We start from the raw sequence: 56357 nt of genomic DNA, 5'->3' as shown, positions 1-56357 counted from the left end.
GCGGGGTGTCGGCGGTGATGCCGCCCACCGGCGCGATCACCGTGGTGACGGTCGCGTCGGGCTGTCCGTTGAGGTCGGTGGTGCGGTAGAGCAGCTGCCAGGCGGTCGCCCGCAGCGGCACCAGGCCGAACGCGGCGAGTTCGACCGGTCGCCAGCGCAGCACGGTGCCCTCGGGCGCCTGCTCGTAGCCGGGCGCGGGCAGGTAGAACGGGTCTTCGTCGGGCAGGGTCGCGCGGGTGGGCGCGGGCCAGCTCTCGGCGCGCAGGTCAGCCGAGCCGGGGGCGGACAGCGTCATCGATGTCTCCTAATCGCGGGTACATCGACCAGATTAATGGTACCCGGGGTACCACACAAGCTTAGCCGCTACTTCTTGTCACATCTATTTCGCGGGGGCCGAGACGAGATCGGCGATCGGGGTCAGCGGATTGAGCATGACACCGGCCTTGCGCAGGCTGTTGTCCACGATCGCCCAGATGGCTTCCTGCAGGTAGGACGACAGTTCCGCGGCCGCCATCGGCTGCATGGACTGGCTCAGCCACCGGTTGACGCTGCCGTCGACGAAGCCGACCAGGCCGAAGGCCATCGGTTCGGCGATCGTGGTCGGGGCGCCCTGGGCCCGCAGCGCGTTCTCGAAGACCTCGCGCACGGTGCCCGCGATGGCGATCTTGGTGCCGGACACCAGCGGCGAGTTGCGCCGCCCGTCGCGGCCCTCCGACCCGGCGCCGAGGAAATAGTGCAGCCGCGGATTCACCGCGATCCAGCCCACATAGGTGTCCACCGAGCGCGCGATCGCCTCGGCGACGGTGCCCTCGGGGTTCAGCGTGGGTTCCAGCACGGCCATCAGGTCGTCGAGGATGCGGGCGCGCAACTGCTCGTCGAGATCGCGGCGGTCCTTGAACAGCCGGTAGAGCACCGAGCGCGGGACTTCGGCGAGGTCGGCGATCTCCTGGACGCCCACCGAGGCGCCCTTGGCCTGCACCGCGGTGAGGGCGGCGGCGAGGATGCGTTCGCGGCGGTCGGCGCGATGCCGATCCCACCGGCTCGCCCGCCCGTCGGCGTGCTGAGTGGTCACATTCCTCCTGTGTTTTCGGAGCGCTGGTGCGCTCGGGCGGGGCCCTTCGGGCCCCTGATCTTCCCTCCCTACGGGTACTCCTTCGTCGCACCCTTCGGTCAGTCCAGATCAGGGCGGGCCCCGCGAAAAACACTAGACACATCAGGTATCGCGGTGGTTCCCGGCTCCCGGGGGGCGTGTCCGGGAGCCGGGGCTCAGCTAGTTGTTCACCGACTAGTTGTTCACCGATGCGTCGCGCGGCAGGCCGAGCATCCGCTCACCGATCACATTGAGCTGCACCTCGGTGGTGCCGCCGTAGATGGTGGTGGCACGACCGGCGATGAGCTGTTCCATCGCGTGGTCGCTGCGCTCGCCAGGCACCGAGACCACCCCGGCGATGCCGAGCTCGGCGACGACGAACTCCGAGATGGCCTGTCCCAGCGCCATGCCCAGCAGCTTGCCGACACTCGAGGTGGTCGACACGTCGATCCCGGACAGCTGCTTGAGCACCACCCGCGAACCGATCACGTCCACCGCGCGGCTCTCGGCCATGAGCTCGCCGACCCGGTAGCGCGCCACCGGCGAGAGCTCCCGGCCCACCGCGAAGCGCAGCAGGTCGGTGTCGGTGGCGTAGGCCTCCATCTTCTGGCTCAGTGCCACCCGCTCACCGGCCAGCGTGGTGCGGGCCACGTGCCAGCCGTCGTCGACGGCCCCGACCACGTTCTCGTCGGGGATGAACACGTCGTCGAGGAAGACCTCGTTGAACAGCGCGGAGCCGGTCATCTCACGCAGCGGGCGCACGGTGATGCCAGGCGAGGACATGTCCAGCACGAAGTAGGTGATGCCCTCGTGTTTGGGCTTGTCCGGGCTGGTCCGCGCGATGAGCATGGCCCACTCGGCGAACTGCGCGACCGTGGTCCAGATCTTCTGGCCCGTCACCTTCCAGCCACCGTCGACCTTGACGGCCTTGGTGGTCAGGCTCGCCAGGTCCGAACCGGCACCGGGCTCACTGAACAGCTGACACCACACCACCTCACCGCGCAGGGTCGGCACGACCAGGTCGCGCTTCTGCCGCTCGTCGCCGTGCGGCACGATCGCCCCGACCGCCCAGGTGCCCATGAGCAGCTGCGGCATCGGGATGCCGGAGGCTTTGATCTCCTGCGCGATGACGACCTGCTCGAGCGGCGAGGCCGAGCGACCGTAGGGGCGCGGCAGGTGCGGGAGGTTCCAGCCGCCGTCGCCCAGGGCGACCAGCTGGTCGTCCTCATCGTCGATCGCCGCGATCACGGCCAGTTCGGCCCTGACCTCGGCCCGGATGCGTTCCGCCTCGGCGGGCAGCTCCAGTTCGCTCGACAGGGTCAGCCCCGACAGCGCGTATCCCGCCACCGCCTCGGCCCGATCGTCGCGCGCGCCGAGCAGCCCACGCAGCGCCAGGGTGCGCCGGTAGTACAGGTGCGCGTCGTGCTCCCAGGTGAACCCGATGCCGCCGTGCACCTGGATGCAGTCCTGCGCCACCTGCACCGCGGCGTCGGGAATGATCAGCCCGGCGATCGCGGCGGCGTAGTCGGCGGTCTCGTCGGCCCGGTCCAGGGCGAACGCCGCGTCCCACAGCACCGCGCGCGCCTTCTCCAGCGCGATGCCCATCTGGGCGCACTTGTGCTTGACGCCCTGGAACTGGCCGATCGGACGGCCGAACTGCACGCGGGTCTTGGCGTACTCGGCCGCGGTCGACACACACCACGACATGACGCCGACCGCCTCGGCCCCGAGCACCACCGCGGCCACCGAGCGCACCCGCTCCGCGGCGACCGCGAGCACCCGCTCCCGCGGGACCTCGACCGCGTCCGCGTGCAGCCGGGCCGAACCGCGCAGCACGTCGATGCCGTCCTGGGCGGTCACGGTCAGGTCGGTGTTCTCGAACGCCACCCACCGCTGCTCGCCGTCGACGGTGACCGGCGCGAGGACCACGTCGGCCCCGAGCGCGCCGAGCACGCCGTCGGCGGTGCCGTCCACGACGAGCACCCCGTCGCGCGCGGTGCCGGTCAACGCCGAGGCGGTCGCGACGGCGCCGGTGCGCGAGCCGTCGGTGAGCCCGGGCAGCTGCGCCGCCGCCCACGCCCCGCCCGCCTGGGCGAGCACGGCGCTCGCCAGCGCGGTCGGCACGAACGGGCCGGTGTGCAGGCCGCGGCCGAGCGGTTCGAGCGCGACGGCCAGGGTCAGCAGGCCCGCGCCCTGCCCGCCGGATTCCTCGCCGACGTGCAGGCCGAGCAGATCCTGCGCGACCAGCGCGTCCCAGTAGGGCAGCCGCTTGCCCGCGTCGCTGGATTCCACGGCGGCGCGGACGCTCTCGGGCGTGATGGTGCGCTCGACGAAGCCACGCACGGCCTCGGCGAGGGCCAGGTGGTCCTCGCTGACGCCGACGCCGAGCTCATAGCTGGTGCGCGCCATGGCTAGCTGGTCTCCTTCAGCCGCGCGGCGACCTCGTCGATGGTCCACGGGCCGTCGGTCTCCACCGTGCGCACGTCGTGCCAGCCGGCCAGTTCCACGATCGCCCCGCCCTGCACCGCGAACACCTTGCCGGTGAGCGGGCAGTCGGCCTCGGCCAGGTGGGCCACCAGCGGCGAGATGTTCGACGGCGCGAACGCGTCGAACTCGCCCTCGGGGACCTCGGCGGCGAACAGCGCGCCCATGCCGGGGGTGGCCAGGGTGAGCCGGGTGCGCGCGATCGGCGCGATCGCGTTGACCCGCACGCCGTAGCGCTCGAGCTCGTCGGCGGCGACCAGCGTCAGCGCGGCGATACCCGCCTTGGCGGCGCCGTAGTTGCCCTGACCGGCATTGGGCATGAAGGTGCCCGAGGCCGAGGCGGTGTTGATGACCGAGGCGTTGACCGGGTTGCCCGCCTTGGCCTGGGCCTTCCAGTAGGCCGCGGCGTGGTGCAGGGTGGCCGCGTGGCCCTTGAGGTGCACCGCGATGACGGCGTCCCACTGGGATTCGTCCATCCCGGCGATGAAGGCGTCGCGCAGGATGCCCGCGTTGTTGACCACCACGTCGAGGCGTCCGTACTCCGCGACCGCCTGGTCGACGAGTTCCTCGGCGCCGTCCCAGGTGGCGATGTTGTCGGTGTTGGCCACGGCCTTGCCACCGGCGGCGACGATCTCGTCGACCACCTGCTGGGCCGGACCGGTATCGGCGCCGGTGCCATCGTTGGCGCCACCGAGATCGTTGACCACCACCGCCGCGCCCTCGCGAGCGAACAGCAGCGCGTGTTCACGGCCGATACCGCGACCGGCGCCGGTGACGACAGCGACGCGTCCGTCGAGCTTTCCCATCAGTCTTGTCTCCTAGTTGAATTCGACGCGGCCGTCGGTGATGGCGAGCTCGCCCGCCGCCTCGGTCTCGAAGGCGTAGGCGTTCGGCTCGGTACGCCAGAAGGTGGTGGTGATGTCCTGCCCGGGCAGCACCGGCTTGGCGAAGCGCACCGCGAGGCGGCGCAGCCGGGTGGTGTCGCCGCCGGCGAGTTCGGTGAGCGCGGCCCACGAGGTGAACGCCATGGTGCACAGCCCGTGGTTGATGATCCCGGGCAGACCGGCCATGCGGGCGATCTCGTCGTCGAGGTGGATCGGCATCGGATCACCGGAAGCCGGTGAGTACCGGAAGGTCTGGTCCTCGTCGATGTGGGCGGTGACCCGCGCGGCCTGCTCGCCTGCCCGGTCGGCGTCGGTGATGCGGTGTCCGGGTGCCTGTTCGCCCTCGCCCGGTCCCGCGTCGACCTTGCGGAAGAACGCGGTCATCCACTGCTCGTTGACGAGTTCGCCCGCGGCGTCGCGGGTTTCGGCGTAGATGACCACCGTCGACCCGTTCGGCTTGCCCGCGTAGCCGATCGGCTTGGCCCGCACCACCAGTTCGTCACCGGCCACGATCGGCCGGTGGAACCGGAAGTCCTGCTCGCCGTGGACCAGTTTCATGAGCAGTTCGACCGGCGCCACCGACAGGGCGGCGGGCGCCATCGAGGTGAACACCGGTACCACCGCGAACACCGGCGGGGCGACCTGCCCGCTGCGGTGCGCCTCGATCGGATCATTGGTCGCGGCGGCGTATTCCGCGATCCGCTCGGCGGTGACCGAGAACCGCTCCTCGTCGGTCCACTCCCCCAGCGCGGAGCCGTCGAAGACGACTCCGGCCGATTCCGAGGTGGTCATGCCGCCGAGCCGACGAGCTCGGTGAACTTGGCCATCGACTCCTTCAGGTCGGCCTCGGCGTGCTTGGCCACGGCCTTGCCGATCGGGCCGACGATCATGGTGCCCTTGAAGCTGGCGTCGAACTTGGCCGCGGACCCGGTCGCGGTGGGCTCCACCTCGAGCGCGAATTCGACGGTGACCCCGGCCATGCCGGTGCCGGTGATCTTGAGGAACTTCTGCGGGTCGACCTCGGCGACGGTCCACTCGATCTTGTTGGCCATGTTCATCACCGAGACGACCTCGATGAACCGCGCGCCCGCGACGAGCTCGGCGGGCAGCTCGCTGCGCCAGCCCTCGTGGATGGTCAGCCACTGCTCCCAGTTGGCCAGGTCGCTCAGCCGGGCCCACGCCTGCTCGGGGGTGACGGGAAGTTCGGTGGAAACGGAGACGGATGCCATGGGGTTACTCCTCGTTGAGTGGGGAAAGGGGGAGGGAAAGGATCAGCGGACGGCGGGACGGTAGGCGGTCACCACGACCGCGCCGCCGAGTCCGATGTTGTGCTGCAAGGCGATTCGGGCGCCCTCGACCTGACGGGCGTCGGCGGTGCCGCGCAGCTGCCAGGTGAGTTCGCTGCACTGCGCCAGGCCGGTGGCACCGAGCGGGTGGCCCTTGGAGATCAGGCCGCCGGAGGGGTTGATGACCCAGGTACCGCCGTAGGTGGTGGCGTTGTCGTCGACGAGACGGCCGCCCTCGCCGGGGGCACACAGGCCCAGCGCCTCGTAGGTGAGCAGTTCGTTGGTGGAGAAGCAGTCGTGCAGTTCGATGACGTCGACGTCCTCGGGACCGATCCCGGCCTGCTCGTAGACCTTCAGCGCCGCGGTGCGCGACATATCCGAGCCGACCAGATTGATCGCGGTCGGGTCGGTGAAGGTGGAGCTCAGGTCGGTGACCATCGCCTGCCCGACCATCTCGACGGCCCGGTCGGCCAGGTCGTGGCGGTCGACGAACGCCTCGCCGGCCAGGATCACCGCGCCGGAGCCGTCGGAGGTCGGCGAGCACTGCAGCTTGGTGAGCGGGCCGTAGATCTGTTTGGCGGCCAGCACTTCCTCGAGGCTGTATTCCTTCTGGAACTGCGCGTACGGGTTGTTCACCGAGTGCTTGTGGTTCTTGACGCCGATCTTGGCGAACTGCTCGGCGGTGGTGCCGTAGCGCTCCATGTGCTCTTTACCGGCGGCGCCGAACATGTACGGCGCGGGCGGCATGGCGAACTCCTGGAGTTCGGCCAGCGCCAGCAGGTGCCGCATCATGGGCTGTTCGCGGTCGTCGAACGTCGAACCCAGCGAACCCTTCTGCATCTTCTCGAAGCCGAGGGCCAGGGTGCACTCGGCCAGTCCGCCCCGGATCGCCTGCGCGGCCAGGTAGAGCGCGGTCGAACCGGTGGAACAGTTGTTGTTGACGTTGACGATCGGGATCCCGCTCAGCCCCAGTTCGTAGACCGCGCGCTGCCCCGAGGTGGACTCGCCGTACACGTAGCCCACGTAGGCCTGCTCGACCTCTTCGTAGCCGATGCCCGCGTCCTCGAGCGCCTTGGTTCCCGCTTCCCTGGCCATGTCCGGGTAGTCCCATTCGAGCTCGCCCGGCTTCTCGAACTTCGTCATGCCGACGCCGACGACGAACACCTTCTGTGTCATGTACGCACTCCCGTGTCCCGCGTGTCCCGAATACCTGGGACACCGTGTCCCTGCAATTTAGGTTGGACACGTCGTCCAGGTCAATAGCTTGGACAAAACCCGTCATCGACCGGTCACAGCAGGGAAAAGGTTGTGCGAATCCCACCCGCCATGGGCATGCATGGGATATACGTCCCGGATACTCGACACGACGAACGGCCCGGCGCATCGCGTCGCCGGGCCGTGGTCGGAGGACGAATTCGCCTACCCGACAGTGCTTCCGGTGCGGGAGGCGACAATCCGGTCGAGATCGCGGAGGGTTTCGGAGTACGCGACCGCGGGCACCCGTGTCAGCGGCACGGTCGCGCCGTCGCGCAGGAAGCGCAGGTCGCCGATCTCGACCTCGGACTCTGCGAAATAGCCCGAGAAGCCGCAGCGCAGCGCGGCGATCAGACCGTCACCCACCGGCTTCGTGGCCTGGTACTCGTTGTATTCGCCGTGGGTCGACCAGCCGCGGGCCGACAGCATCGGCACCGCCACCTGACCCTGGACGGTCTGTCCGACATATCGGGTGGAGGTGTCGCCCGCCAGTTCGTCCGGTGTCGCGGCGAAGAACGCGCGCTTGACCTGCTCGACCGGTTGCGCCACCCCGCGCCGCGCGAGCTCGTCGCGCCACTGCGCCAGCAGGCCCTCCCGGTCGAGTTCGAGGGGGTGGACGGCAGTGACCGGACCGGCGCGGTCGATGTCGTCGAGCTGCCCGATCGCGCCGGTGCCGTCGCGCCAGAGCAGGGCGGGCAGCAGGGCCGACCCGGCGGGCAGCGACAGCAACCGGGTGAGTTCGGCCGGGGTGAGGGTGCCCGTGGTGGCGACCAGCCGTTCCACCAGACCCGAGCGCATGCGGCGGGCCTGCTCACGCAGGCGTTCCTGGTGTTCGCGCAGGTCCTTGTACGCGGGGTCGGCTCGGACGGCCGACGGCACCGATTTCAGGGTCTTCCCGGCGCGGTCGACGACGAGGTCGGCGTCGACACCGGTGACCCGCAGGGTGACGCGGTAGTCGCCGATGGTCGCCGCAGTGGGTGTCGCGGTCGCGATCCGGGCCTCACAGTCCCATTCCAGCCGGTCCGCACCGTCGACCCCGGCCACCTGCGCGAGATGGTCGAGCGCCACCGCGACAGCGGCGGCGTGGCTGATGCGGCGGTTCGGGCCGAGTCTCGGACCTCGCCTGGCGCACTCACGCAGGGCCAGGTACCGGTCGAGGACGGTCTCCCCCGCGTCGAGGGGCAGCATGCCAAAGGCCGCGATGCCGTGCAGCGCATTGCTTTTCACGCGCTTGACGACTTTGGCGCGGTTGTCACCGAGGACGGCGGAGACGAGTTCGTTCGGTTCCAGCGCCAGGACGCGACGCGCGTCGTCGACCCCGGTCCGCTCGATCGCGCGCAGCAGCGCGGCGCGGTCCTGCCGAACGACCTCGTCGGTGGGCAGTGCCTGGATCATCCGCAGCAGGTCCGCACCGTGCCCGAGCCCGAACAGCGGCAGCAGGACATGCGCGTCGCCCGCGGCCTTGCGCCACTCGAAGACCCGCCGCTGATCGGCGACCGGCCGCGCCCGCAACTCCTCGAGCAGTTCCGCCCGTTCGTCGTCGGTCAGCTCGGCGGCGCCGAAGTGGTCGGCGCCCTTCGAATCGCCGCTGTACCGCAGCGCCAGCCGAACGAAACGCAGTCCGCGCGAGGGGAATCCGGTGGGTACGCTGTCCCACATCACCGTCTCCGGCCCCGACACCCGCTGCCAGGTGTGTTCGTCGACCAGCGCGCGCACGGCATCCGCGCAGGCCAGCGGCGCGCCGATGGTCTCCCCGCTGCCGTCGCGCCCGACGATCGCGTAGCCGAGATAGCGGTCGTCGGCGAAGGCCCGTTCGACCACGGCGGCATCGAGCGCATCGGCCCGGTACAGCGCGTCGAGGATCGCGGCGACCGTGCCTCGGTCCAGCCACCCGAGCGGCTTGAACACGAGCAGGCGCAGCAACGTGATGTCCCCGGCGGCGACCGCTCGCCCCGCCACCTCGTCCAGCAGCAATCTGTGGCGCACATCGACGCCGAGGTAGCGCGCGACCAGTGTCCTGATCCGCGCCGAGGCCCAGGGCGCGGCCAGCAGGCCCGCGATGTCCGCCGAGTCGTCGACGGGAAAGGCAGCGTCGTACACCTCGTCGAGCGCGGCCGTCAGGTCGCCGACATGGTGCTCCAGATGCCCGAAGGCCCGGTCGTCCCCCTCCTCCAACCGCACCCGGACTTGATCGGCGATCACCCTGAGCCGGGCCGGGTCGCCCGCGCACTGCCGCGCCCGCTCGACCGATTCCCCCAGCGCACGCCGCTCGTCCTCGACCACACTCACGTATTCCGCGGGGATCGGCCACGGCGCCGGCTCGTTCTCGACCACGCCCGCCACGCTACAAGCGGCCACCGACATCCGCGGCTACGGTGGATTCGTGATCACTGTGCCCGAGGAGTTCGCCGGTAAGAAGCAGTACAGCGCAAGCGAATCGGGCCGGCGGTGGATCGCCGCGCTGCCGCGGATCGTGGCCGAGCTGACCGACCGCTGGTCCTGTGTGCCCGACGGCGCGATCCGCTACGGCGAGGTCGGCCTGGTCGTCCCGGTCCGCCACCGTGACCTGCCGCCCGCGGTGATCAAGGTGTCGTTCCCGCATCCGGGCAATGTGCACGAGCCCGACGCGTACGCGGCGTGGCAGGGCACCGGCGCCGTCCACCTCTACGAGCGCGCCGACGAGCACTTCGCCATGCTGCTCGAACGCGCCGACGACACCCTCGCCACCGTCACCGACAACGACGCGGCCCTGGTCATCCAGGGCACGCTCACCCGCACCCTCGCCGTCGAAGCGCCGGCCGGCCTGCCGAAACTGCGGGACCGGATGGACGAGTGGGCCGACGACATGGCCCGCACCGCGGCCGCGTTCGGCCACCCGATCCCCCACCGCGTACTCGACGCCGCCCTGGCCACCCTGCGCGAACTGGGCGGCGACCAGCCCGACCTGCTGATCCACGGCGACCTGCACGACGCCAATGTCCTCGCCGGGCAGCGGGCACCCTGGCTGGCCATCGACCCGAAGTGCTTCGTCGGCGACCCCGCCTACGACGGGCTCAATGTCATCCGCAGCCCCCGCTTCGCACCCCTGTTCTTCGCGCCGGACCCGAAGCCACAGCTTCTGCGCTACATCGAGATCTACAGCGACGCCGCCGAACTCGACCTGATCCGGGTCCGCCGCTGGATCCAGGCGGGGGCGGTGAAGGAGGCCCTGTGGGGCCGTGAGCACGGCGATCCCGACTGGCTGATCCAGGCCACCGACTGGCTCGCGACGGCGCTGACCGGCACCCAATAGCGCACGGCGCCACTACTTTTCACTCGCCGTGACATTCCTGATACCGTTTCCGGCGATGCCGGTTCGGTGAGTCATGCAATGGAACATGTTGCAGGACACAAGGTTCACTCTGCTCGGATCGGTGGCTCCACCGTCTTCACCCCTGTGGCACCCGGTGCCACGGCTGCGCGACGACGCGCGATGACCATCGTTGTCTCCGACAGGAGTACGTGCTGTGATGCCCCAGACCTCGGCTGCCCCCGCGCAGACGCCGCCGGTGCCGAACTCGCTCAGCGACATGGACCGGGTGCCGCTGTACTCGCCGGAGTTCGCCGCCGATCCGCAGGCCACCTATCGCGAGATGCGCAGGCGCTTCGGCTCGCTCGCCCCGGTCGACCTGGTGCCCGGCGTCCCGGCCACCCTGGTGATCGGCTACCGCACGGCGGTGCAGATCCTCAACGATCCCGACCACTTCCCCGCCGACGCCCGGATGTGGCAGCGCACCGTCCCGGCGGACTGCCCGATCCTGCCGATGATGTGCTACCGCCCCAACGCGATTCGCACCTCGGGCCTCGAGCACACCCGCTACCGGCAGGCCACCGTCGCCGGGATCGCCGGGGTGGACCTCTACCGGCTGCACAGCACCGTCGAGCAGATCGCCATCCCGGTGATCAACTCCTTCTGCGCCGACGGCAGCGCCGACCTGCTGAGCCAGTACGCCTATCCGGTCATCTTCGCCACCATCAACGCGATGCTCGGGGTCGGCAAGGAACTCGGCGCGCGGATCGCCACCGGCATGGCGCAGATGTTCGAGGGCGGCGACACCGCGGTGCAGGGCGCGCAGATGCTCGAGGACTCCCTCTACGACCTGGTCCGGCAGAAGCAGGCCGAGCCCGGTGACGACATCGCCACCCGGCTGGTCCAGCATCCGGCCCAGCTCGACGACGAGGAGCTGATGAACCAGCTGCTCACCATCTACGGCGCGGGGATCGAACCCATGCTGAACCTGATCCTCAACACGGTCCGGGTGATGCTCACCGATCCGCGTTTCGCGGGCAGCCTGCTCGGCGGCAGCCTGTCGACCCGCGACGCCCTCGACGAGGTGCTCTACACCGACCCGCCGATGGCCAACTTCTGCACGACCTACCCGCGCCAGCCGATCCTGGTCGACAATGTGTGGCTGCCCGCGCACCAGCCGGTGGTGATCAGCATGGCCGCCTGCAACAACGATCCGGCGATCGGCACCGGGGAGTTCCTGGACAATCGCGCGCACCTGGCGTGGAGCACGGGCCCGCACAGCTGCCCGGCCAAGTCGCCGGCCTACCTGATCGCCCAGGAGGCCATCGATCAGCTGCTCGACGCCCTGCCCGAGCTCGAATTGGCCGTTCCGCCCGAGGAATTGGTGTGGCGGCCGGGGCCGTTCCACCGCGCGCTGGCGGGCCTGCCGGTGGTCTTCCCGAAGACCGCCCCGCTGCCCCTGCCCTGAGCACGGTCCGGCCGGGCCCCCACCCGGCCGGACCGCTCGGCGTGATTACGCGCCGTCGATGATCACCGGCAGCTGCCGGTGCCCGTTGGAGATGAAGCTGGGCACCGTGCCGAGCTCCTCGACCGGCACCGCCAGGCTCATCTTCGGGAACCGATCGAACAGCGCGGGCAGCGAGACCAGCGCCTCGAGCCGGGCCAGCGGCGCGCCGAGGCAGTGGTGGGCGCCGTGGCCGAAGGCCATGTGGGACTGGTTCTCCCGGCGCGGATCGAACTCGTCGGCGGTGGGGCCGTGCCGCTGCGGGTCGCGGCCCGCGGCGGCGTAGCCGGCCAGGATCGCCTCGCCCGCGGCGATGCGCACGCCGTCGATCTCGATGTCGGACACCGCGTACCGCAGCGGCAGGTGCGCCACCGGCGACTCGAATCGCAGCGTCTCCTCGACCACCTCCGGCCAGGTGACCGTGCCCTCGCGCAGGTCGTCGAGCACCTCGGGCCGGGTGAGCAGCACGGTGATGGCCTGGTCGAGGAGGTTGACGGTGGTCTCGTGACCGGCCGAGATCACCAGCAGCAGCGTGGCGATCAGCTCCTCCTCGGTGAGCTGGGCGTCGTCGCCCTCGTCGTCGCGCTGGGCGATGAGCAGGCTGGTCATGTCGTCACCGGGCTGCTCGCGGCGCAGGGCCACCAGTTCGCCGAGGATCCGGTACATCTCCATGTAGTTGGCCTGCGACTCCTCCGGGCTGAGGGTGGTGTCGAAGATGCCGTCGACGCACGTGCGCAGCCCGGGCCCGAGCGATTCCGGCACGCCCATCAGCTCGGAGATCACCTGGATGGGCAGCGGGTACGCGAAATGCTCACGCAGATCCACGGTTTCGCCCGCGGGCACCTCGTCGAGGGCATCGAGCAGCTCCGCGGTGATCCGCTCCACCTGCGCGCGCATGGCCTCGGTCCGCCGCGCGGTGAACGCGGGCGCCACCAGCCGGCGCAATCGGCGATGGTCGGGGCCGTAGGCGGTGAACATGTTGGGCACCGCCACCCACAGGTACAGCGGCCAGTCGGCGGGGATCTCGCCCGCGACGAACGGCGGCCAGTGCTGCGCGGCGTCCTTGGACACCCGCGGGTCGATGAGCAGCTTCTCCAGCAGGGCCGCGTCGGTGACCGACCACGCCTGGACCCCGCCCGGCAGCTCGATGAGGGTGGCGCGCCCGCGCTCGCGCAGCAGTACGTTCTCGCCTTGGATGTCGTTTCCCGTCGGATCGATTACCCACCGATTCGTCACCGATTCCACCATGAAGCCTCTCGATCACCGGTGTTCCGTGGACCCGTGCGCAGCGGCCGCAGCGAAACATGTTGCTGGACTAGACCTTCCGGTCCGTTAAGGGATGCTACCGCTCCGCCCGTGGCCCTGCAGCGCCTCGAGCGGAACGGTCCGAATCGGCTGTCCAGGTGCCGCTCAGCGCAGCGTGACGGTGGTGGGCAGGGACGCGAAACCCCGGTTGTTGGAGGAGTGGATGCGCACCGAACGCTCGGTGTCGACCTCGAAATCGGCGACGGCGGAGACGATCTCCTCCAGCGCCACCCGCAGCTCGAGCTGGGCCAGATTCGCGCCGAGGCAGTGGTGTCTGCCCGAGCCGAAGGCCAGCGAGGCGCCCGTGTCGCGGTCGAGATCGAAGGTGTCGGGATCGGGGAATACCGTCTCGTCGCGGTGCGCGGACCCGGTCAGCAGGAGGATGCGCGCACCGGCGGGGATCGCGACCCCGTGCAGGTCCAACGCGACGGTCGTGGTGCGCAGTTGGGACTGGGTGGCCGGGTCGTAGCGCATGGACTCGGCGATCCAGTCGTCGATGCGGCCCGCGAAGGCCGCGCGGCGCTGGTCGGGGTGCGCCGCGGCGGCCGCCCAGGCATTGCCCAGGGTCAGCATCACCGTCTCGATGCCCGCGCCGACGAGCAGGATGAGCACACCGACGATCTCCTCGGGGCTGAGCCGGTCGTCGCCGTCGGCGGCGTCGAGCAGCCCGGAGAGCAGGTCGCCGGTGCGCTCCTGGCTGCGCGCGATCGTCAGTTCGGTGTAGTAGCCGACCAGCGCGCCGATCGCCTGCATGGCCTCCGGGCGCAGATCGGTCGACTCGGCGTCGGTGTACATGATCTCCATGCCCAGCTTGCGCACCAGATCCCGATCGGTCTCGGGGACCCCGACCAGTTCGGAGATCACCTCGGTGGGGAACGGCCCGGCGAACTCGGCCATCAGGTCGAAGCTGCCCTTGGCCAGGGCGGGGGCGAGGGTGCGCCGGGCGATCTCGCGTAGTCGCGGCTCGAGCGCCTGCACCCGGCGCTGGGTGAACGCGCGGACGACCAGTTCGCGCATCCGGGTGTGCTTGGGCGGGTCCATCGCCACGAAGGAGAACAGCTTCTCGGCCTGCGGGCCCCAGAACGCGGGCTCCATGCGCAGGCCGTTGGCGCTGGAGAAGCGCTCGGAGTCGCGCAGGGCGGCGCGGACATCGGCGTGGCGGGAGAACGCCCAGAAGTCGTCGGCCTCGTTACGGTAGACGGGGGCCTCGGTACGCAACCTGGCATAGTACGGGTAGGGATCGGCGTGGACGTCGAAATCAAAGGGGCTGAACTGCAGGGGCATGGTCGTGCCTTCTCGAGTCGGGCTGATCCCGACGACGGTAGTCGAGCGAAAGGAAGGGCGCCGTGGACTTCGAATCCGCCGCCGACCGGGTGGATGTCACCAAACCCCACCCGGCCCGCCGGTACGACTACTGGCTCGGCGGCACCGCCAATTTCGAGGCCGACCGCAAGTCCGCCGACGCGGTGGCCAAAGCCTTCCCATCGATCCATTTCGCCGTGCTGGAGAACCGCCGCTTCCTGCGCCGCGCCGTCGACCACCTCGCGCGGGCCGAGGGGGTGCGTCAGTTCCTCGACATCGGCACCGGCCTGCCCACCGAGGGCAATGTGCACGAACTGGCCCAGGCGATCGCGCCGGCGGCGCGCATCGTCTACGTCGACAACGATCCGATCGTGCTCTACCACGCGCGCGACCTGCTCGACAGCTCGCCGAGCGGCGCCACCGCCTACATCGACGCCGACCTGCGTGATCCCGCCTCGATCCTGACCCACCCCGCGCTCACCGGCACCCTGGATCTGGACCAGCCGGTCGCGCTGATGCTGTGCGCGGTGCTGCACTTCCTCACCGACGACGAGCAGGCCTACGCGGTGGTGCGGGAACTGCGCGAGGCGCTGGCGCCGGGCAGCTACCTCACGCTCACCCACGCCACCAACGATCACCTCTCCGCGGAGGACCGCGCCGAGACCGACGCGGCCAACCTGCGCAGCGGCGTACCCTTCCGGACCCGCTCGACCGCCGAGTTCGCCCGGTTCTTCGACGGGCTCGAGCTGATCGAGCCCGGCATCACCTCGGTGATCGACTGGCGTCCCACCGAATGGCGTCCGCATCCGCGCCGGGAAGCGGTCTCGATGCTCGGCGCGATGGCCAGGATCCCCTAGGCGTCGATCAGCAGGGCGAAGCGGAACCCGCAACTGGTCTCCAGCGACTCCGAGCGGCGGTCGACCTCGGGTGCGCTGCGCACATCGATGCTGAGGTCGATGTCGTCGATGTCCTCCCGGAAGCGGTCGGCCATCCAGAATTCGGTGTGCCAGGCCGTGCGCCCGGCGAGTGCGTCACCGGGCTCGGGCCGGAAGTCGGTGCGGCGCACACAGATCGGGGTGCGCCCGTCGGTGTCGGGCGCCAGGTACAGCACGACCGGGCCGTGCATGGCGGTCATCAGCTGGAGCACGTCGCCGGCGTCCTCGGTGGCCGCGACGGCGCGGTGACGGTGCTGTACTGCGGCGTGGTCGAGCATGGTGCACTCCTTGCAGATCTCTCGACGTGTGGTCGGGTTGCCCGACACTATGGGTGGGCAAGGTTGGTTCAGGGTTGGTGCGGATCGAACGTTGCGAAGTTCCGCACCGATTCCGCCGGGTCGGCTCAGTTGACCGCGGCCTCGGTCCAGGCGCGGGTGAGGATCTCCTCGACGGTCTGTTCCGGGGTCTGTTCGGAGGTGTCGAGCCAGAGTCCCAGGCGCGGTGTGTGATCGCGCAGCCCGGCGTCGAGCGCCTCGACGGTCCACTCGTCGTAGGCGGCCTTGCCCCGGGCGGCTTCCCTGGCCGCGATGACGGCGGGGCTCGGGGCGAGCACGACCACCAGCAGCGGCCGGTGCCGGACGGCCTCGGCCAGCTCGCTCAGGTGCTCGCCGAGCACGACGTCCTGGGCGACCACGGTGAAACCCTCGCGGAAGTACTCGTCACAGGCCAGTGCGGTCAGCCGGTGCCGCAGGCGCAGCTGACGGACCGCCTCGCCGGAGGGGTCTGGGGTCATGTCGGCGCGTCCGTTGATCACCATGCGCCGGAACAGGTCTCCGCGCAGATGCACCGAACGCGGCAGCCGCTCGGCCAGCAACTGGGCAATGGTGGACTTGCCCGCCGCCTGAATCCCCGTGACGAGGATGATGGCCTGCTGCATCGATGCTTTTCCTCCTACGACAACTTCCACGCGGGCATTTCGGCGTGCGAAACAACGACGCCGGACCGGCCGACCTATTCGCTCGCCGGCCTTTCGTGAGGTCCCTCACGGTAGACCAACCATACCGAGCCACTCACGCCATGCCAAAGTCGCGGAATCGCCGGGTAGCTGATTCATTGCCAGGTTCGCGTCACAGCAGATCGTCCAGGGCGTCAGACCGGGACAGCCGATAGCCGAATTTCCGAAACTCCCAGTTACACATAGTGGTCGCCAGGGTTCCTCACATCGATTCGACGCGTCGCTTCGTCACCGATCACAGGGTTACTCTTCCGTAGCGTTCGATCGCATCGGCGATCCGAATCCCCCCGAGGCACCCTTCCGACGTATTCAGGAGTTCCCGTGTCGCATTCGCGTTTCGAGTCAATCGGCGCCTATCTTCCGTCGAATATCGTGTCGACCGAGGAATTGATTTCGCGTCTGTCCGTGCCGCCGTCGTTCGATCTGGAGAAGATCACCGGGATCAAGGAGCGCCGGGTCCGCGACACCTCCCCGGAGAACCAGGAGGATTCCTTCGCGCTGGCGATCGCGGCCGCGCAGGACTGCCTGTCCCGATCCCGGTACGCCCCCGGCGAACTGGAGGTGATCATCTCCTGTTCGATCACCCGCAGCGACGAGGGCACCCGGATGTACATGGAGCCCTCCTTCGCTTCCAGCATCGCCAAGCACCTCGGCGCCGGGTCGGCCATCACCTTCGACGTCTCCAATGCCTGCGCGGGCATGCTCACCGGCACCTACCTGCTGGACCGGATGATCCGCTCGGGCGTGGTCCGCAACGGCATGGTGGTCAGCGGGGAGTCCATCACCCCGATCGCCGACACCGCCGTGAACGAGATCTCCGAGAAGTACGACCTGCAGTTCGCCTCGCTGTCGGTGGGCGACTCCGGCTGCGCGGTGATCCTCGACGAGGCCGTCGACGACGCCGACAAGATCCACTACATCGAATTGTTCACCGCCGCCGAGCATTCGCACCTGTGCCTGGGCATGCCCAGCGACAAGTCCTCGGGCGTCGCGCTCTACACCGACAACCGCAAGATGCACAACGAGGCGCGGTTCCTGCTCTGGCCGGACGCGCAGGGCGACTACCTCGCCGCCCAGGGCCGGGCCTTCGCCGACGAGGGATTCGACTACATCATCCACCACCAGTTCGGCGCGGCGGCCGTGCCGTACCTGAACGCGGTGGCCGCGCGGGAGTTCGGCGTGCCGATGCCGCCGGACCTCAATGTGATCGAGAAGTACGGAAACACCTCGACCACCTCGCATTTCATCGTGCTGCACGATCAGCTCTCCGACCAGAACATCGCGGCGGGCTCCAAGCTGCTCATGGTTCCGGCCGCCTCCGGTGTCGTCGCCGGCTTCCTGTCCACCACCATCTCCTCCCTGAAGGTCTGAGGTTCGTCATGGGCGTTCGTATCCGAACCACCGGCACCAGCACGGTCACCGACACCCACAGCGTGGTGGAACACAGCGGCAGCGCGGCACGGGAAGCCGTGCGGCGCGCCGGGATTCGCACCGACGAGGTCGGTGTGCTGATCAACACCGGCATCTTCCGCGACTCCAACACGGTCGAACCCGCCGTCTCCGCGCTGATCCAGAAGGCCGCGGGCATCGGCCTGGACTACGTCAAGAACGACGTGCGCACTTTCTCCTTCGACCTGATGAACGGTGCGGTCGGCGTGCTCAACGCCGTGCAGGTGGCGGGCTCGATCCTGACCACCGGCAGCACCGGGCACGTGCTGATCGTCGCGGGCGACACGCACCCCTCGCTGACCCGCTCGGCCGCCGACGCCGAATTCCCCTACGCCACCGCGGGTGCCGCGCTGCTGCTCGAGCACGTCGACGGGCCCGAGGGCTTCGGTCCGGTGCACACCGCGACCGCGCCGGGCACCGCCGCCGAACGGGCCTATGTCGACACCGCGACCATGGGCACGGTCGGCCGCGGCATCATGACCGTCGAGCGCGAACCCGATTTCGAGGACCGGGTCCTGGCCGTGGCCACCGAGGTGGCCCGCACCGCGCTCGCCGGTACCGACACCGCGCGCGTGGCCCTGATCGCCTCGACGCCGAGCCCGCAGTTCCCCAAGCTGCTCGCCGACGCGCTCGGCCTGGACCAGGACGCGGTGCGTGTGCCCGACCTGTCCGCCGGTGACCCGCACACCGCCACCCTGCCGCTGGCCTACGATCGCGCCGTCGCCGAGAGCTCGCTGGCCGGGTACACCCACGTGCTCTTCGTCGCCGCGGGGGCGGGCCCCTCGGCCGCGGCCACGCTCTACCGTCTGCCCGCGGAGACGGTGTGACCACCGCGACCTACTGGGAGACCATCGACGGATTCCGGCAGCTCGCCGCCACCCAGCCCGATCGCGCGGCGGTGATCTACCCGGACGGCACCACCCCGGGCGGGCTGCCGGACTACCGGCAGATCACCTACCGCGAGCTGGATCAGTGGTCCGACGCGGTCGCCGAACAGCTCCTCGCCTCGGGTGTGGGCAGCGGGACCCGCACCATCGTGCTGGTGCTGCCCAGCCCGGAGCTCTACGCGATCCTGTTCGCGCTGCTCAAGATCGGCGCGGTGCCGGTGGTGATCGATCCGGGGATGGGCGTGCGCCGGATGGTGCACTGCCTGCGGGCGGTCGAGGCGGAGGCGTTCATCGGCATTCCGCCCGCGCATGCCCTGCGGGTGCTGTTCGCCCGCAGCTTCCGGCACGTGCGGACCACGGTCACCGTCGGGCGCCGCTGGTTCTGGGGCGGGCCGACCCTGCGGTCCTGGGGTCGCAGGCCCGCCGGAGTACTGCCCGCTCGCACACCGGCGTCGGCCGACGAGCTGCTGATCATCGGGTTCACCACCGGGAGCACCGGCCCGGCCAAGGCGGTGGAGCTGACCCACGGCAATCTCGCGGCGATGGTCGAGCAGGTGCACACCGCGCGCGGCAACACCCCGCCGGAGACCTCGCTGATCACGCTGCCGCTGGTCGGCGTGCTGGATCTGCTGCTCGGTTCGCGCTGTGTGCTCCCGCCGCTGATCCCGAGCAAGGTCGGCTCGACCAATCCGGCGCACGTGGTCGACGCGATCGAGCGTTTCGAGGTGCGCACGCTGTTCGCCTCCCCCGCGCTGCTCATCCCGCTGCTCGCGCATCTGCGCGCGCGGCCGACCCCGCTGCCGTCGCTGGCGAGTGTGTTCTCCGGTGGGGCGCCGGTGCCGGACTGGTGTGTGGCGGGGCTGCGCGAGGTCCTGCGCGCCGACGCCGAGATCTACGCCGGGTACGGGTCCACCGAGGCGCTGCCGATGTCGACCATCGAGTCGCGGGAGTTGCTCGACGGCCTGGTCGAGCGGGCCCACACCGGAGACGGCACCTGCATCGGCCGACCGGCCGACCGTGTCGAGGTGCGGTTGCTCGGGATCACCGACTCCCCCGTGTCCTCCTGGGAGGGCGCCGAACAGCTCTCCGGGACACGGGAAGTCGGCGAACTGGTGGTAGCGGGTCCGAACGTGAGCACCCGCTACTACTGGCCCGCGCGGGCCAATACCGAGGGCAAGATCGCCGACGGTGACCGGATCTGGCATCGCACCGGCGATCTGGGCTGGATCGACGAGCAGGGCCGGATCTGGTTCTGCGGGCGCAAGAGTCAGCGGGTGCGCACCGCGCGCGGACCGATGTTCACCGTGCAGGTCGAGCAGGTCTTCAATGTGGTGCCCGGGGTGGCGCGGACCGCGCTGGTCGGGGTCGGCGCGCCCGGCGCGCAGCGTCCGGTGCTCTGTGTCGAGCTCGAGGACGGTGCCGATCAGGTCGCGGTGCTCACCCGATTGCGCACGCGCGCGGTCGATTTCGCGGTGACCGCGCCCGTCGCGGATTTCCTGGTGCATCCCCGTTTCCCGGTCGACATCCGGCACAACGCCAAGATCGGCCGGGAGGAACTCGCCCGCTGGGCGACCGAGAAGCTGGAGTCGGCCCGATGAAGATCCTGGTCACCGGAGCCTCCGGGTTTCTCGGCGGCAGCCTGGTGCGCGCGCTGGTCGCCGAGGGCACCCACGACGTGGCGATCCTGGTGCGGCGCACCAGCGTGCTCGACGATCTCGGCGACGCGCTGGATCGCGTGGAGGTCGTCCACGGCGACCTCACCGACGCGGCCTCGCTGGTGCGGGCCACCGCGGGCCGCGATGTCGTGGTGCACAGCGCCGCCCGCGTCGACGAACGCGGCACCCGGGCCCGGTTCTGGGCCGAGAACGTCCGCGCGACCGAACTGCTCCTCGACGCCGCCCGTCGCGGCGGGGCCACCCGGTTCGTGTTCGTCTCCAGCCCGAGCGCGCTGATGGACCGCGACGGCGGCGATCAGCACGACGTGGACGAGTCGCTGCCGTATCCGCGGCGCTACCTCAACTTCTACTCCGAGACCAAGGCCGCCGCCGAACGCGCGGTGCTGGCCGCGAACGCGCCCGGCTTCACCACCGTCGCACTGCGGCCGCGCGCGATCTGGGGTGCGGGCGATCGTTCCGGGCCGATCGTGCGGCTGCTTGGCCGCACGGCGCAGGGCAGACTGCCCGATCTGTCCTACGGGCGCACGATCGAAGCCTCGCTGTGCCACGTGGACAACATCGTGCGCGCGTGTGTGCTGGCGGCGACCGCCGAGACCCCGGGCGGCAAGGCGTATTTCGTCGCCGATGCCGAGAAGACCGATGTCTGGCGGTTCCTCGGGGAGGTGGCCGAGCGGCTGGGCTACCAGGCGCCGACCCGGCGGCCGAATCCGCGCGTGCTGGCCGCGGTGGTGACGGTCATCGAGGCGATCTGGCGCATTCCCGCCGTCACCGATCGCTGGTCGCCCCCGCTGTCGCGCTACGCCGTGGCCCTGATGACGCGCAGCGCCACCTACGACACCACCGCCGCGCGCACCGACCTCGGCTACGTCCCCGTCGTCGACCGCGACACCGGGCTGGCGGAGTTCCTGCGCTGGCTCGACACCCAGGGCGGCATCGAGACGCTCACCCGCACCCTGCGCTGACCCCGCACGACCTTCCGAAGGCATTCATGAACGCCCGCACCGTCTTCCGCCGTCCGCTCTCGACCACCGAGCGCATGTACTTCCCCATGCGCGAGCTGGCACCGCCGTTCCTCATGCAGCTCGTCGTGCCCGGTGAGGGCGATCTCGATCCCGAGCTGCTGCGGCGCGCGGTCGCCACGGCGGCCGAGGCGACACCGGGCGCGCGGTTGATGCGCCAGGGCGGCGACTGGGTCGACACCGGCATCGCCCCGGCCGTACGGGTGCTGCCCGAACATCGGCTGACGTATCCGGCGCTGGAATCCGACCCGGTGCTGACCAGCCCGATCGGCCCGACACCGGAGACGACCGTCGAGGTCCTGCTGCTCACCGGCGCGCCGACCACGCTGGTGTTCCGCGTGTTCCACGGCGTGATGGACGGCATGGGCATGGTGTTGTGGGTGCGCAATGTGCTGCGCGCGCTGCGCGGGGAAGACCCTGTCGCGCAAGGTGATCCGGTGGCCGATCAGGAGCTGGTCGACCGGATCGGCGCACCGGGCAAGCCGACGCCGATGGTGCCGCGCTATCGCAGCGCGGTCGGGCGGGGCCGGCAGCGGCGCGGGCTGCCCCGGCATCTGCTGCGGCACCGGCGCGTCGAGGTCGCCGGGCCGGGCGCGCTGGCGCGGGTCTGCGCACTGCTGGCCGCCGAGACCAAGGGCACCTCGCGGATCATGATGCCGGTCGATCTGCGCCGCCACGACCCGGCGCTGCGCTCGACGGCGAACCTGGCCCTGCCGCTGTTCCTCGACATCGCTCCCGGCCAGGACTGGACCTCGATCAAGGAACAGATCAAAACCGGTCTGGGCGAACAGCGGGAGCTGAACCAGCTGGCCAATACCAAGATCACCCTGGTACCCGACGCGGTGAACCGCGGTGTGCTGCACACCACCAACTGGCTCGGCGCGCGCACCGGCCGGAATCTGGCCTCGGCCACCGTCTCCCACATGGGCCGGTTCACCGGCGAGGAACTGGCCGTGCCGGGCTTCCGGCCGACCGGGCTGTTCGTGCTGCCCCAGCACAGTGTCGCCATGCCGCTGCTGTTCGGGCTCACCGAATTCGACGGGCACACCGAGCTCACCGTGTCGGCCCGCAACGGCGCCGGTATCGAGGCGCGGCTCGAGGCACTGCTCGACCGGATCGTGGCGATGCTGGCGAGCGAGCTGCCCGTGCCGGACGCGCGCCGGTGACCGCGCTCGCCCGGCTGGTCATCGCCCGGCCCCGCGCGGTGCTGGTGGTGGTCGCGGTGTTCATCGGGCTGTGCGCGGCCTACGGTGCCGCGGTCACCGAGCGGCTCAGTGCGGGCGGATTCGCCGATCCGCACAGTGAATCCGCGTTCGTGGACCGGCTGGTCACCGAACATCTCGGGCCGCAGAGCCCCGATGTGGTCGCCCTCTACACCGCGCCCGAAGGCAGCGGCATCGACGATCTGGGGCCTCGGGTCCGCGAGGCGGTCGACCGGATCGATCCGGCGCTGCTGGCCCGGCCGGTCGACAGCTACTGGACCTCGATCCCGCCGCGCAAGAACTTCCTGGTCTCCGAGGACCGGCGCCAGGCGGTGGCGGTGGTGTTCACCGCCGGGGACGACACCGCGCGCATCGCCGCCTATCCGTCGATCGCCGAGGCACTGCGCGTGCCCGGGGTCGAGGTGCGGATGTCGGGATACAGCGCGCTCAACACCGAGATCATCGAACGCTCCCAGCGCGATCTCATCGTGGCCGAATCGATCTCGCTGCCGCTGACCCTGCTGGTGCTGGTGCTGGTGTTCGGCGGCGTGCTGGCCGGTGCGCTGCCGGTGGTCGTCGGCATGCTCGCCGTGGCCGGTTCGCTGGGGGCGATCCGGCTGCTCACCGAGTTCACCGAGGTGACCACCTTCGCCGTCAACATCGCCTCGCTGCTGGGGCTCGGCATGGCCATCGACTACGGGCTGTTCCTGGTCAACCGGTTCCGCGAGGAGTACGCCGAGAGCGAGGACGTCCACGCCGCGATCACCCGGACCTACGCGACCGCCGGGCGCACCGTCGGTTTCTCCGCCCTGCTGCTCATGTGCGCGTTCGCGGGCACCTTCGTCTTCCCGCAGGCGGTGCTGCGTTCGCTCGGGATCGGCGCGGTCGCCGCGGTCGCGCTGGCGGCCGCCCTGTCGCTGACGGTGCTGCCCGCGCTGCTGGTGTTGTTCGGCGCCCGGATCGGGCGGGCCAGGTCCACCGCCCGCACCGAACGATTCTGGGCCGGGGTGGTCGAATCCGTCCTGCGCCGCCCTGGCACGGTCACGATCGCGGTCGGCGCGATCCTGCTGCTGCTGGCCGTCCCGCTGACCGGCAACCGGCTCAGCGAAGTCGATCAGCGTGCTCTCCCCGCGGACAGCGAGATGCGGGCCACCGCCGAAGAACTCACCACGAAGTTCCCCGCCGCGGCCAGTGGCGCGACCGTGCTGCTGCGCGGAATCGACGGCGTCGCACCGCAATCGGCGGCCGTGTCCGGCGCGCTCGCCGCAGTGGAGTCGGTCCCCGGCGTCCGCCAGGTCTTGCAAGTGGGCCGCGACGACGACTTCGTCGTGCTGCACGCCTTCCTCACCGACGCCGACCGCAGTGATGCCGCCAGCGCCACCGTGCGCGCGCTGCGGGCACTGGAACCACCCCCGGGCACCACGTTCGGCGTCGGCGGTGACACCGCCGCCACTCTCGACACCGTCGATTCCACGGTCGACCGGCTGCCGGTCATGATCGCGGTCATGGTGCTGGCCACCCTGATCCTGCTGACGACCGCGTTCCGCTCGATCATGTTGCCGCTCAAGGCCGTTGCCATGGCCTTCCTGAGCCTGGGCGCCAGTTTCGGTGTGCTGACGTGGATCTTCCTCGACGGGCACTTCGCCGGGCTGCTCGGTATCAGTCCCGGCCCGCTGCCCGCGGGCATGCTGGTGCTGATCATCGCCGTGGTCTTCGGCCTGTCCACCGACTACGAGGTCTTCCTGTTGTCGCGGATGGCCGAGGCGCACCGCGCGGGCGCCGACACCGCCACCGCGGTGCGGGTCGGGACGGTCAAGACCGCCCGGGTGATCACCGCCGCGGCGGTGCTGCTGGTGCTGGTCACCGGTGCCTTCGCGCTCTCGCCGCTCACCCCGATGCGGCTGCTCGGCATCGGCATGATCATCGCCCTGGTCCTGGACGCGACCCTGGTCCGGATGCTGCTCGTCCCGGCCCTGGTGCAGCTGATGGGTCCGGTGAACTGGTGGCTGCCGGGGCGCCGCTCAATGGCAGGCTCAGTGGCAGGCGAGGACCGACTCGAACGCGCGCAGTAGCTCGGTCGGCGCGAAGACCTCGGGTTCGGGGGCGTCGGCCCGGGAGACGAGATAGCGGACGGCGTACTGGCTCGGGCGGCCCGAAGCCTCCCGGGCGTGGGCCCGCGCGAGCACACTGGGGCACCGCGCGCATTCGATCCACGGCAGCACTGTCGTGCCGTCCTCGACGGCGGAGCGCACCTCGCTGTCGGGAACCAGGCGCACGGTGGCGGCCCGGTCGGGGTCTTTCGCGCAGGCGTCGACGCGATGATGGACCGAGAGCCGTTCGCCCCAGTGTTCGGCGAGCACCTCGATCTCGGCCAATGTCGCCTCGTCGACCGGGACCGCCAGGTCGGCGAGGCGTTCGAGCAGGAACCAGAGCCCGGCTTCCTGCTCCCCGATCTCGCGGCTGTCGCGGAAGCTCTCCGCGTCCTGCGCGGCAGGCAGCAGCTGTGCCAGCCGCTCCCACAGTCGCGCTTCCCACTCCTCGAACCGGCTCCTGTCACCCATGGGGTGCGACTGTACTGATCAGAAGCCGGCGAGGGCGGAGGCGAGGTCGTCGGTGCCGAAGGCGGCGATCGCCTGATCACGCACGTCCGGGCAGTTCTCGGTGGTCACGGTGTCGATGACCTCCCGGTTACGGGTGACCGCGGCATTGACCGCACCGTTGCGCAGCGCCCAGTTGTGCACGGTGCCGTTGAACGACACCTTCGCCACCGTGGTGCCCTGCTGCTGCCAGTTGCCGATCTCGGCCCGCATCATGTCGCAGAGCTGCGCGGCGGCCTCGGGCCCGATCTGCGGCGACTCGGCCGTGGTGGACACGGTCGGGCCCTGCGGGTCGGTGCTGGTGCCGCAGGCGAGCAGCGTCGCCCCGGCCAGTGCCGCCAGTCCCGCGACGACCACCGTGCGCGGCCGCCGATTCGTGTGGACGCTCATGACGCCACCTCGATTCAATCCCGGCCCAGGGCGTGGGCGAGCTCGCTCTTGGTCATCTTGGAGCGGCCCTCGATATTGCGGTGCTTGGCCTCTTCGTAGAGCTGGTCGCGGGTCAGCCCGCGCGGCCCCTTGCGGTGGGCGCGCTGACCGCCGCGTTTCCCCGAGGACATATCGGTGCGCGAGAGCTTGCTGGAGGTCTCGGCCTCACCGGACCTGGCGCGTTCCTTGTTCACCGTCCTGGCCGCGATCTCCTCGGCGCGATCCTCGCCGACGCCGCGGTCCCGCTGCGATTCCTTGATGTGTTCGTACTGCCGTTCGCGCTTGTCGCTCCATGCTTGCTGCGGCATGCCCACACCTCCCGATCTGGTTCGATCCGTCGTCAGGGCGGCTACCCGGTATCGCCAGGGGGAAACCGGTGGTGATCAGGCGGTGAGGTCGACCGGCCGGTCGTGCGGGGCCGGTTCGGCGAGCGCCTGCTCGCGCAGTGTGCCCAGGGTCCGGGAGAGGATCCGCGAGATCTGCATCTGGGACACACCCAGCTCCTCGGCGATCTGGCTCTGGGTCTTGGCTTCGTAGAACCGCATGATCAGCACCTGCCGCTGCTCGGCCGACAGCCCGGCGATGAGCGGGCGCACCGCCATCGCGTCCTCGGTGAGCTGGTAGCAGGGCTCGTCGGCGCCGAGGGTGTCGGTGATCGGCTGGGTGGCGTTGTCGCGGCCGTCATGGGTGATGTCGTCGATGGAGTTGGTCTGGTAGCCGTTCGCGGCGACGAGCGTGCGAGTGACCTCCACCAGGTCGACGTCGAGTTCCTCGGCCAGTTCCTGGGCGGTCGGCACCCGGCCCAGCCGCTGGGACAGTTCTTCGGTGGCGGGCCCGATCCGCAGCTGCAGCTCCTTGAGCCTGCGCGGCACGCGCACAGCCCAGGTCCGGTCCCGGAAATGCCTGCGGACCTCGCCCATGATGGTCGGGATCGCGAAGGACAGGAACGAGGAGCCGCGGGTCACGTCGTAGCGGTCGACCGCCAGCACCAGCCCTACCCGGGCGGTCTGCTCCAGATCGTCGAATTGTTCGCCGCGACCGGTGAATTTCCGCGCGATATGGTCGGCCAGCGGCAGGCAGCGGCCGATGATTTCGGCGCGGACCTCGTCGTGACCGGGGTCTTCGCGCGGTATCGTCCGCAATTTCTCGAACCACGGCTCGATATTGTCGTAACTGTCGCCGCGCGAATGGGACCGTCGCGCGGTCGGATGATCGATGGTGTTCGTTTCCCCTGTCATCGCCGGTGTGCCTCGCTTCCCGGACGGTTGATCGAACTCCTGGGTGTCTTCTTCGGGTACCCGGCAGGCCGTTCGCTAACCTTTTCGCGGATATCGGCTCAGGAAACGGCCGTACCTCGCGAACGCCGGATCCACCCGAATTCCACCGTAGCGGGAAAACCGCCGCAGGCCGAGTCGTAATCTCCGTAGTCGGTGCGCAGGGCGTCGGTCAGGGTCGCCACCACATGCCAGCCGAAGGCGTCCTCGTCGATCGATCGCGGTGCGCGGGCCACCGTGCTCACGCGGGCACCCAGCACCCCGTCACCGCCGGTGAACGCGCAATCGATCCTGGCGCCCCGCACCGCCGCCAGCACCAGCGCGGTGGTCACCTCGTCCAGTGCCAGCAGCAGGTCGGTGACCTCGTCCAGAGCGAAACCACTCACCAGCAGGATCGTCTCCGCGACCGCGTGTGCCATCGTCAGCTGGTCGAGTTCGGCGGGGACCTGGAATCCGACCGTCGACTGCCGGGGTACGGGCTCGCGTTGCCGGTCGTTCACGCTGCCTGCCTTCCCCGGTCACCGGGACATCCCCGGCGGCCGTCGTCGCTGCTCCCGCTGCGCTTACCCCAGGGGAGAGATGTCAATCGCGCGGGTTCGGACGCGGTGTCGCGGTCCACGCACGGCACGGATGCTACGGCGTGCGGCGTGCCAGGGGCGTGGATCGGGTCCTAGGGTGGGGTGATGAGCCGTCACGTCCAGATCACGTTCGACGCCCACGATCCCCGCGCCCTGTCCCGCTTCTGGGCGGCGGCGCTCGGGTACGTCCACCCGGCCCCGCCGGGAGTGGAACTGCCCGAAGGCGCCGATCCCCTGGCCGCCTGGGACGAATTCCTCACCCGCCTCGGAATCCCCGAAGATCAACACAATTCCAATTCCGCGATCGAGGACCCCGACGGGCAGGGACCGCGCGTTTTCTTCCAGCAGGTGCCCGAGGACAAGATCGCGAAGAATCGCGTCCACCTCGATATCCGCGCCGCTCCCGGAGCCACCGGCGCCGACCGGATGGCGGCCCTGGAATCCGAATGCGAACGCCTGGTCGCCCTGGGCGCGACACGAGTCCGCCGATTCGAACCGGCACCGCCCATGAGCGCCGGATTCCTGGTGATGGCCGACCCGGAAGGTAACGAATTCTGCCTGGATTGAGACCGGGAGCCTTTCGTCGACCGCATTAGACTGACGGCCATGACGGAGCAGCGAAAACTCATCAGGAAGATTGCGCCCGTGATTCTCGCCGTGACCGCCGCGGCCCTGGTCGGCGCCTGCGGCAGTGACGACGACAACGACGCCGCCGCGACGTCGACCTCGGTCGCCGCCACGACGACGGACTCGATGACCACCACCGCCCCGACGGCGACGACCTCGGGCTCGACCGCCACATCCGTACAGCCGGGAACACCCGCGGCCGTCCTGTCCGCCACCGCGTGGGAGACCACCTCGGCGACCGACGCCGCGGGCACCGAGGTGCCCCTCGACGACGACGCCGTCGAGAACTACGTCGGCTACGCCTATTACGAGCCCGACGGCACCTTCACCATGTACACCCTCGAGGACGCCCCGAAGATGCAGGGTGACTGGATCGTCTCCGCCGACGGCAAGACCCGCACGCTCGTCGCGAAGAACGACGCGGGCGAGGAACAGTCCCGTCGCGAGGTCGACATCGTGACCCTGACCGGCGAGGAATTCACCTACCGGGTCTACCCGAACCCGGACGACACGACGGTCTACTACGACATCGTGCACACCCCGACCACCCACCAGAAGCCCGCCAACTGATCAACCGGTGCTGCCAGGCTATTTCCCGTCGATCGAGCTGAACGCAACGGTTGACACCGTCGCCTCGCCACCGCCGACCAGGCGTGATCGCGCCCGGCCGCTCCCCCGAAACCGCTGTCGCCGTGTGCCGATGACAGCGCGGTGTTGCACAGGAGACCATTCACCGCAGCACAGAAACGGCACACGATGGCACCGAATCCCCTGCATCTGGGTGTGGCGCTCGACGGGGCGGGCTGGCACCCGGCCGCCTGGCGCGCCCCGCACTCGCGCCCCACCGAATTGTTCAGCGCCGCCTACTGGACCGACCTGGTCACCACCGCCCAGCGCGGCCTGCTCGACTTCGTCACCATCGAGGACAGCCTGCGCGTCCCCGGTGACGCGCACACGCCCACCGCCGACGCCGTCGACCGGGTGCGGGCACGTCTGGACGCCCACCTGATCGCCGCCCGGCTCGCGCCGGTGACCCAGCACATCGGCCTGATCCCGACAGTGACGACCACCCACACCGAACCGTTCCACGTCGCCACCGCGCTGGCCACGCTCGACTACACCTCGCGGGGCCGGGCGGGCTGGCAGGCCAGGGTGTCGGCCACCGCGGAGGAGGCCGCGCACTTCGGCCGGCGCGAGATCACCGATCCGAGTCCCGCCGAGATCGCCGAGGTGCTCGCCACCGGCACGGTCCCGCCGCGGGTGCGGGAGCTGTTCGGGGAGGCCACCGACGTGGTCGAGGTGGTGCGGCGGCTGTGGGACAGCTGGGAGGACGACGCGGAGATCCGCGACGTGGCCACCCGGCGGTTCATCGACCGCGACAAGCTGCACTACGTCGATTTCGAGGGCAGTCACTTCTCGGTGCGCGGCCCGTCGATCACCCCGCGGCCACCGCAGGGCCAGCCCGTCGTGACCGCGCTGGCGCACGCGCCGCTGGTCTACGAATTCGCCGCCGCCGGTGCGGATCTGGTGTTCGTCACACCGACACGCGCGGACGGGCCCGCGCCGATTCTGGAGCAGATCGCCACCGCGAGCGCGGCGCGGACCGGGGAACCGCTGCGTGTCTACGCCGACCTGGTGGTCTTCCTCGACACCGAGGAGAGCACCGGCCGGCAACGCCTGGATCGGCTCGACGAGCTCGCCGGTGCCGAATTCAGCTCCGACGCCGCGGTTTTCGCGGGCAGCGCCGAGGATCTGGCCGACCTGCTCGCCGAGTGGGGCGCGCACGGCGTCGACGGGTTCCGGCTGCGTCCCGGCGTCGCGGTCGACGACCTGCCCGCGATCGCCGATCGCCTGGTTCCCGTTCTGCAGAGCCGCGGACTGTTCCGCACCGGCTATCCCGACGGCTCCCTGCGCGAGCTGCTCGGCCTGCCCGCCACCGTTCCCAACCGCTACGCGACAGTGTGAGGTCCGTCGATGAGCAATACACCCCGTAAGCAGGTCATCCTGGGCGCCTACCTCGGCGGCGTCAACCACCACACCGCCTGGTGGCATCCCGAGGCGGGCAGCCAGATCGATTTCAGTACCTTCGAGCACACCGCCCGCACCGCCGAACGCGGCAAGTTCGACTTCTTCTTCCTCGCCGAGGGACTCATCCCGCGCGAACGCGCCGGACAGATCTTCGACCAGGACATCATCGGCAGGCCCGACACCTTCGGGGTGCTGGCCGCCATCGCCGCGGTCACCGAGCATCTGGGCCTGGCGGGCACCATCAACGCCACGTTCAACGAGCCCTACGAGCTGGCCCGTCAGTTCGCCAGTCTGGATCACCTCTCCGGCGGCCGGGCCGCCTGGAATGTGGTGACCTCCTTCGACGCGTTCACCGGGCAGAACTTCCGTCGCGGCGGGTTCCTCGACCCCGCCGACCGCTATGTGCGGGCCGAGGAGACGTTGAATGCCGTACGGGCCCTGTGGGATTCGTGGAATGCCGAGGACATCGTCGCCGACAAGGACAGCGGGCGGTTCCTGGCCCGTCCCGACGCGGGCGAGTTCGCTTTCCGTGGGCAGCAGTTCGACATCGCGGGCCGGTTCACCGTTCCGCGCAGCCCGCAGGGCAGGCCGGTGATCCTGCAGGCCGGTGTCTCCCCGCAGGGCCGCGATTTCGCCGCCGCCAACGCCGACGCCATCTTCTCGCCCTACGGCAAGCTCCCCGAGGCGGCCGAGTTCTACCGCGACATCAAGGCGCGCGCGGTGGCGGCGGGCCGCTCGGCCGACGACATCAAGATCCTGCCGTCGGCGAGTTTCGTGCTCGGCGACACCGAGGCCGAGGCGATCGAGAAGTATCACGCGATCCGCGACGAACAGGTCACCGGCCAGACGGCCCTGATCCTGCTCGAGCAGATCTGGAACCGCGACCTGTCCGGTTACGACCCCGAGGGCCCGATCCCCGACATCGAGCCCGATCCCGACGGCCCGCCGATCATCCAGGGGCGCGCCTTCCTGCATCAGGACCGCTTCGCCACCGTGCGCACGCTGCGCGAGGTGTCCGAGGCGAAGAAGCTGACGCTGCGCGAGACCGTGATCGACCAGTTCGAACGCGGCCCGATCGTCGGCACCCCGGCCCAGGTCGCGGAGAAGATCGATTCCTTCGTCCAGCAGGACGGTTCCGACGGTTTCATCCTCGGCTCCCACCTGGTCCCCACCGGCCTCGACGAATTCGTCGACCGCGTGGTCCCCCTCCTCCAGGACCGCGGTGCCCTGCGCACCGACTACACCGGCACCACCCTGCGCGACAACCTCGGCCTCCCCGCAGCCCGCCCCTCCACCGTCCCCGCCTGAACCCCCGCGGTGGGCATCCCCCCGATGCCCACCGCACCCCCTACCTCCACCACCACCGACGGCGGCGCTCCTGTGACAGCGACTCGACGACGATCCCCCCGAGCCGCGCCTCCCGCATACTCACGGGCTGCCCGTCGAGGAAACATCTCTCGCTCTGCGTGACCTCCACACACTCCTCCCGCGCCGACCCGCCGCCGTCCGAACCGTCGAGCGTGTCCGTGAAGTAGGCGATCATCCCGCCGCTGAGGCCGGTATTGAAACCGGTGACCAGCCGACCGGCCCGATCAGTGGTCCGGCTCCGGCACCGATCACACACCGCCCGGGGATAGCTCGCCTCGTAGACCGCCGGGCACTCACAGTGCGGGCACGGTTGCGTGTACCGCCGCCGAGCCACCGGTCCCCGCATCAGAAAGTCGTTGTGGGCCAGGATATTACGCCCGGAATGCGCGGGATTGCGGTGGCGCCGGAAGCCGATGAGGAGGAACTCGGCGTAATCGGCCGTCGCGGCATCGACCCGGCCCCGTTCCGGCAGTTCCGCGATACGCGACAGTCCGGCGTCGTAGGCCGCGATCGCCAGCCGGTGCGCCGGGGAGAGCTCGCGGTCGGGAATGTGCCGGTTGACATGCTCGGCGCGGGCCAGGTGCTCGGCGATCACCGTGTCGATGGTGCGCCCGGCCGCCGAAAGCAATCCGCTCCCGTAGCCGGCCGTGCTCACCAGGACGTAACCGTCGAGATCGCCGGAGTCGGTCTCGATCGTGTTCAGGAAGGCGAATCCTCGTCCGTGACGGGCATTCTCGAGGCTTTTGTGTGGGTAGGCGACCAGTGAGTCGGGGTTCTTGGTCAGGTCGCGGGCGATGCGGAGGGCCTCCTCGCAGCTCGACAGGGAGCTCACATCGTGCTGCTTCATGGGCGCCAGCTTATCGAGCCGGTGGGGGCGGGGTCAGTCGTGTGGGAGGCGTTGCAGGACGATCAGGGGGGTGCGGTAGTGCTCGCGGACGGTGCCGCCGAGGTGGTCGACCGTGCGGGCGGCTTCGTCGACTTCGATCGGGGTCCAGTCGCTGAATGTGGTGAGCAGGTCGCGGATCTGGGGGGATCGGAGGTCGATCGACCAAGGGAATTCGGCGACGTGGACCGCGTGGAAGTGGCCGGTGTGGGTGAGGGTGCGGGCCCAGGCGGCGGTGTCGGATTCGGTGGGGGCGGGCCGGGGTGAGCGTGGGCCGCGGCGGGCGGTGATGGCGGCGATGTGGCGGCGGAAGGGGGTGGGTGGGATCGTCGGGTCGTCGAAAATGGTGCGCCACACGGCGAAATGGCCGTCGGGGATCAGGGCGCGGTGCACTCTCGGGAGGACTGTGTCGAGGTCGAACCAGTGCACGGCCGTCGCCGCGACGGCCAGGTCGAACGCCGCCGGGCGTAATGGGGCCGTCTCGGCGGTGGCCACGTGGACGGTGACCGTGGGCAGGCGTTGCCGGAGCCGGTGGGCCAGGGTGGCGCCGGGTTCGACGGCGGTGACCGTCGCGCCCGCGCGTACGAGCGGTTCGGTCGCCAGTCCGGTGCCCGCGCCGAGGTCGACCGCGCGGATGCCGTCGCGGAGGATGCCGAGTTCCCGCAGCCGCGTCCAGAGTTCGACGGGGTAGGGCGGGCGCGCGCGGTCGTATACCTCGGCGTGCGTGTCGAAATGGCGCGGGCCGGGCATCGGGACCTTCCGGGGGTGCCGGCACGGTCACCGGTTGGGGGTATCAGGCGGCTTCGTCGGCGAGCGCGGGCTTCCAGCCCAGTTCGGGGGCGATCAGGGTGGCGGTGTCGTGCAGGATCTGCTCGTAGTCGGCACGGTCGAATTCGTAGGGCAGTTCCAGGCGCAGCTCGCTGGTGTGGGCCAGCACCGGGTCGGCGTGCAGCTGTTCGAGGATCTCCTCGGCGGTGCCGACGACATCGCGGGCGAACAGCACCCGACGCTCGCCCTGGGGGCTGAGCGTGCGGTCGTGGCGCTCGGCGGCGTAGGCGCGGTAACGCTCACGGGTGGCCCGGTCGGCGCTGTCGAACGGCACGATCACCCGGCCGATGGCGACCCGGGCGGGGCGGGACGCGTCGATCCGGCGGCGGTAGTCCTCGATCAGCGAGAGCTGGGCGGTGCCGAAATCGTCACTGGGGGTGCCGTGCAGGATATTGCCGCTGAGCAGGTTCAGCCCGTTGTCCGCGGCCCAGCGCACCGAGCGCACGCTCGCCCCGCCGTACCAGACGCGGTCGGCCAGGCCGGGACTGTGCGGTTGCAGCCGGGGACGCTGGACATTGCCCGGCGAGTGGATGACGGTGTCGGCGTCGCCGAGGTAGTCACCGCGCAGATTCTCGATCAGCCGGGCGACCCGCCCATAGGACAGGTCGAAATCGCGCCAGTCGCCGTCGAAGACCAGGTGCCCGATCAGGTCGGCGTGCGGGGGGACGCCCGCGCTGAATCCGGGCTGCAACCGGCCCCGCGAGAGCACATCGGCCAGCGACAGGTCCTCGGCCAGCCGGAACGGGCTCTCGTAGCCGATCGGGATGACCGCGGTGCCCAGCTCGACGCGGCGGGTGCGCTGGGCCGCGGCGGCCAGGAACACCGCCGCCGACCCGACCCCGTGCTCGAGGTGCCGCTGCCGGATCCAGGCCCCGTCGAAGCCGATCCGCTCGCCGAACTCGAACAGCCGCAGCGTGTCCTCCAGCCCGCTGTACGGGTCTTCGTCCAGATAGTTGCCCGGCGTCAGGAACGCCAGACTGCTGATCCGCGGAGTGCTCATGCCCGCCGTCCCCGTACTGCCCGCATCGCCATGACTCGATGGAACCCGAGTCGCGGGCCGACGGCCAGAATTGCGCTCAGCCCGATCGGGAGTCGGCTAGTGTCCGAGCGGATTCGGCTGAAAGGATTCCGGTGTCCCTGTCCCGTCGACGATTGATCACCGCGGCCGCCGCGGGCGGTGCGCTCGCCGCGCTCGGCATGCCCCACGCCCGCGCCGCCGAACCGGTGCTGGGCGCGGGCGACGCCCGCTATCTGCCGCTGACCCTGCGCGGCTACAACCGCCGCTTCCAGGCCCGGCCGGACCGGATCTACGTGCCGGGCACCACCGAGGAGGTCCGCGCGGCGGTCGCCCGCGCGGTCGCGGAGAACTCCACCCTCGCCGTGCGCTCGGGCGGACACTGCTTCGACGGCTTCGTCGACAGTGCCGAGACCCGCTCGCTCATCGACCTCGGCGAGCTCACCGCCGTGCACTGGGACGAGCAGCACCGCGCCGTCTCCGTCGGCGCGGGAGCCGATCTGGGCAGCGTCTACGACGCGCTGTACAGCCGGTGGGGGGTGACGGTGCCGGGTGGTATCTGCCTGGGTGTCGGGATGGGCGGGCACGTCACCGGAGGCGGCTACGGTCCGCTGTCGCGGAAATTCGGGCTGGTCGCCGATCACCTGGCCGGGGTGGAGGTCGTCACCGTCGACGCCGGCGGCTCGGCGCGCACGGTGACCGCCATGAAGGACGGACCCGAGCACGACCTGTGGTGGGCCCACACCGGTGGCGGCGGCGGCAATTTCGGTGTGGTGACGCGATTCCTGCTGCGCTCTCCCGATGCCGACGGCACCGATCCCACCCGCGCGCTGCCCACCCCGCCGCGCCGGATGCTCAATGCCCGGCTGATCCTGCCGGTCGCCACCGAGGACTCCTTCGTGCGGTTCCTGAGCAACTATCTCGGCTTCTTCGCCCGGCACAGCGCGCCCGGTGACGAGTTCGCCGGCCTGTACGCGCCACTGATGTTCCGGACCACGGGCACCGCCGCGGCCGAGATGCTGATCCTGCTCGACGCCGACAGTCCCGACGCCCGGGCGCGTTTCGACGCGTTCGTGGCGGCGGTGTGTGACGGGGTGGCGCCCGGTGCGATCGTCCTGCCGGTCACCGAGCTGCCCTACCAGGACACCGTGCGCCAGGTGTACTACACGAAGGGCGCGAACTCCACACGCGTGAAGGTGAAAGCCGCCTACCTGCGCAACCCCTACACCCCCGACCAGCTGCGGATCTTCTACCGCTATCTCACCGATCCGGCGTTCCTCGGTGAATCCCAGCTGGAATTCCTGCCCTTCGGCGGCGCGATCAATGCCGTCAGCGCCGACGCGACGGCCATGCCCGCGCGGGATTCGTTCATGAAGATGCTCATCCACGCCTCGTGGCGGCTGCCCACCGACGACGAGCGCTACCTGCGCTGGGCACGCGAGATGTATCGCGAGGTGCACGCGGGCACCGGTGGCGTGCCCGTGCCCGGTGAGAACTACGGCGGCAGCTACATCAACTATCCGGACCCCGACCTGGCCGACCCGGCATGGAACACCTCCGGATTACCTTGGCACGCCTTCTACTACGGCGAGAACTATCCGCGGCTGCGGCAGGTCAAGGCGACGTGGGATCCGCGCGACACCTTCCGCCACCAGCTCTCCATCGGCACCTGACGACGCTCAGGTGAGCGCGAGCACGCGGCACGGTCCCCCGGTGCCGCCCGCGTGTTTGGGCGCGCCGACCACGACGGTCGCGCCGCTGGGCGGCACCGAGCCGAGGGCGGCCAGCATCTCCACGCCATAGCAGCCCGCGCCGAGCAGGGCGGTGTGGGCGCCGTAGTCGGGGTCGGCGCCGCAGTCCAGGCTGAGGGTGTCGACGCCCGCGCCGACGATGCCGCACTGGGTCACCAGGTATTCGGCGGCCTCACCGGAGAATCCGGGGGCGTGCGGGCGGCCCCGGCCGTCGAGATTGAGGAAGGTCGCCGGGTCGGTGAGGCGATGCTCCCAGCCGGAATACAGGGCGACGAAGGCACGCTCGGGGATCTCGCCGTGGGCCGCGCGCCAGCGGTCGATGTCGGCGACGGTGGCCACCGCGTCGGCGTCGTCCGCGGCTCTGGCGCTGATGTCGAGGACGACCAACGGGGCCACCAGGTCGGCGGCGGCCAGCGCCTCGGTGGTGGCAGCGCCCGGAATCCGGTGTGCCGGGGCGTCGAGGTGGGTGCCGGTGTGCTCCCAGTAGCCCAGCGCCAGCTGACCGAAGCCGCCGGAGGCGTGCCAGGCCACGGGGACAATGGTGATCGGCGGATTACCCGGCCAGACCGGGAGTTGCGGTGTCAGGGTGTAGGTCAGGTCGACGACACCGCCGGCGCGGGGTGTGGCCGCGGCGGGCGCGGGCACCACCGCGGCGGCCGCGGCCAGCCCCGCCAGCCCGAACAGGGCACGGCGGTTCGGGCGCGGCGCGGCCTCGCGGACGTGACGGACGATCTCCGGGGCGCACATCGGCTCAAGATAGCCGAGCCGGCCGCTGTTCAGTCCTCGTTCCGCAGCACGCGGCGCAGCCGTTCGGTGTCGGCGGCCGTCCAGCCCGGGGGTTCCAGGATCGCGGCCCAGGCGTCGGCGATCGCGGCGTGGAAGGTGTGGCCGTGACCGTCGGGGACATCGGTGGAGACGGCCATGTCGGCCGAGACCTGCAGGAAGGTCACCACCGGAATCCAGCGGGTGCCCGCGAGCACGTCGGGCCCGCGTGGTTCGCGCAGCCAGTCGGGTTCCTGGAACAGCAGCTGCGGTGTCCACCAGGTGATCGGGTCGGAAGCGTGCTGCAGGTAGACCACCCGCGGGGCGGGCCACGGCCGGGCCGGGCGGGCCAGATCGGCTGCGCCCGCGGCGAATCGGACCGTCTGGCCGTCGCGGTAGATCGGCAGCCACTGCGGGGAGCCGGGGTCGCGGCGGGCGGTGGCGTCGCGCCACACCGGGTTGGTGGCGGTGGGGCCGACGAACAGGACGCCGTCGGTCCGCGCGGCCATATCCTGGATTCCGGAGAAGGCGGCCTCGCCACCGAAGGAGCCGAGGCTCTCCCCGAAGACGACCAGTTTCGGGCGCCGGTCCGGCGGGAGGGTGTCCCACTCGGCGTGCACCGCCTCGAACAGGGCCTGGCCCGCCTGTTTGGCCCGTTCCTGGTCGACCAGGAACGACAGCCAGCTCGGCAGATACGAGTACTGCATACTCACCAGGGCACTGTCGCCGTTGGCGAGATATTCGATGCCCGAGGCGGTCGATTCGTTGATCCATCCGGTGCCGGTGGCGGTCGCCACGCCGAGCACGGACCGTTCGAAGGCGCCGGTGCGCCGCAGTTCGGCCACCGCGAGATCGGCTTCGGCCCGGACGTTCCCGGCCGAGTCCAGACCGGTGTAGACACGGATCGGTTCGCGGGCGGGCGTTCCGCTGAAGGCGGTGAGTTCGGCCGCGGTCGGCCCGTTGGCGACGAAGATACGGCCCTGCCTGCCCAGCGATTCCCAGCTCACCAGCGAGCCCGGACCCCCGGACCGATCGCGGGACTCCGGTTGCGGGGTGTCCGCGGAGATCTCCTCGTTCACGGCCTTGAACGTGTTGTTGAGCGCCGCCATGGCGACCTCGGCGACCACGCCGTTCAGCAGCGCGATGGCGAGCGCGACGACCGCGATGCCGGCCAGCAGCGCGGCCACCCGCGGCGGCAACACCCGCGACAGCAGCTTGCCGAGGCCACGTGCCGCCGCCCGGCACACCCGCGCCACCACCAGCAGCACCAGGAAGACGACGGCGGCGATGGCCGCCAGGATCGGATAGGCGTGCCAGGGCAGATCGGACACACCCATGAGTGTGCGCAGTTCGTTCTGCCATCCGGCGTACCAGAAGAGCACGCCCACGGTGGCGGCGCAGGCGAGAATGCCCAGCCCCCAGCGCACGATCCGCGGCGGGCCGGGGAGCGGGCGTTGCAGCAGCCAGCCGATCAGCGCGGCCACGGCGACCCCCAGCCCGTATCCGACCGCCGCCGCGGCACCGGACACCAGTCCCTGGAACAGCGGTCCGCGTGGCAGCAGCGAGGGTGTCAGCGACAGCCAGACCAGCACTACCGCACCCACCGCCCCGCCGAAACCGGCACCACTGCCCCGGGCCGCGACCGCGCGCGCCGCGTGGTGTTCGCGGGCCGTTTCGTCCTCGACGCTCCCGGTTGTCATGAGCCGCAGCCGTTTTCCCGCACGGCGGGCACCGCGGCGAAGCCTGGCGAATCCGATCGTCTCGATATTCTTGCGGCGCGGCGCATTTCTGCACTATACGGCCATGAAACACCGGATATTCGGATTCGCGTCGTCCGGGTTTTCCGCGTCGTAGACAGCTGTCATCGACGCTTCGCGGAGCCGAACAGTTCCGCCGGACCTAGCAGCAGTTCGGGTCCAGCACCGCGCACAGCGCGGCGAGCGCGTCACGGCGCGCCCGATGCACGGTGTTCATCCCCCGCCGTTCGGAACTCACCAGCCCCGCCTTGCGGAGCTGCCCGAGGTGATGCGACACCGTGGATTCCGCCAGCCCGACCGCGGCGGCCAGCTCCCCACCGTTGCGCTCGCCACCGGGAGTGGTCAGCAGCAGCGAGATCAGCTTCACCCGCACGGGATCGGCGATCGCCTTGAGCCGCAGCGCCACCGCCAGGGCGGCGTCGTCGTCCACCGGTTCCGCCGCCACCGGCGCGCAGCAGACCGGCGCGGACATGTCGATCACGGGAAGCGCCTTGGGCATGGCAGCCACCCTACGCGCGGTATTGACATACGTCGAAAAGGTGGCGCAGACTCGACCCGCAAGTTCTTCGACATATGTCTCACAAGTGGAGGTTCGATCATGTCCCGCATCCAGCTCGCCCTCAATGTCGACGACCTCGACACCGCCGTGCAGTTCTACTCGACCCTGTTCGCCACCGCACCGGCCAAGTACAAGCCCGGCTACGCCAACTTCGCCATCACCGAACCCCCGCTGAAGCTCGTACTGATCGAGAACACCGGGCAGGGCGGGTCGATCAACCATCTCGGGGTCGAGGTGGATTCCTCCGAGCAGGTCCACGGCGAGATCGCCCGGCTGTCGGAGGCGGGCCTGTTCACCGAGGAGCAGATCGCGACCACGTGTTGCTTCGCCACCCAGGACAAGGTGTGGGTGACCGGGCCCGGCGGCGAGCGGTGGGAGGTCTACACAGTGCTGGCCGACAGCGAAACCTTCGGCACCGCACCCGAACTCCCACGCGCCGCGACCGAATCGGCCGGTGTGTGCTGCGGCACCACCGCCGAAGCGGACGCGGAGAACGCGTGCTGCGGGACCGAGGCCAAGGCAACGGCGGTGGCCTCCGGCGCAAGCTGCTGCGGCTGAGCGAACCCCGTCCGTCGGCGAGTTCACGCGGTGTTCGTTTGCTTTCTCGATTCGATATCCGTCAATATCGATGGATGTCGAATCGAGAGTTGCCGCTGAGTGTGGCCGCACCCGAATGCGCGGCCACACCACGCACGCGTCCCCCGATGAGCGGCGAGACCGCGGTCGAGCTGGCGGGGCTGTTCAAGGCGCTGGCCGACCCGGTCCGGCTTCGATTGCTCTCCTCGATCGCTTCACGGGCCGACGGGGAGGCGTGCGTGTGCGACCTTTCGGCCGGAATCGAGGTGAGTCAGCCGACGATCTCGCACCATCTCAAGGTGCTGCGCGAGGCCGGCCTGCTGACCAGCGAACGCCGCGCGTCGTGGGTGTACTACCGGGTCGTGCCGCACGCGCTGGCGCGGCTGTCGGAGGTACTCGCGGTCGAGGCCGGGACCGCGGTGACCGCGTGAGCGACACCGTCGAAGCCCCGTCGGTGGTCGGCGGGCTCTCGACGCCGGACCGCTTCCTGCCGGTCTGGATCGGGGTCGCGATGGCAGCGGGCCTGCTGCTCGGGCGGGCGATTCCCGGCCTGGGCGACGCGCTCGGCGCCGTCGAACTCGACGGCATCTCGCTGCCGATCGCCCTCGGTCTGCTGATCATGATGTACCCGGTGCTGGCCAAGGTCCGCTACGACCAGCTCGGTACCGTCACCGGTGATCGCCGGTTGCTGCTCGGTTCACTGGTGCTGAACTGGGTTCTCGGTCCGGCGCTGATGTTCGCGCTGGCCTGGCTGTTGCTGCCCGACCTGCCCGAGTACCGGACCGGGCTGATCATCGTCGGCCTGGCCCGCTGTATCGCCATGGTCGTCATCTGGAACGACCTCGCCCGCGGCGACCGTGAGGCCGCCGCCGTCCTGGTGGCGCTGAATTCGCTGTTCCAAGTGGTCATGTTCGCCGCTCTCGGCTGGTTCTACCTCACGGCACTGCCCGGCCTGCTCGGCCTGGAACAGACCACCATCGACACCTCGCCCGGCCAGATCGCGCGATCGGTGCTGATCTTCCTCGGGATTCCGCTGCTGGCCGGATTCCTCACCCGCCGCGCCGGCGAGCGCGCCAGGGGCCGCGATTGGTACGAATCGCGGTTCCTGCCGCGCATCGGCCCGCTGGCCCTCTACGGGCTGCTGTTCACGATCGTGATCCTGTTCGCGCTGCAGGGTGAGCAGATCACCGCGCGGCCGTGGGACGTCGCCCGGATCGCGGTACCGTTGCTCGCCTACTTCGCGATCATGTGGGGCGGCGGATACGTTCTCGGCGCCGCGCTGGGACTCGGCTACGCGCGCACCGTCACCCTGGCGTTCACCGCCGCGGGCAACAATTTCGAACTCGCCATCGCCGTCGCGATCGCCACCTACGGCGTCACCTCCGGTCAGGCACTGGCCGGGGTGGTGGGTCCGCTCATCGAGGTCCCGGTGCTGGTCGCGCTGGTCTACGTCGCACTCGCGCTGCGCGAACGATTTCCGACGACCGAAAGGCCCAGCGCCCCATGACATCCACGCCCAGCGTCCTGTTCGTCTGCGTACACAATGCCGGACGCTCCCAGATGGCCGCCGGATTCCTCACCCATTTGGCAGGCGACGCCGTCGAGGTCCGTTCCGCGGGCAACGCACCGGCCGACACCGTCAACCCGGCAGCGGTGGCCGCGATGGCCGAGCTCGGGATCGATATCGCCGGACAGCGGCCGAAGATCCTGACCTCCGACGCGGTCGAGACCTCCGATGTCGTCATCACCATGGGCTGCGGGGACACCTGCCCGTTCTTTCCCGGCGTCAGCTACCGCGACTGGGTGCTCGACGATCCTGCCGGGCAGGGCATCGACGCGGTCCGTCCGATTCGGGACCGGATCAGGATCCTGGTCGAAGACCTGATCGACGAATTGGTACCGGCCGTGCGCTGATCGGGAATCCGGTGGGCCCACCGGCGCGGCCGCATTGCTGCACTGCCGCGCAGAGGCGGGTGACCAAGGGGGGACGGTCCACGGCCAGCCACCAGCTGACGGCGGCTACGGCATACCCGGCGAACACCGATCCCACGGCCAAGGCGGCGAGCGCGCCCAGCACGAGCAGCGCCATGCCGCTCATCGCCACACGTCCGGATCGGCGGGCCGGTTCCGTGGCCGGTCGGAGCGGGCGCGGCGCGCGGCGTCCGCGAGGTCGACGATGTCGTAGGCCATCGCGCATCCCTCCCACATCACGTCGCGGCCGGAGGTGGCGGCCGCGGCGCGCCGGATCCGTTGCTGCCGGGTGAGCACCGCCGCCTGGACCTCGCGGGCGAGCTCACCCAGGGCACGCAGGTCGTCCGCGGCCGTGTCCAGCCAGGCACCTACCGATGTCTGCAACTTCATTGTCGCCACCCCGCCCGGATGTGTTGAGTGAACATTTGTACACTGAATACATCGAGGCTATCCGGTGACGACGGTACCGGCAACTCCCTTCCCGAAAGTCCCGGCCGGACAGTGAGGCTAGCGGCTCGCGGGCAGGAAGCGATAGTCCAGGACCGTGGCGTAGTCGGGCAGCGTGGTGCTCGCGGGAATCTTGCCCTGGCCCTTGGCCCAGGTACCGAGTTCGCCGAGCTTGGCAGCCAGCTCCGGGGTGAGCTGGAGCGTGAAGTCGAACTGCGGCAACACCGTTCGCAGCAGCCCCGGTTCGAGCTGGGTCGCGGTGGCGACGGCCGTGATCGCCGGGTCGGACAGATTCCGCAGATCCTGCCCGGCCTCGTCGAGCGCGGCGAAGAACGCCGACAACGCCGTGGCCTTGGTGGTGACCGCGCGCTCCGCGGCCAGATACAGACTGTGCTGGCGGTAGCTGCCGCCGGTCAGCTCGACCGCGTCGGCGCCGAGCGCCTGTACGACCTGGGCCTGATAGGGCTGGAAGATCGACACCGCGTCCACATCGTGGCGGGTCGCGGCGGTCACCGTCGCCGACGGCGCCACCTGGACCAGCTCGGCCTCGATGCCGTTGTCGGCCAACGTATTCGCCGCGAAGTAGGCCGCACTGGTGCCGATCGGCGTCCCGATCTTCTTGCCCGCCAGATCCGCCACGGTGCTGATGCCCGCGTCGCGGCGGGCGATGATGCGCGAGCCCTCCCAGCGGGCGCCGTCGCCCACCACGCGCAGTGACGGCGACTTGCTGAGCACGGCGGCGCTGGGAACATCGGCGGCGGTGGCCACGTCGAGCTGACCGGCCGCGACGGCCTGCAGGGCCTCGATGCCGGAGGGGAAGTTCACCACCTCGACCTTCACGCCGTGCTTGCCGAAATAGCCGGCCGCGGCAGCCACCGGCACCTGGGCCCACGACGGGTCGACCACGAAGCCGACGGTGAGGGTGGCCGGGTCCGCGGCGGTACTGTCGCCGCAGGCCGCGGCGGTGAACGCGAGGGCGGTCGCGGTGATCGCGGCGGTGACGAGCCGCGTCAGAGATGTCTTCACAGGGGTTCCTCGGGGTGATGGGGTTCAGCGGGTGGGCTGGGCGATGCCCAGCCGGTGGTGCAGTCGCTTGCGGATCTCGCTGTAACCGGGGCGGTCGGCGAGGGTGTCCGCGGGGCGGGGCCGGTCGAGCGGGTTGGTGATGCGCTCGGTGAGGCGGCCGTTGTCGAGCACCTCGACGGTGTCCGCGAGCCGGATCGCCTCGTCGATGTCGTGGGTGACGAACACGATGGTGCGCCGCGCGCGGGTCCACAGGTCGGTGAGCAGGTCCTGCATCTTCAGCCGGGTCAGTGCGTCGAGGGCGGCGAAGGGCTCGTCCATGAGCATCACGGCGGGTTCGCCGGCGAGCAGGCGGGCGATGCTCACCCGCTGGCGCATGCCGCCGGAGAGTTCGCTGGGGCGCCGGTGCGCGACCGTGCGGGCCAGTTCGACATCGTCGAGCAGGGCGGCGACGCGAGCGGGCCGGTCGGCGGCGCGGACACCGCGGGCGCGCAGGGCGAAGCCGATATTGTCGGCCACGCTCATCCACGGGAAGAGCACATCGCGCTGGAAGGCGACGCCGCGGCGCGGGTCCGGGGCCGTCACCGCGGCGCCGTGGTCGGTGACCGTGCCCGAGGTCGGGGTGATGAGCCCGGCCAAGCAGTGCAGCAGGGTGGATTTGCCCGAGCCCGAGGCGCCGAGCAGCACCGTGAACGATCCGTCGGGGATCGTCAGCGAGATGCCGTCGAGGGTGGGGGCCGGGTTTCCCGGGTAGTGCACGACGAGATCGTCGGTCCGGATGGCCATGTCAGTGCTCCTCCGCGGCCCAGCGGGTCAGCGGGGCGGTGGTCGAGGCAATGGCCAGGTCGGCCAGGGCGCCGAGGACACCCAGCACGATCAGGCAGGCGATCAGCCGATCGGCCTGGGAGAACAGCTGGGCCTGGTAGATGCGGTAGCCGAGTCCCGCGGTGGTGCCGCTCATCTCGGCCACGACGATGAGCACGAAGGCCATCGCGGCGCCGACCCGGAGCCCGGGGACGATGTCGGGCGCCGCCTCCGGCAACACGACCTCGCGCAGGATCTGGCCGCGGCCAGCGCCCAGGCAGCGAGCGGCCCGCAGGTAGTCGCGCGGGGTGCTCGCCAGGCCCGCGTGCGTGTTGATCCACACCGGCACGAACACACCGAGCGCGATCACCAGCGCCTTGCTGCCCTCACCGAGGTCGAACCAGAGAATGGCCAGCGGCACCAGGCCGATGGTCGGGATCGGCGAGAGCAGCCGCAGAACGGGCTGGAGCAGGTTCCGTCCGAGCGTCGTGTTCGCGGTGACGACGGCGGCTCCGATCCCGGCGACCGCGCCGAGAGCGAATCCACCGACCGCCCGGCGCAGACTCGCCAGCACATCGGTGGCGAGGAGGTCCTCGCGCCCGAGTTCGGCGGCGGCGCGCAGGATCTCGGGCACGCTGGGCAGCAGTTCGCGCGGGAACTGCCCGGACGCCACCAGCAGCGTCCAGGCGAGCCCGGCCAGGACCAGCCCCGCGACGGTCCAGCCGAGCGACCCGCCACGCGAGATCCACGAGGCCACCGGCAGCCGCCGCGGATTCACCGCGGCGGGCCTGCGCACGGTCCCGGTCATGCGGGGACCCAGGCGAAGGGCACCGCGTAGGCCCGGTAGACCAGCGGAGTCAGGGTGAGCCGGTCGACGCCGGGCACCCGCGGCTCGCGCACCTCCGGCTCCCCGCCCACGCCGTAACCCACGTACGGGCTGTGGTACTCCCAGACCACCTCGCCCGCCGGGGTCACCTGGAAGATCCGGCCGTGCATGCCCTCGGTGATCAGCGTGTTGCCGTTGGGGAGCCGCTGGGCGTTGCTGACGAAGGAACTGAAGAACGTCCACGACGGCCGTCCGGAGTCCTCGGCGGTGTACTGCCAGACGATCTCGCGCGTGACCGGGTCGATCTCGAGCACCCGCGAACCCGCGTAGATGCCCAGCGGCGCAGGCGGATACCCCGCGCCGCCCTGGTTGTCGAAGACCAGGATATTGCCCGCGCCGGGCAGCCCCTCGGGGATCAGGTGCGGATTGTGCTGGCCGGAGATCTGGTCGACCGGACGCGGCACGGCGTGCGCGTTGATCCGCTGGTGCTGGGCGCCCGGCGCGGCCTCGAAGTAGGGACCGAGCCGCCAGCGCACCGCGCCGGACACCTTGTCGATCAGCGCGATCACATTCGCCTTGCGGAAGCTGACCAGGATGTTGTCCGGGTGGAAGACGCTGTCCGGGTCGGCGTCGTGCCAGCGGTTCGGGCCCAGCGGGGTGGCGCTGTTCATCTCCAGGTAGCCCCACGGGTCCTCGGGGTCGCGGGCGGCCGTTTCGCGCAGGGCCGCGAATCCCGCCGCGGAGAAACCGAATTCGTCGAGATGGTCTCCGGCGAGCCACTGCCAGACGATCTCGCCGTCCGGCGCCACCTCGTAGAGTCCCTGGTCACCGACGGTCGCCGCGATACCGAGCTGGTCGACCACACGGGGCACCGTCACCAGCAGCAGGCGGTTGCCGTTGGGCAGCAGCTGCCAGTCGTGGTTCTGGCGGGCCGCGCCGCCGGGCGCCCGGCTCCCCCACTCCCACACCCGTTCGCCGGACCAATCGAGTTGCCCGACAGTGCCGTTGGCGTAGATCCCGCCGCGCCCGTCACCGCTCTCGCCGAACTGCACCCCGAGATCGCCGAGCTTGCCGCCGTTGAGCGCCGGGTCGATGATGCGCGGCGGCACGCCCGCGTAGGGCCATTCGCGCACGACGGTTCCGTCGAGGGCGAGCAGACGGGTGACCGAGTCGGCACCGGTGAACAGCACCAGGCTGTCGTGGGCGGCGCCCGGTTCGTGATGGGTGACTCCCGTGAGTCGTGCGTAGGACATGTCGTCTACTTCACCTGTCGGTTGTTGCGCCCGTGGGTCGCGTCGGTAACGGATCTAATCGATTAGCGTAGAGACGGACACGGAACGGAACAGGGTAGGAATCGCGATGAACGAAAACCTTCGGCACCGGCGACCGGGCGGGCAGACTGCCCCGGATGTGACCGCCAAACGACCCACCCTCGCCGACGTGGCGGCCCGCGCGGGCGTCTCCACGGCCGTGGTGAGCTATGTGCTCAACGACGGTCCGCGCCCGGTCTCGGAAGCGTCGCGCGCCAAGGTGATCGCCGCCGCCGACGCGTTGCGGTATCGCCCCGACCGGCTGGCCAGGGCGCTGCGCAGGCCCCGCCGGTGGCGGCAGATCGGGCTGCTGGTGCCGGATCTGACCATGCCCCTGTTCGCGGCCCTGGTGGGCCGGGTGGAGATCGAGGCCAGAGCCCGCGACCACCTCACCATGATCGGCAACACCGGCTACGACCCCGACCGCGAGATCGAGTTCACCACCGCGTTCACCGAGGTCGGGATCGACGGCCTGCTGGTCGCCGGCGCGGTGGATCCGGCCGGGACCAGCGCGATCTGCGCGCGGGCCCGGCTGCCGGTGGTGTGGGCGCACAACACCCGCACCCCCGTCGACGCGCCGCTCGTCCGGGCCGATCACATGGCCGCGGGCAGGCTCGCCGCCGAGCATCTCGCCGAGGTCCACGGCTGCCGTGAACTGGTCTTCGTGGGCGGCTTCACCGCCGCCGACGTCCGCTACGGCGACCGCGAGACCGTCGCGCAGCGGCACCGCGGATTCGCCGCGGTCGCCGGGGAGTCCGCGCCGGTCGTGCGCACCGATCTCACCGCCGCCGGGGCCTACGCGCAGGTCAGCGCGTATCTGCGCACCTGCGCGCGGCTACCGCAGGGCATCGTCGTGGGCACCAACGCCCAGGCCGCGGCCACGCTGCGGGCGATCACCGACGCGGAACTCACTGTCCCGGAACAGATCCGGGTGGTCGGCTTCGACACCGACGCGGCACGGCAGTTCGCTCAGATCACTCTGGCCTCGGTGCAGCAGCCGATCGAGGAGATCACCCGGCATGCCCTGGACCGGCTGCTCGGCCCGTCGACGGAGACGGCGAACGCGCCGGAGCCCATGCCGGTCGTGCTGGCTCCCGGGGAATCGTGCGGGTGCGCGGGGCCGCTGTGACGACACCGCGTCGGGGCATCAGCCTGCGCGCGAGCGGGTCTCACGGTCGGCGCGCGCGGTGCGCTCGCGTCCGGAACCACGATGCGCGCGGATCAGCAGGGCGGCGCGCAGATAACAGAGTCCGGTGATGTCGTTGAGGTCGAAGCCGGTCAGCTGGCCGATGCGCTTGAGCCGGTAGTCGACGGTATTGGTGTGCACGAACAATTCACGCGCGGTCTGTGTGCGCCGCATGTTCGAGGCCAGATATACCTCGAGCGTTTGCAGCAATTCCGGGTGCGATTCGAGGGAATCGACCACCGAACTCAGATAGTCGCGGGCCGGTCCCTGGCGGGTGAGCTGATATTCGAAGGCCAATTCGTGCGGCCGGTAGACCTTGCTCTCACCATCGAGCCGGTGCACTATTTCCACCAGTTCGTGGACCTGTTCGGCGGCGCGCGGTATTTCGGCGGGCGTGGCCGGCATCGTCACCGCCCGGACCGGCACCTGGGCCGCCGCGGACAGCGCGGTGATCAACTGATCCAGTTCGGGTTCGGAGAATTCGGAACAGGGCAGCAGCAGGGTGCCGCCGTCGACACTGAGCAGCGACAGCACCTTGCCCACGCACAGATTCGCCAATTCGGCCTGCACGCGCCGCAATTTGCGGCGGGCGACCACATTCGCGTCCAGCGAGGGGTCGAGTTCTTCGGGATGCGGCGGCAGGGCGAGCGCGATGACGTGATAGCGCTCGGCGACCTCGATCCCGCATTCCCTGGCCATCGTCGAGGTGTTCTGGCCGCCCAGCAGGGCCGAGGTGAGGGTGTGCACGGCGGTGTGGTGCTCGCTGACCACGGAGCGCAGCTCGCGCACGTAGGCCATCGAGACCGCCGAGGTGATCATGCTCTGGACGTCGGTGAGCCTGCGGGCCACGCCGACGACGGTGTCGTGGTCGTGATTGGTCACATGGGCGGTGACCAGGTCGAATCCGAGTTTGAAGCCCTCGTGCACGGCGGTGTGGATGGTGTCGATCGGGATGCCTTCGCGCGCCCAGCCCGCGGCCGCCGCCTGGATGCGCTCCAGGCGCCCGGGTAGGTCGCGGCCGTCGAGCACGCCGCCGGTGAGCTCCAGGCACACCCTGGTCACGGCGGTGACGTCACCGTCGAGGACCTCGCCGGGCAGTGTCGCGCAGGGCACGACATTCTCGATGAAATGCCCGACCATCTGGCGGGAGATCGCACGCACGTCCTTCAACGGGGTCGATACCGGACGACCGGCAGCGGTCAGGAACGGAGCGATGGATCGTGTGCCTGCCATGATGAATCCTTCCCACCCAGATCAACTGGGCAAGGTCCCAACTTACCGTGTGCGGCACAGCGCCGCCTCGCCTTTGCCTGTGACGAACGGCAACGTCGATCCGGATCGATTGGGGGTTCCTACAAAATCGGGGCCACCCGGCGACGGCGAATCGCGGCGGGACCGCGCAATCCCGCGCACAGGGCGGTTCGCCACCGCCGGGGGCACTCCGGCTGACCCGTTACAGGCAGAAGCTCAGTTCGATCGGGCCGACCGGGATGGGCAGGCACACTTCCACCGAACCCACGACGGGTTCGGGCGCCGCCGCGGTGGCTGTTCCGGCGCTCAGCGCGCCCGCGGACAGTACCAGGGCGACGACGGCGAGCGGACGGGCAGTTCTGGATTTCATAACGTAGACCTCGATTGCATTGTGTGACACATCCCCATCTCGGGGACATCTCGATCAGATCACAATGGACACGTCGAGCGGTGAAATCTCTTGAGTTTCTGACTTTCTCCGCACAATGCGCGGAATCGTCATGGATACCTACAACGCCGATCGCCGCCCGCCTCAGCCGCGCCGACGACCCCCTCCCCCTTTCAGTTTATACACGATTCCGGGTCCTCATGACGCGCCGATTTCTGGTCCATAATCGCTGCCGTCGTCACGAAACCACCAGGTGAGGAGCAAGGATGAGCTATGTGCTCGACTTCGGCGAGGTCGATCGCGCCCAGGGCGCGCTCGTGGGCGGCAAGGGGGCCAACCTCGGCGAGCTGACGCGCGTGGCGGGGGTCGCGGTCCCGGCGGGCTTCTGCGTGACGACCGAGGCGTTCACCCGGGTCCTCGCGGACGCACCGGAGCTCGCCGGGCTGATCGCGGCGCTCGCGGATCTCGCCCCCGGGGATCGCGACGCCGTCGCGACGCTCAGCGCGCGGATCCGGCACACGATCGAGAACCTGCCCGTGCCCGGCGAGGTGGCCGATCAGATCCGGGCGGCGCACGCGCGCCTCGGGGTGACGGGTGCGTACGCGGTGCGTTCCAGCGCGACGGCCGAGGATCTGCCCACGGCGTCCTTCGCCGGGCAGCAGGACACCTTCCTGAACGTCGTCGGTCCGGCGGCGGTGCTCGCGCACGTCAGCCGGTGCTGGGCCTCGCTGTTCACCGAGCGTGCCGTCGTCTACCGGCTGCGGAACGGCTTCGGGCACAGCGTGATCCGGATGGCCGTCGTGGTGCAGCGGATGGTGCCCGCGCGGGCCGCGGGCATCCTGATGACGGCCGACCCGGTGACCTCCGATCGGCGGGTGGTGTCGGTCGACGCGGGCTTCGGGCTCGGAGAAGCGCTGGTGTCGGGACTGGTGAACGCCGACAACTACCGGGTGCGCGACGGAGTGATCGTCGACCGGACGGTGGCGACCAAGAAGCTCGCCGTCGAACCCGTGGCGGGCGGCGGGACACAGGTGCGCGAGATCGCCGGAGCCCGGCGCGCGGAGCCGGTGCTCACCGAGGCCGAGGTGCTGCGGCTGGCCGCGCTGGGCCGCCGGATCGAGGCCCACTTCGGCAGCCCGCAGGACATCGAATGGTGCCTCGACGGGCAGGAGATCCTGGTCGTGCAGAGCAGGCCGATCACCACGCTGTTCCCGATTCCGCGGGCCGCCGACGACGGCAACCACGTCTACATCTCGGTGGGGCATCAGCAGATGATGACCGATGCGATGAAGCCGCTGGGGATCTCGTTCTGGCAGATGACCAGCAGCGCCCCGATGCGCGACGCGGGCGGCCGGCTGTTCGTCGACGCCACCCGGATGCTGTCGTCCCCCGCGGCCCGCACCGCGCTGGTCGAGGGGTTCGCCACGTCCGATCCGCTGATCGCCGACGCGCTGGCGACGGTGCTCGCACGCGAGGACTTCCTCCCCCTGCTCCCGGAAGCCGAGGCCGTGCGCGCACCGGCCGGGACCGTGCCCGCGGACCCCGCCGACGACCCCGATCCCGCCCTCGTCGGGGAACTGATCGCGAGCAGCGAGACCTCCCTCGCCGCGCTGCGGGCGAGGATCGCCGCCCTGACCGGCCCCGCGCTGATCGACTTCGTCCGCGACGACATCGCCGAGCTGCGGCGCGATCTGTTCAGCCCGCAGAGCATCCGGCTGATCATGGTGGCCATGGGTTCCACGCAGTGGCTCAACGACCGGCTGTGGGAGTGGCTGGGCGAGAAGAACTCCGCTGACGCCCTCACCCAGTCGGTGCCGGGCAATGTGACCTCGGAGATGGGGCTGGCCCTGCTCGATGTCGCCGATGTGCTGCGGCCACACCCGGAGATCGTGGCCTTTCTGCGCCGGGTCGAGGAGACCGGGGCCGACGGCGATTTCCTCGACGAGCTGGCGGCATTGCCGGGTGGTCCGGCGGGCCGTGCCGCGATCGAGGACTTCCTCGCCCGGTTCGGGATGCGCTGCGCCGGGGAGATCGACATCACCCGCCCGCGCTGGCACGAGGAACCCACCACGCTCGTACCGATCCTGCTCGGCAATATCCGCAATTTCGGGCCCGGCGCGGCCGAACAGCGCTTCCAGGACGGGCTGCGCGACGCCGAACGGCAGCGGCGGCGACTGCTCGACCTGCTGCGCGCACAGCCCGACGGCGAGCGCAAGGCCGCCGAGACCGACCGGATGATCCGGCGCCTGCGCGCCTTCTCCGGCTACCGCGAGTACCCGAAATACGGGATGGTGAGCCGGTATTCGGTCTACAAGCAGGCGCTGCTCGGGGAGGCGGACCGGCTCGTGGCGGCCGGTGTGCTCGAAGCCCCCGACGACATCTACTACCTGCGCTACGACGAACTCGCCGAGGTCGTGCGCACCCAGCGAGCCGATCCCGCCCTGCTCGCCGAGCGCCGGGCCGAGTTCCGGATGTTCCGGACACTGACCGCGCCGCGGGTGCTCACCTCCGACGGCGAGGCGCTCACCGGGACGTACCGGCGCGCGGACCTGCCCGCGGACGCGCTGCCCGGCACGGCGGTGTCGGCGGGGACGATCGAGGGGCGGGCCCGGGTGGTCACCGATATCGCGCGGGCCGATCTGGATCCGGGCGACATCCTGGTCACCGCCTACACCGATCCCAGCTGGACCCCGCTGTTCGTCGCCGTCGCCGGGCTGGTGACCGAGGTCGGCGGCCTGATGACCCACGGTGCGGTGATCGCGCGCGAATACGGGCTGCCCGCGGTGGTCGGGGTGGAGCACGCCACCGCGCGCATCCGCGACGGGCAGCGCATCCGGGTGCACGGCACGGAAGGGTACGTCGAGATCCTCGGGTAGCCGGGCAACCGTTCGGATCGCGCCGAGTCCGTGCCCTGTGCCGGGCGGCGGTCTCTGCGACGATGGGCCGATGAGCACCGCCACCCGACCGGGTGTGATCACCGCAGGCACGCTGGTTCTGCTGTCGTCGCTGTACTTCGCGCAGGGCCTGCCGTTCGGCTTCTTCACCCAGGCGCTGCCGGTGGTGCTGCGCGAATCGGGCTATTCGCTGGTGGTGATCAGCGCCTCGGGGGTGCTGTTCCTGCCGTGGGCGCTGAAGTTCCTGTGGGCCCCGTATGTCGACCGGTACGGCACCCGGCGCACCTGGCTGCTGACACTGCAGCTCTCGGCCGCGGCGGTGGCGGCGGTGCTGGCCTGCCTGGACCTGTCGTCGTCGCTGCGCTGGCTGTTCGCCGGGATCGTGGTGGTGAATCTGCTGTCGGCGACCCAGGACGTGGCGACCGACGGGCTCGCGGTGCGGCTGCTCGGGCCGCGCGAACGCGGGCTGGGCAACGGCATCCAGGTGGGCGCCTATCGCGTCGGGATGATCGTCGGCGGCGGCGCGCTGCTGTGGGTGTTCGCGCTGGCGGGCTGGCGGCTGGTGTTCGTGGCCATGGCGCTGCTGATCGTGCTCACCACGGTGCCGGTGTGGCTGCTGCGCGAACCGGTCGCCGACCGTCCGGCGCGCCCGCGCCCCACCGAGCTGCTGGGCACCTGGTGGTCGCGGCTGCGCCGCCCCGGCATGCTGACCTTCATCGCGCTGATCGGCGCGTTCAAGTTCGGTGACACGATGGCCTCGGCGCTGACCGGCCCGTTCCTGTCCGACCGGGGCCTCGACCTCGGCCAGATCGCGCTGATCAAGGGCGTGCTGTCCTCGGCCGGCGCGCTGGCGGGTGCCGCGTTCGGCGGTTGGCTGGCGTTTCGCCTCGGCCGTCGGCGCGCGCTGCTGATCGGCGGGATCACCCAGACCGCGAGCATCGCGCTGTATCTGGTGGCGGCCCTCGGTGCCGGTGGCTTCGAGCTGCTGGTGGCCGCGAGCCTGGCCGAACACGTCTTCGGTGGCGCGGCGACCGTCGCGGTGTTCGCGCTGATGATGGACGCCGCCGACCGGGAGTACGCGGGCAGCGACTACACGCTGCTGGCCTGCGCGATCGTCGTCGTGCAGGGCGTGGCGGGAATGACGGCCGGGATCGTCGGCGAGACGGCCGGATATCCGGCGTTGTTCGGCACCGCTCTGGTGCTGTCCGGCCTGGGCTGCGCCGCCCTGGTGCTGGGTCTGGCGCGCGGCCTGGGACCCGCCGGACTGCATCGCGCCCTCGCGACGGCGGACACGGATTCCGGCACCCACGCGAGTACTATTCGTGCTGGTGCCTGAAATGGGGTTTCGACCGTCGTCGAAGGGATTGTCATGGCCATCGATTCCAGCAATCGGATCGACTCCGACGACAGTCCGGAGTTCTCTCCCTATCACCATCCCGCCGCGGGCTGGGGTGCCGCGAAATCGGTGACCGAGTTCATGATCGGGAAAGAGAAGGAACCGATTCTCGGTTCCCGCGCAATTCTCAAGATGAACCACGAGAACGGCGGTTTCGACTGTCCCGGCTGCGCGTGGCCCGATTCGATCAAGGGCATCCACCTCGATATCTGCGAGAACGGCATCAAGCACGTCACCTGGGAGATGACCCACAAGCGGGTGGGGCCGGAATTCTTCGCCCGGCACAGTGTCTCGGAACTGGCCACCTGGAGCGACCGCGAGCTGGAGGATCAGGGCAGGCTCACCGAGCCGATGAGCTACGACCCGGCCACCGACCACTACGTCCCGATCAGCTGGGCCGACGCCTTCGCCCTGGCGGGCACGGCGCTGCGCGAACTCGACGATCCGGATCAGGCCGCCTTCTACACCTCCGGCCGGCTCGGCAACGAGGCCACCTTCCTCTACCAGCTGATGGCCAGGGAACTGGGCACCAACAACCTGCCCGACTGCTCCAACATGTGTCACGAGGCCAGTGGCCGCGCCCTGCAGGCGGCGCTGGGCACCGGCAAGGGCACCTGCGATCTCGAGGACTGGGAGACCACCGACGCCCTGTTCATCCTGGGCGTCAACGCCGCGTCGAACGCGCCGCGCATGCTGACGGCGCTGGCCGAGGCCGATCGCCGCGGGGCGCAGATCGTGCACATCAATCCGCTGGTGGAAGCGGGCGCGACCCGCACCATCATCCCGCACGAGTTCCTCAACATGGCCACCTTCCACGCCACCAGCACCTCCACGCTGAACCTGCAACCACGCATCGGTGGGGACTTCGCGCTGCTGCGCGGCATGGCCAAGGCCGTGCTCGAGGAAGCCGAGACCGACCCGCACGCGCTCGACCAGCAGTTCATCGAGCGCTACACGCACGGATTCGACGACTACCGGGCCGCGGTGGCGGCGACCCCGTGGTCGCTGATCGAGCAGCAGTCCGCGCTCACCGAGGCGCAGGTGCGCAAGGCGGCACGGGTGTACTGCGACGCCGACCGCAGCATCATCAGCTGGTGCCTGGGCGTGACCCAGCACGAACACGGCGTCGACACCATTCGCGAGATCGTGAATCTGCTGCTGTTGCGCGGCAATCTCGGCCGCGAGGGCGCGGGTCCGTCACCGGTGCGCGGGCACAGCAATGTGCAGGGCAACCGCACCTGCGGCATCGACAACAACCCGCCCGCGCACTTCCTGGACCGGCTCGACGAGGTCTGCGGGATCACCTCGCCCCGCACCGACGGCTACGACGTGGTGGCCACCATCGAGGCGATGCAGGCCGGGAAGCTGCGGGTGTTCATGGCGATGGGTGGCAATTTCGTCCTCGCCGCCCCCGACACCGCCTACACCTGCGAGGCACTGCGCAAATGCGAACTCACGGTGCAGGTGAGCACCAAGCTCAATCGCAGCCACCTCGTGCACGGCACCCGCGCGCTGATCCTGCCGTGCCTGGGCCGCACCGAGAAGGACGTGCAGCGCGGCGGCCTGCAGCAGACCTCGGTGGAGGACTCGATGGCGATGGTGCATCTGTCCAAGGGGATGAAGAAGCCCGCCTCGCCGCATCTGCTCTCCGAGCCCGCGATCGTGGCCGGGATCGCCCGGGCCGCCCTGCCCGGCAGCGCGACCCGCTGGGAGCACTATGTGGAGGACTACGACCGCATCCGCGACACGATGGCGCAGGTCCTCGACGGTTTCGAGGACTTCAACCGGCGCGTGCGCCTGCCGCTGGGATTCCGGATCAAGCAACCCGCCCGCGAACTGATCTTCCTCACTCCCAGCGGCAAGGCCGAGTTCTCGGCGGTGCGCCTGCCCGACACGCTCCACGAACCCGGCACGCTAGCCCTGGCCACGGTGCGTTCACACGACCAGTGGAACACCACGATCTATTCCGACGACGACCGCTACCGGGGCATCAAGAATCTGCGCACACTGGTTTTCATGAATACCGACGATATGCGCGAACGCGGCCTGTCGGAATTCGACGAGGTCGACATCACCAGTATCGCGCGCGACGGCAGCAGGCGGTCGGTCCAGCGGTACAAGGCGGTGCCGTACAACATTCCGCGGGGCTGCGCGGCCGGATACATGCCGGAGCTCAATGTGCTGTGCGCTATCGGCGATTTCAGCACACAGAGCGATCAGCCGATCATGAAGAACCTGAAGGTCGTCATCGAACGATCGGTGTAAATCCCGCGGCACTACGTTTTTCCGGTCACCACGCCGACCGCGACGCCGATCACCGCGGCGTTGTAGAAGAATCCCAGCACCGAATGCACGAGAACCTGGGCGCGGATCGCGCGCCCGGTGGTCTCCACGTCGGAGACGGCGAACGACACCCCGATGGTGAACGAGAAATACGCGAAATCCAGCAGATTCGGGCGGTCGGTGCCGGGGAAGGCGAGCACGCGGCCGGGCAGGCGCTGGTAGTAGGTGCGCGCGTACTGCTCGGCGAAGCCGAGGTGCAGCAGGAACCACGCCAGCAGCGCCGCCGTCGCGGCGACACCCTTGGCGACGGGACCGAAGTCCTCGTCGATGTCGGCGACCATCGAGACGACGGCGGTGAGCCCGATGGCGCTGGTCAGGCCGGTCGCGAGCAGGGCCGTCCAGGTGCCAGGGATCGTGTCGAGCCAGTCGGCGGGATCGTCGGCGCGGCCGTTGCGCCGCAATCGCAGCATCCACAGACCGACGCAGACGGCCGCGAGCACATTCCAGACCAGCATGCCCCGGCCCGGTTCGCCGGACCACAGCACCATCAGCCCGACGACCACCAGGGCCGCCTCGAGCACCCGGCCCACGAGCACCATCGCTCTCATCCGCGTGATCTTCCTCCGCCGCCCCCGCGATCCGGCGGCGACAGGCCGTCGGCCCTCAGGAACCCGGGCGGCCGAGGATCTCGGTGGCGGCGCGCACGCCGGAGCGCACGGCGCCGTCCATGTAGCCGTTCCAGACATCGGAGGTCTCCGCGCCCGCCCAGTGGACGCGCCCGACCGGTGCGGCCAGCGCCGCGCCGTACTGCGTCCACACCCCGGCGCCCAGGCGGCCGCCGTAACAGCCGCGGGTGAATTCCTCGGCCATCCAGTCCTGTTCGAGGTAGTCGATCGGTTCGGCGGCCTGCGGCCCGAACAGTTCGGTCAGGGTCGCCAGCGCGGTGGCCCGGCGCTCGGGCACGC

The 56357-nt window shown here is 70.2% G+C and carries 54 protein-coding genes (1 of these 54 running past the window's edge); 22 read left to right on the top strand and 32 right to left on the bottom strand.

The window, feature by feature from the left end; genetic code table 11:
- From ACWEMY_RS17660 to ACWEMY_RS17625, 8 genes are all read right to left on the bottom strand, one after another.
- Positions 1–295 carry the beginning of a lipase family protein gene (locus ACWEMY_RS17660; protein ID WP_452390887.1) on the bottom strand. It extends 1067 nt beyond the left edge of the window, so the window shows 295 of its 1362 coding nt (coding positions 1–295); the start codon lies at positions 293–295; its stop codon lies beyond the left edge, outside the window.
- An 84-nt stretch (positions 296–379) separates the two neighbouring features.
- On the bottom strand, positions 380–1072 hold the full coding sequence (locus ACWEMY_RS17655) for a TetR/AcrR family transcriptional regulator (RefSeq protein WP_375926556.1): 693 nt from the start codon (positions 1070–1072) through the stop codon (positions 380–382).
- A gap of 213 nt (positions 1073–1285) precedes the next feature.
- Positions 1286–3499, bottom strand: coding sequence for an acyl-CoA dehydrogenase (locus ACWEMY_RS17650; RefSeq protein WP_452390886.1), 2214 nt, complete (start codon positions 3497–3499; stop codon positions 1286–1288).
- A 2-nt stretch (positions 3500–3501) separates the two neighbouring features.
- Positions 3502–4380 carry an SDR family oxidoreductase gene (locus ACWEMY_RS17645; protein ID WP_452390885.1) on the bottom strand — a complete coding sequence of 293 codons (879 nt, stop codon included), beginning with the start codon at positions 4378–4380 and terminating at the stop codon, positions 3502–3504.
- A 12-nt stretch (positions 4381–4392) separates the two neighbouring features.
- A complete protein-coding gene (locus ACWEMY_RS17640; protein WP_452390884.1) occupies positions 4393–5250 on the bottom strand; it encodes a MaoC/PaaZ C-terminal domain-containing protein in 858 nt (285 codons plus the stop codon).
- A complete protein-coding gene (locus ACWEMY_RS17635) occupies positions 5247–5687 on the bottom strand; it encodes a type II toxin-antitoxin system Rv0910 family toxin (protein WP_452390883.1) in 441 nt (146 codons plus the stop codon). Before ACWEMY_RS17635 ends, ACWEMY_RS17640 begins: the two co-directional genes overlap by 4 nt.
- 42 nt (positions 5688–5729) lie before the next feature.
- Positions 5730–6920 carry a lipid-transfer protein gene (locus ACWEMY_RS17630; RefSeq protein WP_452390882.1) on the bottom strand — a complete coding sequence of 397 codons (1191 nt, stop codon included), beginning with the start codon at positions 6918–6920 and terminating at the stop codon, positions 5730–5732.
- 243 nt (positions 6921–7163) lie between these two features.
- A complete protein-coding gene (locus tag ACWEMY_RS17625) occupies positions 7164–9332 on the bottom strand; it encodes a DUF4132 domain-containing protein (protein ID WP_452390881.1) in 2169 nt (722 codons plus the stop codon).
- Positions 9333–9381: 49 nt separating this feature from the next.
- Here ACWEMY_RS17625 and ACWEMY_RS17620 point away from each other — a divergent pair, with 49 nt between their 5' ends.
- Positions 9382–10290 carry an aminoglycoside phosphotransferase family protein gene (locus tag ACWEMY_RS17620; protein WP_452390880.1) on the top strand — a complete coding sequence of 303 codons (909 nt, stop codon included), beginning with the start codon at positions 9382–9384 and terminating at the stop codon, positions 10288–10290.
- Positions 10291–10507: 217 nt separating this feature from the next.
- Entirely contained in the window at positions 10508–11755 is a 1248-nt protein-coding gene (locus ACWEMY_RS17615; protein WP_452390879.1) for a cytochrome P450, read from the top strand.
- 45 nt (positions 11756–11800) lie between these two features.
- Here the strand turns inward: ACWEMY_RS17615 and ACWEMY_RS17610 are convergent, their stop codons facing one another.
- Together ACWEMY_RS17610 and ACWEMY_RS17605 are read right to left on the bottom strand one after the other, a co-directional pair.
- The gene (locus ACWEMY_RS17610; RefSeq protein WP_452390878.1) at positions 11801–13039 is read right to left on the bottom strand and encodes a cytochrome P450 family protein; all 1239 of its coding nucleotides are present in this window, start codon (positions 13037–13039) and stop codon (positions 11801–11803) included.
- A gap of 162 nt (positions 13040–13201) precedes the next feature.
- Complete coding sequence (locus ACWEMY_RS17605; protein ID WP_452390877.1) at positions 13202–14380, bottom strand: cytochrome P450; 1179 nt, start codon at positions 14378–14380, stop codon at positions 13202–13204.
- A 62-nt stretch (positions 14381–14442) separates the two neighbouring features.
- Between ACWEMY_RS17605 and ACWEMY_RS17600 the strand changes: the two genes are divergently transcribed.
- Positions 14443–15255 carry an SAM-dependent methyltransferase gene (locus ACWEMY_RS17600; RefSeq protein WP_452390876.1) on the top strand — a complete coding sequence of 271 codons (813 nt, stop codon included), beginning with the start codon at positions 14443–14445 and terminating at the stop codon, positions 15253–15255.
- Here the strand turns inward: ACWEMY_RS17600 and ACWEMY_RS17595 are convergent.
- Complete coding sequence (locus tag ACWEMY_RS17595; RefSeq protein WP_375926522.1) at positions 15252–15611, bottom strand: DUF779 domain-containing protein; 360 nt, start codon at positions 15609–15611, stop codon at positions 15252–15254. The genes ACWEMY_RS17600 and ACWEMY_RS17595 overlap by 4 nt on opposite strands.
- A 125-nt stretch (positions 15612–15736) precedes the next feature.
- Positions 15737–16270 (bottom strand): AAA family ATPase, encoded by a 534-nt coding sequence (locus ACWEMY_RS17590; protein WP_452390875.1) that lies wholly within the window; start codon positions 16268–16270, stop codon positions 15737–15739.
- 399 nt (positions 16271–16669) lie between these two features.
- On the opposite strand from ACWEMY_RS17590, the gene ACWEMY_RS17585 reads away from it, so the two are divergent.
- From ACWEMY_RS17585 to ACWEMY_RS17560, 6 genes are read left to right on the top strand one after another with little or no spacing between them, the layout of a single operon-like run.
- Positions 16670–17719 (top strand): 3-oxoacyl-ACP synthase III family protein, encoded by a 1050-nt coding sequence (locus ACWEMY_RS17585; RefSeq protein ID WP_375926517.1) that lies wholly within the window; start codon positions 16670–16672, stop codon positions 17717–17719.
- Between the two features lie 8 nt (positions 17720–17727).
- Complete coding sequence (locus ACWEMY_RS17580) at positions 17728–18624, top strand: hypothetical protein (protein ID WP_452390874.1); 897 nt, start codon at positions 17728–17730, stop codon at positions 18622–18624.
- Positions 18621–20282 carry a fatty acid CoA ligase family protein gene (locus ACWEMY_RS17575; protein ID WP_452390873.1) on the top strand — a complete coding sequence of 554 codons (1662 nt, stop codon included), beginning with the start codon at positions 18621–18623 and terminating at the stop codon, positions 20280–20282. The genes ACWEMY_RS17580 and ACWEMY_RS17575 overlap by 4 nt, the downstream gene beginning before the upstream one ends.
- A complete protein-coding gene (locus tag ACWEMY_RS17570; RefSeq protein ID WP_452390872.1) occupies positions 20279–21322 on the top strand; it encodes an NAD-dependent epimerase/dehydratase family protein in 1044 nt (347 codons plus the stop codon). Before ACWEMY_RS17575 ends, ACWEMY_RS17570 begins: the two co-directional genes overlap by 4 nt.
- 26 nt (positions 21323–21348) lie before the next feature.
- Positions 21349–22545 (top strand): peptide synthetase, encoded by a 1197-nt coding sequence (locus ACWEMY_RS17565; protein ID WP_452390871.1) that lies wholly within the window; start codon positions 21349–21351, stop codon positions 22543–22545.
- Positions 22542–24653, top strand: coding sequence for an MMPL family transporter (locus ACWEMY_RS17560; protein ID WP_452390870.1), 2112 nt, complete (start codon positions 22542–22544; stop codon positions 24651–24653). Before ACWEMY_RS17565 ends, ACWEMY_RS17560 begins: the two co-directional genes overlap by 4 nt.
- Here ACWEMY_RS17560 and ACWEMY_RS17555 read toward each other — a convergent pair.
- From ACWEMY_RS17555 to ACWEMY_RS17535, 5 genes are all read right to left on the bottom strand, one after another.
- The gene (locus tag ACWEMY_RS17555; RefSeq protein ID WP_452390869.1) at positions 24615–25142 is read right to left on the bottom strand and encodes a hypothetical protein; all 528 of its coding nucleotides are present in this window, start codon (positions 25140–25142) and stop codon (positions 24615–24617) included. The genes ACWEMY_RS17560 and ACWEMY_RS17555 overlap by 39 nt on opposite strands.
- A gap of 18 nt (positions 25143–25160) precedes the next feature.
- Positions 25161–25568, bottom strand: a complete 408-nt coding sequence (locus ACWEMY_RS17550) for a hypothetical protein (protein ID WP_452390868.1) — start codon at positions 25566–25568, stop codon at positions 25161–25163.
- Between the two features lie 14 nt (positions 25569–25582).
- Positions 25583–25915, bottom strand: coding sequence for a plasmid stabilization protein (locus ACWEMY_RS17545; protein WP_452390867.1), 333 nt, complete (start codon positions 25913–25915; stop codon positions 25583–25585).
- A gap of 75 nt (positions 25916–25990) precedes the next feature.
- Entirely contained in the window at positions 25991–26845 is an 855-nt protein-coding gene (locus tag ACWEMY_RS17540; RefSeq protein ID WP_452390866.1) for an RNA polymerase sigma factor SigF, read from the bottom strand.
- Positions 26846–26943: 98 nt separating this feature from the next.
- Positions 26944–27381 (bottom strand): anti-sigma factor, encoded by a 438-nt coding sequence (locus ACWEMY_RS17535; protein ID WP_452390865.1) that lies wholly within the window; start codon positions 27379–27381, stop codon positions 26944–26946.
- Positions 27382–27564: 183 nt separating this feature from the next.
- Between ACWEMY_RS17535 and ACWEMY_RS17530 the strand changes: the two genes are divergently transcribed.
- The 4 genes from ACWEMY_RS17530 to ACWEMY_RS17515 all read left to right on the top strand — a co-directional run bounded on the left by ACWEMY_RS17530 (position 27565) and on the right by ACWEMY_RS17515 (position 31422).
- Positions 27565–28026, top strand: coding sequence for a VOC family protein (locus tag ACWEMY_RS17530; RefSeq protein ID WP_452390864.1), 462 nt, complete (start codon positions 27565–27567; stop codon positions 28024–28026).
- A gap of 39 nt (positions 28027–28065) precedes the next feature.
- Entirely contained in the window at positions 28066–28656 is a 591-nt protein-coding gene (locus ACWEMY_RS17525; protein WP_452390863.1) for a DUF4822 domain-containing protein, read from the top strand.
- A gap of 186 nt (positions 28657–28842) precedes the next feature.
- Entirely contained in the window at positions 28843–30051 is a 1209-nt protein-coding gene (locus ACWEMY_RS17520; protein ID WP_452390862.1) for an LLM class flavin-dependent oxidoreductase, read from the top strand.
- Between the two features lie 9 nt (positions 30052–30060).
- Positions 30061–31422, top strand: coding sequence for an NtaA/DmoA family FMN-dependent monooxygenase (locus tag ACWEMY_RS17515; protein WP_452390861.1), 1362 nt, complete (start codon positions 30061–30063; stop codon positions 31420–31422).
- Positions 31423–31462: 40 nt separating this feature from the next.
- On the opposite strand, the gene ACWEMY_RS17510 is transcribed toward ACWEMY_RS17515, so the two are convergent.
- Genes ACWEMY_RS17510 through ACWEMY_RS17500 form a run of 3 tightly spaced genes read right to left on the bottom strand, consistent with a single transcriptional unit; the run spans position 31463 to position 34193 of the window.
- Entirely contained in the window at positions 31463–32329 is an 867-nt protein-coding gene (locus ACWEMY_RS17510; protein WP_452390860.1) for a hypothetical protein, read from the bottom strand.
- A 33-nt stretch (positions 32330–32362) separates the two neighbouring features.
- Positions 32363–33115, bottom strand: a complete 753-nt coding sequence (locus ACWEMY_RS17505) for a class I SAM-dependent methyltransferase (protein WP_452390859.1) — start codon at positions 33113–33115, stop codon at positions 32363–32365.
- 43 nt (positions 33116–33158) lie between these two features.
- A complete protein-coding gene (locus ACWEMY_RS17500; RefSeq protein WP_452390858.1) occupies positions 33159–34193 on the bottom strand; it encodes an LLM class flavin-dependent oxidoreductase in 1035 nt (344 codons plus the stop codon).
- A 131-nt stretch (positions 34194–34324) separates the two neighbouring features.
- Here ACWEMY_RS17500 and ACWEMY_RS17495 point away from each other — a divergent pair, with 131 nt between their 5' ends.
- Entirely contained in the window at positions 34325–35881 is a 1557-nt protein-coding gene (locus ACWEMY_RS17495) for an FAD-binding oxidoreductase (protein ID WP_452390857.1), read from the top strand.
- A 6-nt stretch (positions 35882–35887) separates the two neighbouring features.
- Here the strand turns inward: ACWEMY_RS17495 and ACWEMY_RS17490 are convergent, their stop codons facing one another.
- From ACWEMY_RS17490 to ACWEMY_RS17480, 3 genes are all read right to left on the bottom strand, one after another.
- The gene (locus ACWEMY_RS17490; protein ID WP_452390856.1) at positions 35888–36706 is read right to left on the bottom strand and encodes a cyclase family protein; all 819 of its coding nucleotides are present in this window, start codon (positions 36704–36706) and stop codon (positions 35888–35890) included.
- A 29-nt stretch (positions 36707–36735) separates the two neighbouring features.
- Entirely contained in the window at positions 36736–38421 is a 1686-nt protein-coding gene (locus tag ACWEMY_RS17485; protein WP_452390855.1) for an alpha/beta hydrolase, read from the bottom strand.
- Between the two features lie 199 nt (positions 38422–38620).
- Complete coding sequence (locus tag ACWEMY_RS17480) at positions 38621–38977, bottom strand: Rv2640c family ArsR-like transcriptional regulator (protein ID WP_375926466.1); 357 nt, start codon at positions 38975–38977, stop codon at positions 38621–38623.
- A 99-nt stretch (positions 38978–39076) separates the two neighbouring features.
- On the opposite strand from ACWEMY_RS17480, the gene ACWEMY_RS17475 reads away from it, so the two are divergent.
- From ACWEMY_RS17475 to ACWEMY_RS17460, 4 genes are all read left to right on the top strand, one after another.
- Positions 39077–39595, top strand: a complete 519-nt coding sequence (locus ACWEMY_RS17475; RefSeq protein ID WP_452390854.1) for an ArsI/CadI family heavy metal resistance metalloenzyme — start codon at positions 39077–39079, stop codon at positions 39593–39595.
- A 74-nt stretch (positions 39596–39669) separates the two neighbouring features.
- Entirely contained in the window at positions 39670–40044 is a 375-nt protein-coding gene (locus ACWEMY_RS17470) for a metalloregulator ArsR/SmtB family transcription factor (protein WP_452390853.1), read from the top strand.
- Positions 40041–41120, top strand: a complete 1080-nt coding sequence (gene arsB / locus ACWEMY_RS17465; protein ID WP_452390852.1) for an ACR3 family arsenite efflux transporter — start codon at positions 40041–40043, stop codon at positions 41118–41120. Before ACWEMY_RS17470 ends, arsB begins: the two co-directional genes overlap by 4 nt.
- On the top strand, positions 41117–41527 hold the full coding sequence (locus ACWEMY_RS17460; protein WP_452390851.1) for an arsenate reductase ArsC: 411 nt from the start codon (positions 41117–41119) through the stop codon (positions 41525–41527). Before arsB ends, ACWEMY_RS17460 begins: the two co-directional genes overlap by 4 nt.
- A 180-nt stretch (positions 41528–41707) precedes the next feature.
- Here the strand turns inward: ACWEMY_RS17460 and ACWEMY_RS17455 are convergent, their stop codons facing one another.
- The 5 genes from ACWEMY_RS17455 to ACWEMY_RS17435 form a co-directional block, all read right to left on the bottom strand.
- The gene (locus tag ACWEMY_RS17455; RefSeq protein ID WP_375926453.1) at positions 41708–41974 is read right to left on the bottom strand and encodes a hypothetical protein; all 267 of its coding nucleotides are present in this window, start codon (positions 41972–41974) and stop codon (positions 41708–41710) included.
- A 117-nt stretch (positions 41975–42091) separates the two neighbouring features.
- The gene (locus ACWEMY_RS17450; protein ID WP_452390850.1) at positions 42092–43057 is read right to left on the bottom strand and encodes an ABC transporter substrate-binding protein; all 966 of its coding nucleotides are present in this window, start codon (positions 43055–43057) and stop codon (positions 42092–42094) included.
- A gap of 24 nt (positions 43058–43081) precedes the next feature.
- Positions 43082–43840, bottom strand: a complete 759-nt coding sequence (locus ACWEMY_RS17445; RefSeq protein ID WP_452390849.1) for an ABC transporter ATP-binding protein — start codon at positions 43838–43840, stop codon at positions 43082–43084.
- A gap of 1 nt (position 43841) precedes the next feature.
- Positions 43842–44666 (bottom strand): ABC transporter permease, encoded by an 825-nt coding sequence (locus ACWEMY_RS17440; protein ID WP_452390848.1) that lies wholly within the window; start codon positions 44664–44666, stop codon positions 43842–43844.
- Positions 44663–45937: an aryl-sulfate sulfotransferase gene (locus tag ACWEMY_RS17435; RefSeq protein ID WP_452390847.1), complete on the bottom strand. Its 1275-nt coding sequence runs from the start codon at positions 45935–45937 to the stop codon at positions 44663–44665. Before ACWEMY_RS17435 ends, ACWEMY_RS17440 begins: the two co-directional genes overlap by 4 nt.
- A 157-nt stretch (positions 45938–46094) precedes the next feature.
- Here ACWEMY_RS17435 and ACWEMY_RS17430 point away from each other — a divergent pair, with 157 nt between their 5' ends.
- Positions 46095–47123 (top strand): LacI family DNA-binding transcriptional regulator, encoded by a 1029-nt coding sequence (locus ACWEMY_RS17430; protein ID WP_452390846.1) that lies wholly within the window; start codon positions 46095–46097, stop codon positions 47121–47123.
- An 18-nt stretch (positions 47124–47141) separates the two neighbouring features.
- Here the strand turns inward: ACWEMY_RS17430 and ACWEMY_RS17425 are convergent, their stop codons facing one another.
- Entirely contained in the window at positions 47142–48413 is a 1272-nt protein-coding gene (locus ACWEMY_RS17425) for a PucR family transcriptional regulator (protein ID WP_452390845.1), read from the bottom strand.
- Positions 48414–48633: 220 nt separating this feature from the next.
- Complete coding sequence (locus ACWEMY_RS17420; protein ID WP_452390844.1) at positions 48634–48801, bottom strand: hypothetical protein; 168 nt, start codon at positions 48799–48801, stop codon at positions 48634–48636.
- Between the two features lie 284 nt (positions 48802–49085).
- On the opposite strand from ACWEMY_RS17420, the gene rph reads away from it, so the two are divergent.
- The 3 genes from rph to ACWEMY_RS17405 all read left to right on the top strand — a co-directional run bounded on the left by rph (position 49086) and on the right by ACWEMY_RS17405 (position 55374).
- Entirely contained in the window at positions 49086–51695 is a 2610-nt protein-coding gene (gene rph, locus ACWEMY_RS17415) for a rifamycin-inactivating phosphotransferase (protein WP_452390843.1), read from the top strand.
- Positions 51696–51765: 70 nt separating this feature from the next.
- A complete protein-coding gene (locus tag ACWEMY_RS17410; RefSeq protein WP_452390842.1) occupies positions 51766–53049 on the top strand; it encodes an MFS transporter in 1284 nt (427 codons plus the stop codon).
- A 33-nt stretch (positions 53050–53082) separates the two neighbouring features.
- Positions 53083–55374, top strand: a complete 2292-nt coding sequence (locus ACWEMY_RS17405; RefSeq protein WP_452390841.1) for an FdhF/YdeP family oxidoreductase — start codon at positions 53083–53085, stop codon at positions 55372–55374.
- A gap of 11 nt (positions 55375–55385) precedes the next feature.
- On the opposite strand, the gene ACWEMY_RS17400 is transcribed toward ACWEMY_RS17405, so the two are convergent.
- Together ACWEMY_RS17400 and ACWEMY_RS17395 are read right to left on the bottom strand one after the other, a co-directional pair.
- Positions 55386–56000, bottom strand: a complete 615-nt coding sequence (locus ACWEMY_RS17400) for a DUF1345 domain-containing protein (protein ID WP_452390840.1) — start codon at positions 55998–56000, stop codon at positions 55386–55388.
- Positions 56001–56055: 55 nt separating this feature from the next.
- The coding region (locus tag ACWEMY_RS17395; RefSeq protein ID WP_452390839.1) for a flavin monoamine oxidase family protein at positions 56056–56357 on the bottom strand (302 nt) is incomplete at its 5' end.

It is taken from the genome of Nocardia sp. NPDC004415 (genome assembly GCF_053602435.1).
Note: the sequence above shows the minus strand (reverse complement) of the source record. Positions and strands in the feature narration are given on the sequence as shown.

Excerpts from the sequence above, each read along its gene's own strand:
- ACWEMY_RS17650 (WP_452390886.1), bottom strand. The coding sequence starts at position 3,499 with ATGGCGCGCACCAGCTATGAGCTCGGCGTCGGCGTCAGCGAGGACCAC.
- ACWEMY_RS17645 (WP_452390885.1), bottom strand. The coding sequence starts at position 4,380 with ATGGGAAAGCTCGACGGACGCGTCGCTGTCGTCACCGGCGCCGGTCGC.
- ACWEMY_RS17640 (WP_452390884.1), bottom strand. The coding sequence starts at position 5,250 with ATGACCACCTCGGAATCGGCCGGAGTCGTCTTCGACGGCTCCGCGCTG.
- ACWEMY_RS17635 (WP_452390883.1), bottom strand. The coding sequence starts at position 5,687 with ATGGCATCCGTCTCCGTTTCCACCGAACTTCCCGTCACCCCCGAGCAG.
- ACWEMY_RS17630 (WP_452390882.1), bottom strand. The coding sequence starts at position 6,920 with ATGACACAGAAGGTGTTCGTCGTCGGCGTCGGCATGACGAAGTTCGAG.
- ACWEMY_RS17615 (WP_452390879.1), top strand. The coding sequence starts at position 10,508 with ATGCCCCAGACCTCGGCTGCCCCCGCGCAGACGCCGCCGGTGCCGAAC.
- ACWEMY_RS17610 (WP_452390878.1), bottom strand. The coding sequence starts at position 13,039 with ATGGTGGAATCGGTGACGAATCGGTGGGTAATCGATCCGACGGGAAAC.
- ACWEMY_RS17605 (WP_452390877.1), bottom strand. The coding sequence starts at position 14,380 with ATGCCCCTGCAGTTCAGCCCCTTTGATTTCGACGTCCACGCCGATCCC.
- ACWEMY_RS17595 (WP_375926522.1), bottom strand. The coding sequence starts at position 15,611 with ATGCTCGACCACGCCGCAGTACAGCACCGTCACCGCGCCGTCGCGGCC.
- ACWEMY_RS17590 (WP_452390875.1), bottom strand. The coding sequence starts at position 16,270 with ATGCAGCAGGCCATCATCCTCGTCACGGGGATTCAGGCGGCGGGCAAG.
- ACWEMY_RS17580 (WP_452390874.1), top strand. The coding sequence starts at position 17,728 with ATGGGCGTTCGTATCCGAACCACCGGCACCAGCACGGTCACCGACACC.
- ACWEMY_RS17570 (WP_452390872.1), top strand. The coding sequence starts at position 20,279 with ATGAAGATCCTGGTCACCGGAGCCTCCGGGTTTCTCGGCGGCAGCCTG.
- ACWEMY_RS17565 (WP_452390871.1), top strand. The coding sequence starts at position 21,349 with ATGAACGCCCGCACCGTCTTCCGCCGTCCGCTCTCGACCACCGAGCGC.
- ACWEMY_RS17555 (WP_452390869.1), bottom strand. The coding sequence starts at position 25,142 with ATGGGTGACAGGAGCCGGTTCGAGGAGTGGGAAGCGCGACTGTGGGAG.
- ACWEMY_RS17550 (WP_452390868.1), bottom strand. The coding sequence starts at position 25,568 with ATGAGCGTCCACACGAATCGGCGGCCGCGCACGGTGGTCGTCGCGGGA.
- ACWEMY_RS17545 (WP_452390867.1), bottom strand. The coding sequence starts at position 25,915 with ATGCCGCAGCAAGCATGGAGCGACAAGCGCGAACGGCAGTACGAACAC.
- ACWEMY_RS17540 (WP_452390866.1), bottom strand. The coding sequence starts at position 26,845 with ATGACAGGGGAAACGAACACCATCGATCATCCGACCGCGCGACGGTCC.
- ACWEMY_RS17530 (WP_452390864.1), top strand. The coding sequence starts at position 27,565 with ATGAGCCGTCACGTCCAGATCACGTTCGACGCCCACGATCCCCGCGCC.
- ACWEMY_RS17525 (WP_452390863.1), top strand. The coding sequence starts at position 28,066 with ATGACGGAGCAGCGAAAACTCATCAGGAAGATTGCGCCCGTGATTCTC.
- ACWEMY_RS17520 (WP_452390862.1), top strand. The coding sequence starts at position 28,843 with ATGGCACCGAATCCCCTGCATCTGGGTGTGGCGCTCGACGGGGCGGGC.
- ACWEMY_RS17515 (WP_452390861.1), top strand. The coding sequence starts at position 30,061 with ATGAGCAATACACCCCGTAAGCAGGTCATCCTGGGCGCCTACCTCGGC.
- ACWEMY_RS17510 (WP_452390860.1), bottom strand. The coding sequence starts at position 32,329 with ATGAAGCAGCACGATGTGAGCTCCCTGTCGAGCTGCGAGGAGGCCCTC.
- ACWEMY_RS17505 (WP_452390859.1), bottom strand. The coding sequence starts at position 33,115 with ATGCCCGGCCCGCGCCATTTCGACACGCACGCCGAGGTATACGACCGC.
- ACWEMY_RS17500 (WP_452390858.1), bottom strand. The coding sequence starts at position 34,193 with ATGAGCACTCCGCGGATCAGCAGTCTGGCGTTCCTGACGCCGGGCAAC.
- ACWEMY_RS17490 (WP_452390856.1), bottom strand. The coding sequence starts at position 36,706 with ATGTGCGCCCCGGAGATCGTCCGTCACGTCCGCGAGGCCGCGCCGCGC.
- ACWEMY_RS17485 (WP_452390855.1), bottom strand. The coding sequence starts at position 38,421 with ATGACAACCGGGAGCGTCGAGGACGAAACGGCCCGCGAACACCACGCG.
- ACWEMY_RS17480 (WP_375926466.1), bottom strand. The coding sequence starts at position 38,977 with ATGCCCAAGGCGCTTCCCGTGATCGACATGTCCGCGCCGGTCTGCTGC.
- ACWEMY_RS17475 (WP_452390854.1), top strand. The coding sequence starts at position 39,077 with ATGTCCCGCATCCAGCTCGCCCTCAATGTCGACGACCTCGACACCGCC.
- ACWEMY_RS17470 (WP_452390853.1), top strand. The coding sequence starts at position 39,670 with ATGTCGAATCGAGAGTTGCCGCTGAGTGTGGCCGCACCCGAATGCGCG.
- ACWEMY_RS17460 (WP_452390851.1), top strand. The coding sequence starts at position 41,117 with ATGACATCCACGCCCAGCGTCCTGTTCGTCTGCGTACACAATGCCGGA.
- ACWEMY_RS17455 (WP_375926453.1), bottom strand. The coding sequence starts at position 41,974 with ATGAAGTTGCAGACATCGGTAGGTGCCTGGCTGGACACGGCCGCGGAC.
- ACWEMY_RS17445 (WP_452390849.1), bottom strand. The coding sequence starts at position 43,840 with ATGGCCATCCGGACCGACGATCTCGTCGTGCACTACCCGGGAAACCCG.
- ACWEMY_RS17440 (WP_452390848.1), bottom strand. The coding sequence starts at position 44,666 with ATGACCGGGACCGTGCGCAGGCCCGCCGCGGTGAATCCGCGGCGGCTG.
- ACWEMY_RS17435 (WP_452390847.1), bottom strand. The coding sequence starts at position 45,937 with ATGTCCTACGCACGACTCACGGGAGTCACCCATCACGAACCGGGCGCC.
- ACWEMY_RS17425 (WP_452390845.1), bottom strand. The coding sequence starts at position 48,413 with ATGGCAGGCACACGATCCATCGCTCCGTTCCTGACCGCTGCCGGTCGT.
- ACWEMY_RS17420 (WP_452390844.1), bottom strand. The coding sequence starts at position 48,801 with ATGAAATCCAGAACTGCCCGTCCGCTCGCCGTCGTCGCCCTGGTACTG.
- rph (WP_452390843.1), top strand. The coding sequence starts at position 49,086 with ATGAGCTATGTGCTCGACTTCGGCGAGGTCGATCGCGCCCAGGGCGCG.
- ACWEMY_RS17410 (WP_452390842.1), top strand. The coding sequence starts at position 51,766 with ATGAGCACCGCCACCCGACCGGGTGTGATCACCGCAGGCACGCTGGTT.
- ACWEMY_RS17405 (WP_452390841.1), top strand. The coding sequence starts at position 53,083 with ATGGCCATCGATTCCAGCAATCGGATCGACTCCGACGACAGTCCGGAG.
- ACWEMY_RS17400 (WP_452390840.1), bottom strand. The coding sequence starts at position 56,000 with ATGAGAGCGATGGTGCTCGTGGGCCGGGTGCTCGAGGCGGCCCTGGTG.